At 43.7% G+C, this 52,676-nt stretch carries 49 protein-coding genes (1 of these 49 only partly in view); 16 read left to right on the forward strand and 33 right to left on the reverse strand.

The features are described 5' to 3' along the window. From ACKI39_RS00175 to ACKI39_RS00240, 14 genes are all read right to left on the reverse strand, one after another. A protein-coding gene (locus tag ACKI39_RS00175) for a beta-ketoacyl-ACP synthase (protein WP_407396455.1) crosses the window boundary here: on the reverse strand, window positions 1-933 show its 5' portion. 333 nt of this gene lie to the left of the window's left edge; 933 of the gene's 1,266 nt are visible here — the first part of the coding sequence; the start codon lies at window positions 931-933; its stop codon lies beyond the left edge, outside the window. A gap of 2 nt (window positions 934-935) precedes the next feature. Further along, a complete protein-coding gene (gene fabG, locus ACKI39_RS00180) occupies window positions 936-1,664 on the reverse strand; it encodes a 3-oxoacyl-ACP reductase FabG (RefSeq protein WP_407396457.1) in 729 nt (242 codons plus the stop codon). Window positions 1,665-1,679: 15 nt separating this feature from the next. Then, window positions 1,680-2,159 carry a hotdog family protein gene (locus ACKI39_RS00185; RefSeq protein WP_407396459.1) on the reverse strand — a complete coding sequence of 160 codons (480 nt, stop codon included), beginning with the start codon at window positions 2,157-2,159 and terminating at the stop codon, window positions 1,680-1,682. Further along, window positions 2,156-3,352, reverse strand: coding sequence for a beta-ketoacyl synthase N-terminal-like domain-containing protein (locus ACKI39_RS00190; RefSeq protein WP_407396461.1), 1,197 nt, complete (start codon window positions 3,350-3,352; stop codon window positions 2,156-2,158). The genes ACKI39_RS00185 and ACKI39_RS00190 overlap by 4 nt, the downstream gene beginning before the upstream one ends. Continuing rightward, on the reverse strand, window positions 3,345-3,944 hold the full coding sequence (locus ACKI39_RS00195; protein WP_407396463.1) for a DUF3261 domain-containing protein: 600 nt from the start codon (window positions 3,942-3,944) through the stop codon (window positions 3,345-3,347). The genes ACKI39_RS00190 and ACKI39_RS00195 overlap by 8 nt, the downstream gene beginning before the upstream one ends. A gap of 63 nt (window positions 3,945-4,007) precedes the next feature. Next, entirely contained in the window at window positions 4,008-6,359 is a 2,352-nt protein-coding gene (locus ACKI39_RS00200; protein ID WP_407396465.1) for an MMPL family transporter, read from the reverse strand. Next, complete coding sequence (locus tag ACKI39_RS00205) at window positions 6,331-6,957, reverse strand: LolA family protein (RefSeq protein WP_407396467.1); 627 nt, start codon at window positions 6,955-6,957, stop codon at window positions 6,331-6,333. The genes ACKI39_RS00200 and ACKI39_RS00205 overlap by 29 nt, the downstream gene beginning before the upstream one ends. Window positions 6,958-6,990: 33 nt before the next feature. Further along, on the reverse strand, window positions 6,991-7,416 hold the full coding sequence (locus ACKI39_RS00210; protein WP_407396469.1) for an acyl-CoA thioesterase: 426 nt from the start codon (window positions 7,414-7,416) through the stop codon (window positions 6,991-6,993). Further along, entirely contained in the window at window positions 7,413-8,372 is a 960-nt protein-coding gene (locus ACKI39_RS00215) for a lysophospholipid acyltransferase family protein (protein ID WP_407396471.1), read from the reverse strand. The genes ACKI39_RS00210 and ACKI39_RS00215 overlap by 4 nt, the downstream gene beginning before the upstream one ends. Then, entirely contained in the window at window positions 8,365-9,123 is a 759-nt protein-coding gene (locus ACKI39_RS00220; protein WP_407396473.1) for a glycosyltransferase family 2 protein, read from the reverse strand. The genes ACKI39_RS00215 and ACKI39_RS00220 overlap by 8 nt, the downstream gene beginning before the upstream one ends. Next, entirely contained in the window at window positions 9,123-9,485 is a 363-nt protein-coding gene (locus ACKI39_RS00225) for an ApeI family dehydratase (RefSeq protein WP_407396475.1), read from the reverse strand. Before ACKI39_RS00225 ends, ACKI39_RS00220 begins: the two co-directional genes overlap by 1 nt. 4 nt (window positions 9,486-9,489) lie before the next feature. Continuing rightward, on the reverse strand, window positions 9,490-11,532 hold the full coding sequence (locus tag ACKI39_RS00230) for an AMP-binding protein (RefSeq protein ID WP_407396476.1): 2,043 nt from the start codon (window positions 11,530-11,532) through the stop codon (window positions 9,490-9,492). Continuing rightward, window positions 11,507-11,758, reverse strand: coding sequence for an acyl carrier protein (locus ACKI39_RS00235; protein WP_407396478.1), 252 nt, complete (start codon window positions 11,756-11,758; stop codon window positions 11,507-11,509). Before ACKI39_RS00235 ends, ACKI39_RS00230 begins: the two co-directional genes overlap by 26 nt. A gap of 10 nt (window positions 11,759-11,768) precedes the next feature. After that, window positions 11,769-12,035: a phosphopantetheine-binding protein gene (locus tag ACKI39_RS00240; protein ID WP_407396480.1), complete on the reverse strand. Its 267-nt coding sequence runs from the start codon at window positions 12,033-12,035 to the stop codon at window positions 11,769-11,771. A 101-nt stretch (window positions 12,036-12,136) separates the two neighbouring features. Between ACKI39_RS00240 and ACKI39_RS00245 the strand changes: the two genes are divergently transcribed. Genes ACKI39_RS00245 through ACKI39_RS00255 form a run of 3 tightly spaced genes read left to right on the forward strand, consistent with a single transcriptional unit; the run spans window position 12,137 to window position 14,775 of the window. Further along, entirely contained in the window at window positions 12,137-13,252 is a 1,116-nt protein-coding gene (locus ACKI39_RS00245; RefSeq protein WP_407396482.1) for a methyltransferase, read from the forward strand. Next, entirely contained in the window at window positions 13,252-13,890 is a 639-nt protein-coding gene (locus ACKI39_RS00250) for a beta-ketoacyl synthase chain length factor (protein ID WP_407396484.1), read from the forward strand. Before ACKI39_RS00245 ends, ACKI39_RS00250 begins: the two co-directional genes overlap by 1 nt. Window positions 13,891-13,899: 9 nt before the next feature. Then, a complete protein-coding gene (locus ACKI39_RS00255; RefSeq protein WP_407396486.1) occupies window positions 13,900-14,775 on the forward strand; it encodes a lysophospholipid acyltransferase family protein in 876 nt (291 codons plus the stop codon). Here the strand turns inward: ACKI39_RS00255 and ACKI39_RS00260 are convergent. Continuing rightward, window positions 14,772-16,079 (reverse strand): amidohydrolase, encoded by a 1,308-nt coding sequence (locus ACKI39_RS00260; RefSeq protein WP_407396488.1) that lies wholly within the window; start codon window positions 16,077-16,079, stop codon window positions 14,772-14,774. The genes ACKI39_RS00255 and ACKI39_RS00260 overlap by 4 nt on opposite strands. 79 nt (window positions 16,080-16,158) lie before the next feature. Between ACKI39_RS00260 and ACKI39_RS00265 the strand changes: the two genes are divergently transcribed. After that, a complete protein-coding gene (locus tag ACKI39_RS00265; protein ID WP_318691140.1) occupies window positions 16,159-16,914 on the forward strand; it encodes a 5'-methylthioadenosine/S-adenosylhomocysteine nucleosidase in 756 nt (251 codons plus the stop codon). Here the strand turns inward: ACKI39_RS00265 and ACKI39_RS00270 are convergent. Further along, window positions 16,909-17,397 carry a hypothetical protein gene (locus ACKI39_RS00270; RefSeq protein ID WP_407396490.1) on the reverse strand — a complete coding sequence of 163 codons (489 nt, stop codon included), beginning with the start codon at window positions 17,395-17,397 and terminating at the stop codon, window positions 16,909-16,911. The two genes, ACKI39_RS00265 and ACKI39_RS00270, sit on opposite strands and share 6 nt — an antisense overlap. Before the next feature lie 82 nt (window positions 17,398-17,479). Between ACKI39_RS00270 and ACKI39_RS00275 the strand changes: the two genes are divergently transcribed. The 9 genes from ACKI39_RS00275 (at window position 17,480) to ACKI39_RS00315 (ending at window position 28,497) form a co-directional block, all read left to right on the forward strand. Beyond that, window positions 17,480-18,370, forward strand: a complete 891-nt coding sequence (locus ACKI39_RS00275) for an alpha/beta hydrolase (RefSeq protein WP_407396492.1) — start codon at window positions 17,480-17,482, stop codon at window positions 18,368-18,370. A 19-nt stretch (window positions 18,371-18,389) separates the two neighbouring features. Then, window positions 18,390-19,766, forward strand: a complete 1,377-nt coding sequence (locus ACKI39_RS00280; protein ID WP_407396546.1) for an aminopeptidase — start codon at window positions 18,390-18,392, stop codon at window positions 19,764-19,766. Continuing rightward, window positions 19,759-20,409 carry an HAD hydrolase-like protein gene (locus tag ACKI39_RS00285; protein WP_407396494.1) on the forward strand — a complete coding sequence of 217 codons (651 nt, stop codon included), beginning with the start codon at window positions 19,759-19,761 and terminating at the stop codon, window positions 20,407-20,409. Before ACKI39_RS00280 ends, ACKI39_RS00285 begins: the two co-directional genes overlap by 8 nt. 45 nt (window positions 20,410-20,454) lie before the next feature. Beyond that, window positions 20,455-21,534, forward strand: a complete 1,080-nt coding sequence (locus tag ACKI39_RS00290) for an HD domain-containing phosphohydrolase (RefSeq protein WP_407396496.1) — start codon at window positions 20,455-20,457, stop codon at window positions 21,532-21,534. Next, window positions 21,535-23,766: an ATP-binding protein gene (locus ACKI39_RS00295; protein ID WP_407396498.1), complete on the forward strand. Its 2,232-nt coding sequence runs from the start codon at window positions 21,535-21,537 to the stop codon at window positions 23,764-23,766. Window positions 23,767-23,832: 66 nt separating this feature from the next. Continuing rightward, window positions 23,833-25,338: a DUF1538 domain-containing protein gene (locus ACKI39_RS00300; RefSeq protein ID WP_407396500.1), complete on the forward strand. Its 1,506-nt coding sequence runs from the start codon at window positions 23,833-23,835 to the stop codon at window positions 25,336-25,338. After that, window positions 25,335-25,982 (forward strand): P-II family nitrogen regulator, encoded by a 648-nt coding sequence (locus tag ACKI39_RS00305; RefSeq protein ID WP_407396502.1) that lies wholly within the window; start codon window positions 25,335-25,337, stop codon window positions 25,980-25,982. The genes ACKI39_RS00300 and ACKI39_RS00305 overlap by 4 nt, the downstream gene beginning before the upstream one ends. Next, window positions 25,979-26,848, forward strand: coding sequence for a biotin--[acetyl-CoA-carboxylase] ligase (locus ACKI39_RS00310; RefSeq protein ID WP_407396504.1), 870 nt, complete (start codon window positions 25,979-25,981; stop codon window positions 26,846-26,848). Before ACKI39_RS00305 ends, ACKI39_RS00310 begins: the two co-directional genes overlap by 4 nt. Further along, window positions 26,845-28,497: a B12-binding domain-containing radical SAM protein gene (locus ACKI39_RS00315; RefSeq protein WP_407396506.1), complete on the forward strand. Its 1,653-nt coding sequence runs from the start codon at window positions 26,845-26,847 to the stop codon at window positions 28,495-28,497. Before ACKI39_RS00310 ends, ACKI39_RS00315 begins: the two co-directional genes overlap by 4 nt. Window positions 28,498-28,520: 23 nt before the next feature. Here the strand turns inward: ACKI39_RS00315 and ACKI39_RS00320 are convergent, their stop codons facing one another. From ACKI39_RS00320 to pflB, 8 genes are all read right to left on the reverse strand, one after another. After that, window positions 28,521-29,543, reverse strand: coding sequence for a PASTA domain-containing protein (locus ACKI39_RS00320; RefSeq protein WP_407396508.1), 1,023 nt, complete (start codon window positions 29,541-29,543; stop codon window positions 28,521-28,523). An 8-nt stretch (window positions 29,544-29,551) separates the two neighbouring features. Further along, window positions 29,552-30,565 carry a methionyl-tRNA formyltransferase gene (fmt, locus tag ACKI39_RS00325; RefSeq protein ID WP_407396510.1) on the reverse strand — a complete coding sequence of 338 codons (1,014 nt, stop codon included), beginning with the start codon at window positions 30,563-30,565 and terminating at the stop codon, window positions 29,552-29,554. Between the two features lie 12 nt (window positions 30,566-30,577). Beyond that, a complete protein-coding gene (gene def, locus ACKI39_RS00330) occupies window positions 30,578-31,156 on the reverse strand; it encodes a peptide deformylase (RefSeq protein ID WP_318691129.1) in 579 nt (192 codons plus the stop codon). 18 nt (window positions 31,157-31,174) lie between these two features. Continuing rightward, complete coding sequence (gene hisD / locus ACKI39_RS00335; protein WP_407396512.1) at window positions 31,175-32,485, reverse strand: histidinol dehydrogenase; 1,311 nt, start codon at window positions 32,483-32,485, stop codon at window positions 31,175-31,177. A 125-nt stretch (window positions 32,486-32,610) separates the two neighbouring features. Then, a complete protein-coding gene (gene pepT / locus ACKI39_RS00340) occupies window positions 32,611-33,762 on the reverse strand; it encodes a peptidase T (protein ID WP_407396514.1) in 1,152 nt (383 codons plus the stop codon). Between the two features lie 71 nt (window positions 33,763-33,833). Further along, complete coding sequence (locus ACKI39_RS00345; RefSeq protein WP_407396516.1) at window positions 33,834-34,637, reverse strand: HD-GYP domain-containing protein; 804 nt, start codon at window positions 34,635-34,637, stop codon at window positions 33,834-33,836. 18 nt (window positions 34,638-34,655) lie between these two features. Then, a complete protein-coding gene (gene pflA / locus ACKI39_RS00350; RefSeq protein ID WP_407396518.1) occupies window positions 34,656-35,399 on the reverse strand; it encodes a pyruvate formate-lyase-activating protein in 744 nt (247 codons plus the stop codon). A gap of 103 nt (window positions 35,400-35,502) precedes the next feature. Further along, complete coding sequence (gene pflB, locus ACKI39_RS00355) at window positions 35,503-37,815, reverse strand: formate C-acetyltransferase (RefSeq protein ID WP_407396520.1); 2,313 nt, start codon at window positions 37,813-37,815, stop codon at window positions 35,503-35,505. 230 nt (window positions 37,816-38,045) lie between these two features. Here pflB and rnhA point away from each other — a divergent pair, with 230 nt between their 5' ends. Further along, entirely contained in the window at window positions 38,046-38,495 is a 450-nt protein-coding gene (gene rnhA / locus ACKI39_RS00360; protein WP_407396522.1) for a ribonuclease HI, read from the forward strand. A gap of 94 nt (window positions 38,496-38,589) precedes the next feature. Beyond that, window positions 38,590-40,344 (forward strand): EAL domain-containing protein, encoded by a 1,755-nt coding sequence (locus ACKI39_RS00365; protein ID WP_407396524.1) that lies wholly within the window; start codon window positions 38,590-38,592, stop codon window positions 40,342-40,344. An 11-nt stretch (window positions 40,345-40,355) separates the two neighbouring features. Here the strand turns inward: ACKI39_RS00365 and ACKI39_RS00370 are convergent, their stop codons facing one another. From ACKI39_RS00370 to ACKI39_RS00410, 9 genes are all read right to left on the reverse strand, one after another. After that, the gene (locus ACKI39_RS00370; protein ID WP_407396526.1) at window positions 40,356-40,970 is read right to left on the reverse strand and encodes an energy transducer TonB; all 615 of its coding nucleotides are present in this window, start codon (window positions 40,968-40,970) and stop codon (window positions 40,356-40,358) included. After that, complete coding sequence (locus ACKI39_RS00375; protein WP_407396528.1) at window positions 40,967-41,371, reverse strand: ExbD/TolR family protein; 405 nt, start codon at window positions 41,369-41,371, stop codon at window positions 40,967-40,969. Before ACKI39_RS00375 ends, ACKI39_RS00370 begins: the two co-directional genes overlap by 4 nt. Continuing rightward, window positions 41,368-41,772, reverse strand: coding sequence for an ExbD/TolR family protein (locus tag ACKI39_RS00380; protein ID WP_407396530.1), 405 nt, complete (start codon window positions 41,770-41,772; stop codon window positions 41,368-41,370). Before ACKI39_RS00380 ends, ACKI39_RS00375 begins: the two co-directional genes overlap by 4 nt. Continuing rightward, window positions 41,765-42,391, reverse strand: a complete 627-nt coding sequence (locus tag ACKI39_RS00385; RefSeq protein ID WP_407396532.1) for a MotA/TolQ/ExbB proton channel family protein — start codon at window positions 42,389-42,391, stop codon at window positions 41,765-41,767. Before ACKI39_RS00385 ends, ACKI39_RS00380 begins: the two co-directional genes overlap by 8 nt. Window positions 42,392-42,401: 10 nt before the next feature. After that, window positions 42,402-44,942, reverse strand: a complete 2,541-nt coding sequence (locus ACKI39_RS00390) for a TonB-dependent receptor plug domain-containing protein (RefSeq protein ID WP_407396534.1) — start codon at window positions 44,940-44,942, stop codon at window positions 42,402-42,404. A 70-nt stretch (window positions 44,943-45,012) separates the two neighbouring features. Beyond that, window positions 45,013-45,297 (reverse strand): PG0541 family transporter-associated protein, encoded by a 285-nt coding sequence (locus ACKI39_RS00395; RefSeq protein WP_407396536.1) that lies wholly within the window; start codon window positions 45,295-45,297, stop codon window positions 45,013-45,015. Then, window positions 45,294-48,380: an efflux RND transporter permease subunit gene (locus ACKI39_RS00400; protein WP_407396538.1), complete on the reverse strand. Its 3,087-nt coding sequence runs from the start codon at window positions 48,378-48,380 to the stop codon at window positions 45,294-45,296. The genes ACKI39_RS00395 and ACKI39_RS00400 overlap by 4 nt, the downstream gene beginning before the upstream one ends. 3 nt (window positions 48,381-48,383) lie before the next feature. Continuing rightward, window positions 48,384-49,337, reverse strand: coding sequence for an efflux RND transporter periplasmic adaptor subunit (locus ACKI39_RS00405; protein WP_407396540.1), 954 nt, complete (start codon window positions 49,335-49,337; stop codon window positions 48,384-48,386). Then, on the reverse strand, window positions 49,334-50,614 hold the full coding sequence (locus tag ACKI39_RS00410; RefSeq protein WP_407396542.1) for a TolC family protein: 1,281 nt from the start codon (window positions 50,612-50,614) through the stop codon (window positions 49,334-49,336). Before ACKI39_RS00410 ends, ACKI39_RS00405 begins: the two co-directional genes overlap by 4 nt. A 109-nt stretch (window positions 50,615-50,723) precedes the next feature. Between ACKI39_RS00410 and ACKI39_RS00415 the strand changes: the two genes are divergently transcribed. Continuing rightward, window positions 50,724-52,028 (forward strand): hypothetical protein, encoded by a 1,305-nt coding sequence (locus tag ACKI39_RS00415; protein WP_407396544.1) that lies wholly within the window; start codon window positions 50,724-50,726, stop codon window positions 52,026-52,028. Window positions 52,029-52,676: the final 648 nt, after the last annotated feature.

Here is a 52,676-nt window from a genome sequence, read left to right on the forward strand (position 1 = left end):
AGCATTGACATAGGCAATGTCTTCTGGAGACACCTTTGCATCATCAAGGGCAAGCTTAAGGGCAACCGCCTGAGTCTCGCTGTTTGGACTTGTGATATGTGTACCGTCCATGTTCGTTCCAAAACCTGCGACCTCCGCATAGATTCTGGCACCACGCTTGACGGCATGCTCCATGTCCTCAAGGATCAACGTTCCTGCACCTTCTCCGATTACAAGACCGTCTCTTTTTGCATCCCATGCCGTAGGCGTTGTCTCTGGTGCGGAATTTCTTGCACTGGCGGCTCCCATGACATCAAAGATGGCACTGTCGGCAGCGGAAAGTTCATCCGCCCCACCTGCGATCATCATATCCTGCCTTCCGTCCGAGATTGCTTCGTAAGCATATCCTATTGCCTGACTTCCAGAAGTACACGCCGTATCCGTTACGATCACACGACCACGGATCTGATAATAGATGCTTAGATTGGCGGCACAGGTCTGAGGCATGCACTTGATGTAGGTCTGGGAATCGACCTTGCTGAAGTCTCCCCTTTCCACTATGCCGATCATGTCAGACAAAGCCTGCATGGAACCCATACAGCATCCATAGGCAATGCCAGTCCTTCCATTCTTAATTTCTTCTATGGAATTTCCTTCTTCATCAAGAAGACCTGCCATCCTGAGGGCATCGTCTGTTGCCACAAGAGACAAAAGTCCAACTCGGCCCATTCCGCGTATCTTCTTTCTTGGAAATTTTGGAAGCTCCTCTGTATAAGGGCAGGCAAGCTTTGTGTTCATCTTGTCCAGATGTTCCCATTCCTGCATGTACTTTATGAGGTTTTTCTTTTCCTTTAATCTTGAGTATGCTTCGTCCCAGCTGCGACCAAGTGCCGAAAGCATTCCAGCACCAGTAACAACAACACGTCGCTTTCCATTAGGCTTTGTGAATGTCATTGTCAGATCAATCCTCCGTTAACAGAGATAACCTGACGGGTGATATAACCAGCTTCCTCGGAAAGAAGAAAGACCGCAAGGGCACTTACTTCCGAAGGTTTTCCTGCACGTTTCATTGGAATCGTCTGCATTATCATTTCCTGAGGGGCATCCTTTATCATATCCGTTTCAATAAGACCAGGTGCAATGCAGTTCACAGTGATTGAGCGGCTGGCAAGTTCCGTGGCAAGGGACTTTGTCGCACCGATGATACCAGCCTTTGAGGCACTGTAATTTGTCTGACCTCTATTTCCCATGATGCCGCTGACGGAAGCAATGGTGATGATGCGTCCCTTTTTCTTTCTTGCCAATGGCATCACAAGAGGATTGAGCACATTGAAAAAACTGTCCAGATTTGTATGGACTACGCTGTCCCATTCTTCTCCGCTCAAGCCTGCAAAGGTATTGTCCTTTGTTATGCCCGCATTGCTTACGATTCCCCAGAGGGCACCATGAGTTTCTGTCATTGCATCAAGTTTTATCTTACAGTCATCGCGGTCGGTGATGTCAAACTGGATGAGTTCTCCATTGCCACCGAAAGACTTTATCTCTTCAAGCAGACTTTCTGCTTTTTCCTTTCCACGGTTGTAGTGGCAGATAACATAGTAGCCTGCCTTGGCGCAATCCAAGGCTATCGCTCTTCCTATTCCACCTGAGGCACCTGTAACCAAAACCTTCTTATCTTCATTCATTGCAATAATTCTCCACTATCGGTTGAGGATTGTTTCAATATCCTCTGTCTGCATCACCGTTATTGTCGCTTCAACTGCAGTTTCAGTCGCTTCTGGCGAAACATAGGCTGCACATTTATAGCGATAGATGTGGCTTTCGTCGTCCCTATATTCTTCTACGGCAGCCGCCTTTATGGTCGTTCCAGCCTTGAATACTTCAATATTCGACTCAAATCCAATGACGCTGAGGATGCATCCAGCCTTAGGTTCAATTCCGTAGAAGTTGTCATGAATTCCAGTGAGCGCCGATATGGCCTGAGCCATGATCTCAAAAGTACACCAGTTTGGGATTCCATCCAGTTCCTTTTCATAGAAGATAAAATCTTCCGATATATCGGTTTCCACCGTGATGGAAAGCTTTTCAACATCGTGCTGGGTAACCCTTGAAAGCAGGAACATCTTTCCCTTGTGAGGAAGATATTCCACTAGCCGATCTTTTTCTATCCTCTGGTTCATGATTCCCCCACGACAAGGCAGCAGTTGGATCCACCGAAAGCAAAGGAATTGCTCATGCATGTCCTGATCTTTCTGTTGGCTATGGAGTTTTCCTTATCCACAAAATTGAGTGTAGGCATTTCCTCGTCGCGAATTCCATCCCACATCTGCAGTGGAAGCACAGGAGTTTCGCTGCCCCTGTTGATCTTTATTGCTTCATAGCAGACTGCAAGCTCAACGGCACTTCCAGCGCCGAGGGTATGGCCTGTAAATGGTTTCGTGGTACTTGCAGCAACCTTGTATTCCCCAAAGACTGAATCTACAGCCTTGCTTTCCATCAAATCATTGAGCTTTGTTCCCGTACCATGGAGATTGATGTAGTCTATGTCAGTAGCCTTGAGACCTGAAGACCTGAGGGCACTTTCCATGGCACGCCTTGCACCGTCTCCACTAGGATCAGGAGATGTCATGTGATGTGCATCACAGCTTTCGCCGTAGCCAAGAAGCGCTATGTCAGTTCCAAACAGATTTTCCTTTGTCATTACAAAAAAGGCAGCTCCCTCTCCCAAGGTTATTCCATGCCTATTTGCACTGAAAGGATTTGTTATTTCTGAGGAAACAGCTTCCAGCGCACCAAAGCCAAGGAGAACCGTATCCGATGCAATGTCCACACCTCCAGCGACGACGGCATCTGCAACTCCAGAGGCAAGCAGCTGGGCCCCCTTGACCATAGCCTCCGCACTCGAAGAACAGGCAGTGCTGAAAGAAAGGCATGGTCCTGCAAGTCCAAATTTTTCCTTTACGAATGTAGAAGGATAGTCAGCCCCCTGCATCTCTATGGAATATGTATCATCGAATTTTCCCGTCTCAAAGAAAGCCTTGTGTCCCGCAACGGAAAATTCAGTTCCGTTGTCGCAGGAGCCTACACAGACGGCAATGCGGTCAGGTCCGAATTTTTCTTTTACGGAAGCAACGGCAGAGGATATCTGATCCAATGCCATTTCCTGGATTCGATGGATCCTCATGTCGAATCTTGCAGTAGTTTTCTTTAGTTTGTCTTCATCAATTCTTCCTGCATAGAATTCTTCACCTGAAACCGCAGCAACTTTCTTGATGCCGCTTTGATTCCCTTTTGTGACTGAATCCCAAAGTTCCCTGGCACTTAGCCCTGCACAGGTCACGACGCCAGGATCACTAAGATAAACTCTATTCATCGCCGACTCCAATGAGATGGTATTCATAGCCGCGAAGGATGTTCTTTATCTCCATGTAATTTTTTCTGAGAGTGATTTCTTCTATTATTTTGCTGCCGTCAAGAATTCTTCTGACTTCTGTTTCTCCGTCAGATTCAACGGTAAAAACAAGCTTCTGTCTTGCAAGTCTCTGAGACAGAGCCTCTGCCTTATATATCGCAAGCTGAATGTCCCAGACTATGTATTCAGCCTTAAGGTTTTCAGGGAACAAAGAAGATGAAAATTCCACAACATTGTCGCTGTAAGTAAGGTCACCAAGACTGGTTCCAAAATCATTGAGCATGGAAATGCTTATTCCTTTCTCGTCAGCCTGTATGTACAGAGGGAGAGAAAAGCTTCTGTCACCAAAGGATCCTTCAAAAAGCTGAACTTCATCCATTGGCTTAATGATGTTGTCCGCAGTGAGTATATTTACTTTCTTAAGGTTGGTAACAAAAACGGCAGGTGTCTTAACCTCCGCCTCAACGCCACCTGATGCGCAGGAAACAAAAAAAGCTGAAGTCAAAACAACCAGCGAGACAATTCCTGCACAGAATCTGGAAAATCTAATCATAGATAAAGTTTAAATATTATGGATATTTTTGTCAAATTGACGGCGTCCATTGCATCATGACAGCTATCTTTCATAGAAGAATGAGCTGTAATATGCAGTTATAAGTCCAACCAGAATTGCAAGTCCCATAAGATGCACAGGAGTAAAGGAACTCAAGGAAATCGCACCAAAGGAAATTGCCGTCGTAAAGAAGGAAAGCAGGATCGCATATGGTTCAAGCCTCTTGTTTTCCGTTGAATCATTTCGCTTCTGGGCTTCCACCATGTAGATGACATAATCAAGTCCAAGACCAAAGACAAGGATGATTCCAGTAATCGAGAAAAATTCCAGATGAATCTTTGCGATGGCAAAAACAGAGCTTACAAGGAGAATTATCAGCAGTGGAATCGAAATGATCTTAAGGGACTGCTTGAGCTTGTAGAACATCTTTAGGACAACAAAGATGAGCACATAGGCAACGGCAAAGAACTTAAGGATCATTACAGTAAGGATATCCATGTCGTGGCTGATGTCCGCCATCTTGTTTATATAGAAAACATCCTGACCGTATTTTGCGGCAAAGGTCTTTCCATCAAGCCCTTCTGGAATGAAGGAAGGCATAACGACGGAATACCAGGTTCCCTCGATTTCACCGAGCCATGAATTGGCACAGGCAGTCTGAATGAATTCAGGAAAATCTTCCATGGTCGTGTAGACATTCTTTTTGGATTCCCATTCAGCTCGAATTTCCTGAGCCATGGATTCATCTTCTCCGATATAGGAAAGCTGGGCTTCCATCACAGGAAGAAGGCTTTCATAGATTTTCTTGGACCTATCCTGCTGCTCCCTTGAAGGAAGGAAGTCAGAAGTACAGAAAAGTGATATGCCCTCTATATTATTTCTTAAATCCGATACGACTTTCTTTTCCAGGACAATGAGCTCGTCAGCGCTTGATCCACGGATGATGAACCAGCCTCGTGGCGCATAGTTGAGCACTCTGGCACTTTCAATCTGATCTTCAAGCACACGACCTTCCATCTTGTATAGGCGCGAAAGATCATTTTCAATCCTGCAGTGCTTGTATCCAACGCCAAGGCAAGTGAAAGCAAAAACAAACATTGCGGTGACTGCACAGCGGCCTGCAATTTTTCTGTTGTACCATTTTGGAATCCTTACGAACCTTGTTCCACGGACACGGCGTTTCTTGTTCTCTGGAACTGGAACCAGAGGATATATACAGACAACGGAAAGGAAGGAACTGAAAATTCCTGACAATGAGAAAACCGACATCTGCTTAAGAAGCTCAAAGGGTGCAAAGATAAGGATTGCAAAACAGATTTCCGTAGAGATGAGCGAAAGCAGAAGCCCCGAAAACAGATACTTCCTGATTTCAGCACCAGTTGTCAATGAAGTGTTTGCCTTCCAGTTGATGAAGTAATGAAGGCTGTAGTCAATGCAGGAACCTATGAGGGATGTACCGAAAATCAAGGTCAGGACATGAACCCTATGGAATACGGAGATTGTAAGAAGGAATGCCGTAAGGACAGACACTCCGATGGAGCCAAGGGAAAGAAGAATAGGAACAGGTGTCCTGAAAACAAGAAGCAGCATGGCAAGGACCGCAGTGAGGGACACCACGGAAATAATGGTAATTTCCTTTGAAGCTGCGTTTGAACTTTTATGGCTATGGAAAGTCGTACCTGAATAAACAAAGCGCTGGCCATCCTTTTCGTACTTTGAGCATACATCGTAGATTTCGGAAATTCCGTTCTTTCTGCTTGCCAGCGCAGAGCCTTCCTTGCTTAAAAGACCACGGACCATTACATACCAGCTGCCGTTGTATTCCTTTGCAAGGACATTATCCTTTAGTCCCAAAGCAGTGCCGTTTGATGCAAGGGAACCAAGATAATTTTCCATCTCCATTTCAGTCAAAAGGAAAGGATCCCTATCCAGATACCCAAGGCTTGAATAGGTGAAAGGGCTGTACAGCTTTTCCATTGCCTTTTCTGAAATTGCAGAAGCATCTCCTGCATCTTCATCTATGAAATTGAATCTGTTTTCCAGAAGAAAATTTTCAAACTGCCCCAAGGTCTCTGTATCCTGATACAAGGACAGGGACTTGAAATTTCGGCTGCCTTTAAGCTCCTCGTAGACTTTCTCCGCGGTATCCTTTGCCGCATCGAAATCTTTGTTGCAGGAAAGGATGAACACATTGCGGCTGGTCACTTCTGAAAGCTTTCTGTCAGCCTTCTCGACCGATTCACCAGAGAACTGCTTTGGAAGCATGTTGAACAGATCAGCATCAATCTTCAGGGACCCCTTTGAAAACAGAAGGGAAAGACCGAATATGGCGAGGACAATGAAATGGGTTACAAGCCAAAGAGCAAAAAAGTGCCTGTTGGAAAATCTATCTGTTATTGAAGCAAGCTTTTTCATCTGTAGTTAATTCCTTAGGATGAGACTGGTTCATGAATCTGTAGAGGACAGCACCTCCCTTTGCTTCATTGAGGATGATTTCGGAAATTTCCGAGCTGACGGAGCTGCTTTTTCCATTGAGGACTATGCTGCTCATTACGGAAGCAACAGTCTTATCCTTAGGTTCAAGCGAAACAGTCCATGTATTGTCTGCACCTGCCGAAAAAACAAGCTTGAAATTCTGCCCCAGCTTCGAAACATCGTTTGAGAATAGGGCAAGCAAGGTTGAAGAAACGCTCTTGAAGGCATCGTTACCTTTTGCATCAGTCACCTTTCTGCTTCCGTCCGCTCCAATCTGAACCATGTAGTCTTCACCAAGAACCAATGTCGAAGGAAAAGGCTTTTCTGTGCTCCAGACAATTCCCTCTGTACTGAAAATGAATTTTCCGTTTGACCTGAGTGTCTTTCCTGTCTTGCTGAGTGTCTTTTCCTGGACAAAATCCCCCTTTGTGATCCTGTTCCTTGAAAGGTCAGCGCAGACTGATTCTATTGAAAGGCTCTGCGCAAAAGTATATAAAGCGGCAAAAAGAACTGCCGTAAAAGCCATTATTTTTTTCATATCCAAACATCTCCTGTATCGGTCATCGGCAAATCATCCTGCAATGGCTGCCTTCATCCTGTTGATGAAAGTTTCTGGGCAGACGAACATGGTCTCACCTGTAGATTCCTTGACAACCATCTGTGTCGATTCAGCCTTTGTTGTAAGCTCTCCTTTTGAATTGAAAATCTCATACTTCACCTTGAGGCAGTTCTCGTATTCAATTACTGAAGAACGGATTTTTGCAACCTCATTGAAGTGGAGGGATTTCATATAGCGGACCTTTATGTCCACGACAGGAAAGGAATAGCCCTCATCCTTCATATCTATATAATTATAACCAATTTCATCAAGAAGAGCACAACGCCCGACTTCCATGAACCGCACATAGTTTCCGTGATAGCAGATGTCCATGGAATCCACGTCGTAGAATTCAACCTTGAATTCCTTTTCTACTGTGAAATATTCTTTACTCATCATTCAGCCTCACTCCAGAAATCAAAAAAGTTGTACCACTGGTTTGGAAACCACATGCAGTATTTTTCAAGCATCATCACATAGTTTTCACAAAGCCGCTTTATTCTTTCATCGCGCTCACTTCTTTTGCAGTCGGTAAAGTCGATGTCTGACCTGTGCATATACACGGCATTCACAGGACGGAGCATTACGGCTTCATCCCTAAGCCCAAAGCAGAAATAGGTCGGACATTCCAGAAGGGCTGCGATGAGGAATACGCCATATGGGAAATTTGCCTCTTTGCCAAGAAACCTTGTCTTTATGAACCTGTTGGTTGAATGTGCGGAAATCCTGTCTCCTGTGAGCACGACAATCTCTCCGTTCTTTATCTTTTCCTGCAATGAAATGATCGTCTCTGGTGTAATGTCGGTCGGATCAAGAGCGGTAAGTTCATAGTCAGGATTTATGGACTTAAGAACCTTGTTGAATTTTTCAGAAGACTTGATTTCCATGATGACAGTAACAGGCACGACCTTGTCCACACCTGCCCTGCTGAAGGTTGAAAGGCTTCTAAGAAGATCTACATTTCCAAGATGGGAAGCAAGCATAAGACAGCCCTGTCCATTCTCAAGATTTTCCCAGTAGTCATCTATGTCGTCATCGTTGTAGAAGATATCTTCCTCGTCGATCTTTCCAATCCAGCCAGCGATTCGTTCAACAAGACAAAGACTGAAGGAAAAAAGCGTCCTGTAGGTCGAAAGCTTCCGAGGAAGATGTCCACCAGTAAAAGTCCTCATCTGGTTCTGGAACCTGCGAATCTCCGTCCGTGCGCGTTTTGAAAAAAGATAGTAAAAGAAAGCGACAGGAAAAATAATGACACTGACCACTGGCAAAGGAAGAACCTTTACAAGTCCAAGCGTCAAAAGAAGAGGGAAACTTGTCTTTACCTGCTCTTTTTCGTCGAACCACTGTCTATCCATTTTTCCTTGAACCTCTTTTAAACATTCTCCAGACAAGGACGGGTGAACGGAACATCATGCCTATGCAAAGCCTTGTGTAGGTGAGTGATATATGAATGTTGTCCCTTACTACGCGGAAATTGGAAACACCATCCTTTGGATAGTTTACCTTTACAGCACTCTGAACGACAGGAATGCCCTTCCACATAAGGTGGACAAGTATGTCTGTGTCAAAACCCATATGGGTATCGATGATGGCATGGGATTTTAGCAGCTTATGGTAAGGAGCCACAGGATACACACGGAAGCCGATAAGACAGTCCTTGATTTCATTGGACAGGGTAACGATGTGCACCCAGGTGTTGGCAACCTTTCTTGCCTTAAGCCTTGCTGTAGGCGCGCTTTCATCATATTCAGGATATCCGCATATGATTGCTTCTGGATTCTTTTCCGAAAGCTCAAGAAAATGCTTTACACGCCCCACATCATGCTGACCGTCTGAATCAATCTGAAGGAAATGGGTGACTCCAAGCTCATGGGCCTTGCGTACACCATCATTCACAGCCCTTCCCTTTCCTCCGTTACTGCTGCGCCATACAGGAACGACACACGGATATTTTTCCACAACCTGACGGATGAATGCCTTGTCCTCTTCTCCGTTTCCATCATCGACAACGATTATTGGACAATTGAATTCAAGGAGAGAGGAAACGACATAGTCCAGGGTCGACCCATGTCTATAAACTGGAATGATAAAAGCAAATCTGTTCATCAACTTTTTACCGCCGCAAATACTCCAGAAGAATAGACCTTTGCTTCATCTGCAGAAGACCAGAGCTTAAAGGCTACTGAATTCTTCTCTGCATTGAAATCCAGCTTCATCCTGACCTTTGCATCAGGCAGAATAGGAGCCGAAAATTTCATCCTCTTGATGGACGAGATTCCACGGCTTACATGGAAGTATTTTTTTGAAAAACGTGAAATCAATTCAAACTGTCCTACGGCAGGCAAAAGCTTGAACTGAGGAAAATGTCCGTCAAAGAAATCACTTTCCTTTGGAACAACGAATTCCAACATAACGGAAGAGTCATCCTTGCTTATTACGGTTTCATTTTCTATTGAATGGCTGCTCATGGTTCTATGCATCCTGCTGGTTTTCAAACATGGCGGCTATCTCATTCCTGTGCTTCTTACCCTGAACATCTACAGGAAGCGCATCCACAAAACGCCATTTCTTTGGAAGTACAACATTCTCAAAGAACTTCATGAGCCAGTCATGGAAATATCTGTTGATGAGGTATTTTTCAGTTCCTTCGAATTTCTTTTTTCCTTCGGCATTGAGCACGACCGCCGCCGCAAGAAACTGACGGACATCATTTGAAAGGGCAATGACCTTTACATCTGCAACAAGACCGCTTTCAAGGATCCTGTTTTCGACTTCCGTCATGGATATGCGTTTTTCCTCGATCTTCACAATGGAATCGCTGCGACCTTTAAGGAGGAACTTCTGGCCTTCACCAGTGAATTCAACAAGATCTGCCGTGGCAAACCCATCTGGATTCTTGATGTACGGTGATATGATACGAAGACATCCGTCATCACCTTTCCAGACCTTTGCGTTGTCGAATGGAGTCCATACAGAACCATCCTTTGCCTGCTGGCGGTAGGCTATTCCACTTGTCTCCGTAGAGCCATAGACCTCAAGGGGACAGAATCCAAACACCTTTTCGGTAAGGACCGCAAGTTCTGGGCTTACGGCACCACCACTGGTAAAAATCCATGTGTCGTCAAGGGGAAGCTTTTCCTTTGATTCAACCGTGCGCTTAAGGAATGCTGGAGTCGCAATGATGATGTATTTGTCGTCCGTAAGCTTTTCAAAGTCCTCAGGAAATTCAATTCTTGTCCTGCGGAAAGGTACACCCAAAGTGAAAGGCAGACAGATCCCAAAAAGGAAGCCATAGATATGATGCTGGCTTACTGTCGTAACAAGACGGCGGCTAAGGAATTCCTGTCCCCATTTGGAGATGATGAACGCATTGTCTTCTTCAAATTCCTTCATGCGCTGGGGAACTGCCTTTGGAGTGCCAGTCGAACCTGAAGTATACATGAAGATGTTGGAATCCTCAGGATTGATGGCAGGAACGGTCCTGATTTCTTCTTCTGAAGGTTCCGCAGCATTTTCAATCAAGTCTGGGATGAAGGCAGATCCTTCGATCACCTCGTTGTTTTTCTTCTGGTCGGTAAGGAATTCCGTTCCCTCTTTTTTTATCTCTGCGATGAAAGATTCCGCGATGTTCTGCGTAAGGAAGACCTTTTTGCCGCATTGGAGAAGCGCAATAAAGACAACCAGAAAATACCAGTAGTCTTCACAGTGAAGTATCCATTCCTCCGCACTCTTGGCAGAAATGTATTTTCTTGCCTTTGCAGTGTCGCAGAGGAAATCCTTCCATGTCTTGTAGGATCCAGAAGAATACCTTTCGTCATAGCAAAGGATGTGGGAATCCTTTCTTGATTCCGCATTGAATCTAGAAACAGGATATGTCTTGATCATCTTTCCATCCACCTTCTTTCTAACAATAAATTCCACGGCAAAAAGAAGCCCCATGAGGACATAGGAAATCCCGCCGTTATATATGGACCACACCCTGTCACTGGCAAAGAATGCAGTCCAGATTGAAACGCATCCATTCAAAATGAAATAGCAGCACCATACGATGGTTACCTTGAAGCAATAGCGTTCAACCTGTTTTTCCCACGAGCTTCCCCTGATGGTTCGGTCCATGAGAGTTGCAAACCTGAAGATGATGCTTGGAGCTGAAAAAAGAGTGCTTCCGAAAGCAACAAGGAATATCAGGCTTATGGCCACAGAATAGAGCTTAAGAAAAATCGTCCTCTGTGTTATAAAACAAAAAAGACCGGCAGCAAGAAAAAGGGCCGATGACACCAAGGGGCGCCAGCTTAAGGCAGACTTTTTATCACTATTACCGGTTTTAGCGGTTGCACTAAGAAAAAATGCAGCCGCAAGAATCATTATGCAGAGGGAAAGAATCCTTACAGGCAGCTTGAACACCACCAGCATGGAGAAAACCAGCACTGGATACACAGCCGCCACTGCATAAAAAAGAATCCTAAGGAACCTGGACAAAACACTTTCCTTACGCCCAGACCTTTGCAATGGCATCGACAACATCCTGGACGGTCTTCACTTCCTTGAAGATGGAAGCATCGATAGTCGGCTTTCCTTCTGGAGTATATTCCTTCATTTTAACTACAAGATCGATGGCATCGATAGAATCCAGATCAAGGTCATCGCCAAGAAGGGCATCTGGGGTAATGTCAGCTTCATCAAGTTCAAAAACCGAGACTAGAATTTCCTTGAGCTTTACAAAAATTTCTTCCTTTGACATCCTGAACCTCTTAGTTTGCCTTTGCGCGTTCTGCCGTTATATATTCTGCAAGTGCATTTACAGAAGCAAAAACCTTTTTTGTATCTTCGCCTTCTGTTGCAAATTTAATTCCAAACTTCTTCTTGAGGGCAACACCAAGTTCAAGAGCGTCGATTGAGTCCAAACCAAGACCTTCGTTGAACAAAGGTGCGTCATCAACTATGTTTTCTGGCTTGATGTCTTCAAGCTGCAATGAAGAAATGATTACTTCCTTGATTTCCTGTTTCAATTCGTCCATGATAAATTCTCCTGAGAACAAAAACTACAAATAATGTTAACCTTTATTATATAGTAGAAATGAATGCTGATTCAATATAGAATGATTTCCACGAGGGAATTATGGACAGATCCAAATATTCATTTGACAAGTATAAAGATGACGACATACGCGCCATCGACGCACGCTTTGAAGCCCAGAAAATAGCCTTTGCCCCTATGACATTCCAGGCAATCAGGGCAATGATTGAACTTGGCATTCTTAACCTTATCGAGGATGCTGGTGACGACGGAATTTCCATTGCCGACCTTGCAAAAAAGACCAGCCTTACGGAATACGGTGTGGGTGTCCTTTGCGAAATGGCATTGGGAATGAATGTAATCAGGATAACAAAGGATTCCACCTGCCAGAAGGATGAAAAGTACACATTGGGTAAAACAGGCTGGTTCCTCCTGAACGATACCCTTACAAAGGTGAACTTCAATTTCACCAACGACATCTGCTACAAAGGCGCCTTCAAGCTCAAGGAATCTGTAGTAAACGGCAAGCCAGAAGGACTAAAGGAATTTTCCGACAAGTGGACCGTCATCTATGAAGGACTTTCTCAGCTTGATGAACGTTCAAAGAAATCCTGGTTTGAATTCGATCATTTTTATTCCGACATAGCTTTTCCTGTTGCCCTTCCTGTAGTTTTTGGAAGCAATGCACCAAAGACCCTTGTCGACATCGGCGGAAACACGGCAAAGTGGTCCATCGCCTGCTGCAAATACAACAAGGATGTAAAGGTGACCATAGTAGACCTGCCAGGACAGACTGCGGTCGCAGAAAAGAATGCGGCAGCAGCCGGTTTTGCAGACAGAATCAGCACCTGCAGCGGAAACGTTCTTGATGAAACTACAAAACTTCCAGCCGGTGCAGACGCCTACTGGATGAGCCAGTTCCTTGACTGCTTCAGCCTTAAGCAGGTTACTAAAATTGCAAAGAAAATCTATGAAGCTGCCGGAGACAATACAACCGTCTATGTTCTTGAACCATTGTGGGACAAGCAGCAGTTTGAAGGCAATGCATACTCCGTAATGGCAACTTCCCTTTACTTTACCTGCATGGCAAACGGCAACAGCAAGATGTACCGCTTTGAAGAATTAAGGGATGCCATAGAAGCAGCCGGATTCCGTCTTAAGGACGCCCACCACAATTTAGGCAGCAACGCATACTCTCTTCTGGAGTTCGGCAAGTAATGAAATTTTACATCAGCAGTACAAAGGCATGGGCCCCTGGAATTGAAAACGGGCTTGATGCCATTCAGAACGAAAAGCTTTCGCCAAAAATTGAATTCACAGATCCACTGTTCCGCAGAAGATTCAGCCAGATAACAAAGATGACGGTTCAGGTTGTTCATGATGTGGTTGAAGAAATTCCAGGCGCAAGAGATTTCAAGATTGTTTTTTCTTCTTTCCGCGGTGAAATAGAAAGGGAATTCGCCATCGATAAAATGCTCATAGAAGACAAAATGATTCTTCCTGCCGCATTCTCCCTTTCTGTGTTCAACACTCCCATTGCCGCCGCGACGATAGCACTGGGCATGAAGGGAGGCTATAGCGTAATCTATCCTTCAAAGGGATGCTTCAAGGATGCCCTTCTTTCTGCGGCAGCAAGCGTCCTTTGCGGAGATGAAAAGGAAATCCTCTTTGTCTATGCGGATGAAAAAATTCCTGACGAATATGCTGGAACCATGAAGAACTATGAATCCTCTTCTGAACCTGTACCTTTAGCCTTTGCCTGCATTCTTTCTGCAGACAAAAAAGAAGGTTCTGTAGAATTTGATTCAGAATCTCTTGCAAATACTCCGCTGGATTTTTTAAGACAGGCGCTTTAGGAAAATTCAATGGCAGCTGAAAAACTTTCAAAAGAAGAATTCGACGAAAAATACAACTGGCGTGATTTGCCTAAAGTCTCAAACTGGATTGCATACACTTACCGTGCCTTCATGAAGCTTTTCTGGATCTTCTTCATCGGTTTCGGGGCAGTGATCCTTGCCGCCATCGTCTTTCCTGCCTTCAAGATTTTCATACACTCCAAGGATAGGTTCCGCTGCACCGCACAAAGGTTTGTCTCCGCAACCTTCAGGTTCTTCATGTTCCTTCTGAAAATTTCGGGCATCGCAAAATTACTTACGGATTCCAGGGAAGAATTCCGCAACATGCATTCACGCATCGTTGTCGCAAACCATCCATCAATACTTGATACCGTAGTACTCATCGCCCTGATTCCAAACGCCACTGTCATAGCAGGCGAAAAATATGCTAAGGGTGTTCTTGGCGGAGTGATAAAGGCCTGCTACATAATCAACTCTTTGGATTTTGATGAACTCTGCAGGCGGTGCAAGGAAAGCCTTGATCTTGGAAGCAACGTAATCATTTTTCCAGAAGGAACCCGAACACCTCGCCATGGGCAGAACAACTTCAAGAAAGGTGCCGCAAGAATCGCAAGGGCAACGGGCGCAAACATAATTCCAGTCCTCATTGCAGGCAGCGATAAATTCGGACTTGGGAAAAGCAATCCTTTCTGGTCCTTCAATCCTGTCGAGCAGCTGATCTACCATTTGATCATGCTTCCTGAAATCGACATATCTGAATATGCGGAGCTGACAGATCCTATCGCCGCAAAGAGAATTACACAGAAATGCTCAGAATCCATCCACAACGCAGCGGACCAATACAAAAAAGACCATCCGCTTACACGGACGGTCAACAACGTTTAGTTTGCAAGTTCCTTTATGATGCGTCCAAGTCTTTCATTGACTTCTTTGTAGACTTCTTCCTTGTTGATGAAGGCAAAGTTTCCGTCGCGGTAAACTACTCGGCCGTCAATCATGTTCATCACAATGTTTGAACTCTGTGCACTGAAAACAACGTTGGCAAGAGTGTCAAAATCCGGCTGCATGTTTGGTGTCATAAGGTCAAAGACAATCATGTCCGCCTTGTTGCCAACTTTGATTGCACCGCAGTCTTTTCTTCCCTGGGCAAGGGCACCGTTTACAGTTGCCATCTTAACAATGTCTGCTGCAGAAACCGCATTGGCATCTTTTGTTGCACCGCGGCAAAGAAGGGCGGCAACATGGATTTCTTCCATCATATCCAGATTGTTGTTGCTTGAAGCACCATCAGTTCCTATGCAGACCTTGAGTCCCTTTTCCACCCAACGCTTTACAGGAGCAATGCCGCTGCCAAGCTTAAGGTTGCTTGAAGGATTGTGAACTAGGAAAGAACCAGCCTTCTTCAAAAGCTCCTCGTCTTCTTCGGTTACATAAACGCAGTGGGCAAACTGACACTGACTTTCAAGGACACCTGCATTTTCCATGAACTCGGCAGGGGTCTTTCCTTCATGTCGTTCCTTACATTCAGTCTGTTCCTTTTCCGTTTCTGAAAGATGGGCGTGAATGTTGAGACCTGCTTTCTTTGCTTCCTCAGCTATGATTTTTGCAACGCGGTCGTTGTTTGTGTATTCAGCATGAAGTCCCATATCCACCTTGATGCGGCTGCTGAACTTTCCGTTCTTAACAGAATCAAGAAGAGCCCATGTCTCATTCCAGCCACGGTTGTTTGCAAGGTCTTCGTTCGGATCAAAAGAAGTAACACCGTTACAGATGTTTGCCTTCATTCCACATTCATCAAGAGCCTTTGCTTCATCTTCAATACGGAAATACATGTCGCTGATGCTTGCACAGCCACTGGCAATAAGTTCCATGGCACCGAGCTTTGTTGTCCAGTAAATATCTTCAGCCGTAAGCTTTGCCTCAAATGGAAAGATCTTTGTAAAGAGCCAGTCCTGCAACGAAAGCCCTTCACCATAGCCGCGGAGAATTGTCATTGGAACATGGCAGTGGGTGTTGAAGAAACCGTTCATGAGGAACTTTCCTTTTCCGTCATAAATTTCTTCCTCTGCCGAAGTTTTTTCCGGCATGGTTGTACCGATATAGGAAATCTTTTCATCCTTTGTCTGGACAAACATATTTTCAAGAACCTTGAAATTCTCATCGAGCATCTTTATGTTTGAAAAAATCATGCTGCTTCTTCCTTACTGTAAAATTAAAACTTAGCTTTCAGGGGTGTCCATAAAAACTCATTTCATTATAATGGAAAACATGAGTAATTCAAACTTCCCTTCTTCAATTAAAAGCATTTTGATTTTTGGCGCAATGAATGTAGAAACTGAGTACATGGTTTCAAAGCTTTCAGATGTAAAGAAAACTGAAATCGGAGGCTATCCTTTTTTCGAAGGAAATTTCAGCGGAAAAAAAATCATAGTCTGCAGGACTTTCACCGGGATGGAAAATTCAGCGGCAGCAACAGCAATAGGAATACTCAACTTTTCTCCTGACTGCATCATAAGCCAGGGAACTGCTGGCGGTCATGATCCTCTTCTTCACAAAAAGGACATCGTGATCGGGGAACGGCTCGTGAACATTTCTTCGTTCAAAACCAACAGATATGGAAAAGGCGAAGGCATTCATCCGACCGAATGGGAAATAAAGGACTGGGACCTTTTTGAAGGCGATGAAAAAGAAAAGGATGTGCCATGCCTCTACAGCAACAGCAGCCTTGTTGATCTTGCCATGGCAACCGAATACAAAAACGGAAACCTTGTAAAGGGAACGATTTCTTCAAGCAACAACTGGAACATGGAAATGGACCGCATAAATCATCTTGTAGAAACTTACGGTTCAACCTGTGAAGAAATGGAAAGCTATGCCGCAACTCAGATAGCAAACAGATTCAACATTCCCTCATTGACCATAAGAATAATTTCAAATTCAGAGCAGCATCCCGGTGAAGAATACGAACGCACGACTGGGCAGCTGTGTCAGGAATTCGTTCTTGATGTAGTTAAAAAGCTATAGCCAGACCCTTATGCCTGCATTTATCGGGAAGCAGGCAGGAACAAAACGTATACTGATTTTTTCATCATCCCTGTCATAGTTCACTCCCACCGAAGGATTCCATGCCGCATGGGTGTAGAATTCAAGGCAACGGCTTTCAAAGCAGAAGGCATTGATTCCAATTCCAACGCGGGCACCTGTTTCTGCATAGGATTCATTTTCAATTCTTCCACCAAAGGACATTCCCCAAAGGGCAAACCAGTTTATATTGGAATTCATTTTTTTATAGACCCACCAGTTGTCAAGAACAAGATCTGCAGATTTTTCCTTGAAGTTATAGGAAGCGGAAATTCCCCACGGAGTATATTCAGAACGGATGGTGATTCCTGCACTGCCATCAGGTGACGGACTGAACTTTACGCCCCCTTGCACACCGCAACCGACCTTGGCAAATGCAACGGAACAAAAAAACATACACCCAATGAACAAAAGAATCTTTTTCATTCTTCCATTGTATTTTTTTTTGCCACATTATCAAAGGGGCAACCTTTGTTTATTGCCAGATTTTTCGTTACAATATAGATAGATGAAAAAATCTCTTCTAATATTATCAATTTTATTCTCATTTGCGGCTCTGGGATTCTGCGGAGAAAGATCAAAGTACAGCAAAATCTATCTTTGGCAGAATATAAAAGGCATGGAAGTGAATGTCCGCGACACAATTCTCTTTGCCCCGAAAAAAACAGGACAAGGCGAAACAAAAAAAGCGGCAGTAGTAATCTGTCCAGGCGGAAGCTACCATCATCTTGGAATGCCCCATGAAGGATTTGCAAGCGCAAAATGGTTTGACAGCATAGGAGTCGTTCCCTTTGTACTTCAGTATCGGGTTGCCTACAACTGCCACCATCATCCGGAAATGCTTGAAGATATTGAAATGGCAATCAAATACATCAGGGAAAATGCTGATGTTTACGGAATCGACATAGATAAAATCGGAGCCATCGGTTATTCTGCAGGCGGTCACCTTGTCACTATGGCAGGAGTCTATGGCGGATCAAGAAATGAACTTGAAAAGCTTGGCGTGCATACAGAAGTTTCACTCCGCCCCAATTTCGTAATGCCGATTTATCCTGTGGTTACAATGCAGGACGACATATGCCATAGATGGTCCAGAAGAAGTCTTCTTGGGCATCAGGAATACACACAGCAGCTTAAGGATGAATATTCAATGGAACTCAATATCCCGTCTGACATGGTTCCAACTTACATCCTTGCCTGCCGTGACGATCCCGTTGTCATCTTTGAAAATTCCGTTCGCCTTGAAAATGCTCTGGCAGAAAAAAACATTCCGCACCACTTTGCAGTCTATGAAAAAGGCGGACACGGTTTTGGAATGAAGAACGGCTGGTTCATGAAGGAAACTCACTGGAACGAAGACCTTAAAAACTGGCTGAAGGAAATAAAAATTATCGACTGAAAATAAGTCATTAAATCATCTGGAGGAAAATATGAGTGTTGTAGAAAACTACAAGAACTTCCTGAAAAACGGAAAGACAGAAAGAGAATGCACAAGCGAAATCATCCGCCTGGCAGAAGAAAAAGGATACAAGGACATAAATAAAGTTGAAAAGCTCAAGGCTGGAGACAAGGTTTACATTTCAAAATGGAACAAGTCTGTCGCCCTCTTCCACATCGGATCAGAGCCAATTGAAAAGGGAATGAACATCCTCGGTGCCCACATCGACTCCCCTCGCCTGGACATAAAGCAGAACCCACTCTACGAAAGCGACTTCATAGTTTACCTCAACACCCACTACTACGGAGGAATTAAAAAGTACCAGTGGGTTACGATTCCTCTCGCCCTCCACGGCGTTGTCTGCCTTAAGGACGGTACAACGGTAAACATCAATGTTGGTGAAAATGACGATGATCCTGTATTCTGCATCAGCGACATTCTTCCTCACCTTGCACAGAAACAGATGGAAGGAAACGCAAGGGAATTCATTCCTGGTGAAATCCTCGACATCATCTGCGGAAGTGGAATCGTTGACAGCGAAGATGAAAATGAAAAAAACGAAAACTCAGAGGACGACAAGAAAAAAGAAAAGGAATCAGCAAAGAAAAACATCCTAAAGATCCTCAAGGACAAATACGGTTTTGAAGAAAAAGACTTCAACTCAGCGGAACTTGAAGTTGTTCCTGCAGGTGCCCCACGCGATCTTGGCTTTGACAGGAGCCTTATCCTTGCCTACGGACAGGATGACCGTTCATGCGCATACACTTCGGTACAGGCAATCCTTGATACAGAAAAGACAGACAAGACACTCTGCTGCCTTTGCGTAGACAAAGAAGAAATCGGCAGCGTAGGTGCAACAGGCATGGCAAGCCACTTCATGGAAAATGCAGTGGCAGAAGTTGTTGCACGTCTCGGAGACTACAGTGACCTTACCTTAAGAAGATGCCTTAACAGCAGCTACATGCTTTCAAGCGATGTTAATTCAGCATACGACCCGATGAATGCAGGACTCTACGACAAGAAAAATTCTTCTTTTCTTGGTGGCGGAATCGTATTCAACAAGTACACGGGCAGCCGTGGAAAGTCAGGGGCAAGCGACGCGAATCCAGAATTCATCGCAATGCTGAGAAATGCTTTGGACAACGCCAAAATCAAATACCAGCTTGCAGAACTTGGAAAAGTTGACCAGGGTGGCGGCGGAACAATCGCATACCTTGCTGCAAAATACGGAATGTATGTCCTTGACGCTGGCGTTGCCGTCCTTTCAATGCACGCTCCTTGGGAAATCACATCAAGATTCGACATTGAGGAAGCCTACAAGGCATACAAGGAATTCCTGAGGCTCAGCAATGTTTAAGAATATTCTCTTTGATTTTGACGGCACAATCATGGACACTTCCCCTGGGATCTACGATTCCTTTGACAGGGTTGTGGAACACTATAAACTTGACTACCCTCGCTCTGAGTATCACCGCATGATAGGACCACCGATACGTGACAGCTTCAGGGACTTTCTGGGATTCCAGGAAGCGGAGGTTGAAAATGCCATCAAGGTCTACAGGGATTACTACGCAGTCGAAGGAATGTACAACGGTGACATATACACAGGTATAGTTCCTCTGATCACAAATCTGAGAAAATCGGGAAAAAAGATATTCACCGCAACAAGCAAGCCAGAATATTACACAAGAAAAATCATAGAAAGGAAGGGACTGCTTGAATTATTTGATTTCATCGGTGGAAGCGATATTTCCGAAAAGGGTCGCACCTCAAAGCAAGATGTGGTAGAATATGTACTGGAGACTCAAAACCTCTCTGAAAAAAAGGAAGATTGTATTTTGATCGGCGATAGAAAATTCGACGTTATCGGGGCCCATGCTGTCGGCATTAAATGTGCAGGCATACTTTGGGGATTCGGCAGCAGAGAAGAATTCGAAAAAGCAGAAGCGGACTGGATTTTTGAAACACCTGAGGATGTGGAAAAGTTCCTTCTTTCATGAGCAAGATATAATTTAAAAAAGGCATAGATGTATTTCAATTTAATCATGGTTTTATTTTTATGTAACATCCTCCTGATCATTTTTGGAATTGTTGCTATATGGAAAATTCGTGTTTCATATAACCAGAAAAGGGAGGAGATAAAAAAGAGCTTCCAGAGAAATGAACGTCTCATGGAACGCTCCGTAATGGCACTTAGCAATGCCATAGAAGCAAAGGACAGCTACACGAGCGGACACTCACGACGTGTCGCTGCCTACGCAAAGGAAATAGCAAGACGCATGGGAAAGTCCGAGGACTATCAGCGCGACATATACCATGCAGGACTTTTGCATGACATAGGAAAGATACGCATTCCAGACAAGATAATTTCCAAGAAAGGAAAACTTTCCGACATGGAATTTGAATGTCTTAGGCTTCATCCGATAATGTCATTCTCAATGCTTAGCGGAATATCTGACGATGGAAACATAGAATCCGCCGCCAAATATCACCACGAGCATTACGACGGTACTGGGTATCCAGAAGGACTTTCAGGAAAATCCATTCCTGAATTTGCGCGTATCCTTGCCGTTGCAGATACATACGATGCAATGACCTCGAGCAGAAGCTTCAGGAATCTTTTCCCACAGAAGTTCGTCAGGTCAGAGATCGAATACCAGATGGGAAAGCAGTTTGATCCAGATATTGCACAGGTCATGATAGACATGATCGATGAGGACAAGGACTTTACCCTCAAGCAGAAGGACGACGTAAACAAGAAAATACTTGTAGTCGATGACGATGTAATTGCGGTCAAGCTCGTCGAGTTCATGCTGGACGAAGACAGAACGCTGGAAATTACTTCCGTAAAGACAGGTGAGCACTGTATAAAAGCTCTTGAAGAATATAAATACGACTTGATCATCCTTGACATCTATCTGCCTGACAGCGACGGATTCAAGATCCTGGAATTGATCAAGGAAAAATACAAGACACCCGTGATCTTCATGTCGTCGGACAAAAACGAGGAGACCATCACCCGTGCCAGAGAAAATGGAATTAAATACTATCTGGTCAAGCCATTCCTCAAACAGGAACTGGCAGAAGCATTGAGAGATGTTTTCAGATATGATCTGGAGCCGTAAATGAGATTTACACTGGAAGACATAAAGAACAAGCTTATGTCGGATGACAATCCGACCCAGCTTACGCTTTTCAACATTATCATTCCTGCAGGAACAATCGGTGGAATTTTTTCCATCTTCATATCCCTTACTGATGCTGCACTCTTCATTCAATTCGGTGTCTGCATAACAGGCATGATTTTTCTGGGAATACTCTTTTACCTTGCCAACTGGAAAAAGAAGGTCCAGTTGGCTTCCATACTCAGCATCACCATCATGGGGGACATAATATTCCCTATAATGTTTTTCTTTGGCGGTGGAATCGACAGTGGAATGTCCTCGTGGTTCTTCCTTGCCATCATCTTTGCATTCCTCGTTCTTGAACGAGGTCCGTTCTTTGCGGTTTTCTCCATCCAGGTAATCGTTATTTTTCTATGCTATGGAATCGCCTACCGCTATCCTGAATTGGTAAGGCCATTCTCATCAGAGAAAATCAGGACAATCGATGTCGTCCAGAGTCTTTTGCTTTCATCCATCGTCATCGGTTGCATCATCAAATTCCAGAACAGAATCAACAAGCACGCCGTTGAAACCATAAAGAAGGCAAATGAAGACCTTAAGGACTCCGAGCTTAAAGCTGAAAACGCAAATCATGCAAAATCGGACTTCCTTTCAAACATGTCCCACGAAATCCGTACTCCTATCAATGCGATCCTCGGTATGAATGAAATGATTCTACGAGAATGCAAGGACAAGAACATCCTGGAATATGCTTCTGCGGTTCAGACTTCAAGCAATGCCCTTCTTTCCCTCGTAAACGACGTTCTCGATCTTTCAAAGATTGAATCTGGAAAACTTGAGATCAAGGAAGAAGAATACAAGCTTCAGGACCTTATCCTGGGCAGCTACGGCATGGTTGCAGAGCGCCTTGAAAAAAAAGGACTCCGCGGTTCTATCTTCTGCAACGAAAACCTTCCACAGGGACTTATCGGAGACTTCTCGCACCTGAGACAGATCCTCATCAACTTCCTTACAAACGCCTGCAAATATACTGAAAAAGGAAACGTCGATTTCTTCATCCTTGGATCAGTTTCTGGTGATGAAGCAAAATTGATTTTCTCCGTTAAAGATACTGGTATCGGCATCAAGGAAGAGAACCGCGCAAAGATGTTCAAGAAATTCGAACGCTTTGACCTCCAGAGAAACAGAAATATTGAAGGTACAGGTCTCGGCTTGAGCATTTCAAAACAGCTCTGTGACCTTATGGGCGGAAAGATTGAAGTAAAGAGTGAATACGGAAAGGGATCGGAATTCATAATAACCGTTCCACAAAAAGTATTCGATGCGACACCAGTCGGAGAAGTTTCACCAAAGGGCAAGCAGAAGGAAAAGGAAATCAAGGTTTATCACCAGAGTTTTGAAGCTCCCGATGTTGATGTTCTCGCAGTCGACGACGTTGAGCTCAACCTCATCGTTTTTGAAAATCTCCTGAAAGAAACAAAGATGAAGATCGATCTCGTGGAAAGCGGTGCTGCAGCCATTGAACGCGCATCGGAAAAGCACTACGACATCATCTTCATGGACTACATGATGCCAGAAATGGACGGTATCCAGACATTGGAAAAGCTTCGCAGCATGGATACCCCTAACAACAAGACGCCTATCATCGTCCTTACTGCAGATGCCCTTGCAGGTGTCCGCGAAAAATACATCCGCGCAGGTTTCAAGGATTACATTTCAAAGCCTATCGACGGCAACAACCTTGAAAAAATGCTCATCCGATATCTTCCACAGCAGAAGGTTTTCCTCAAGACAGGAAAAGAAGACATTCCTTGCGGTGAAAAGATTTCACGGCTTAAGAACATGCTTCCTGAGTTTGACTACGAGACCGCTCTAAGTTACTGCGATGAAAGCGAAGACTTCTGCATCGAAATCATAAGCGAATACTGCACAAACAACCATGCAGAAGAGATCAAGATGTTCTTTGATGAATGCGAATGGGAAAACTACAGACAACGTCTGCATTCCCTCAAGAGCACTTCACGCACAGTTGGTCTTTCAGGTCTTGCAGAGGAATTCAAGATCCAGGAAGCCGCAGTCAAGAAATGTGAGCTTGATTTTGCAAGAAAGAACCACAAGCATCTCATGGACCACTATGTCTTCTGCACATCAAAAATGCTTGAAGCAGGTTTCATCCTAGAAGCAGATGATGAGGTGATTGAGGATATCGATTCAGAATCAGACATGTTCTAGACATTTGCTGGACCTATGCCTGTATTTTATGGATTCATTATGTAAATTCTTTCCAGGTGCTTAAACATGAACATATTTGAGAAATTCAAGGAAACCTTGTACTCTGTCCTGCCCATAATGGCGATCGTCCTTATCCTTTCCATGACGGCTGTTCCTTTTTCCGCTGGACTTATCCTTAGATTCCTTTTGGGCGGACTCATGGTGATCATAGGACTGACCTTCTTTCTTATCGGTGTCGACATCGGTATTCTGCCCATCGGAGAACGCAGCGGTGCAGCCCTTACATCAAAGCGCAACCTTAAGCTTCTGCTTTCAGTTTCATTCATCATCGGTTTCATGATTACAATTGCAGAGCCTGATGTACAGGTTCTTGCCACACAGATAGGAAATCTTTCAACCAGCGTCAACAAATGGTCCCTTGTCATAATGATTGCCCTTGGTGTAGGATCCTTCGTTACCCTTGGACTTTGCCGAACAGTTCTTTCCTTAAGGCTTAGAGGAGTGCTAATAGTTTCTTACCTAGCTCTCTTTACCCTTGCTTTTTTTTGTCCAGAAAATCTTCAGGGAGCAGCCTTTGATGCAGGTGGGGCAACAACAGGACCTATGACTGTTCCATTCATCATGGCATTGGGAATGGGTGTTGCTTCCGTTCGTGCTGGAGGAGAAAAAAAAGGCTCAGAAGATGACAGCGCCTTTGGCTTGACTGGCATTGCAAGCATCGGTCCTATAGCTGCGGTCTGCTTCTATGGAATCATCCTAAACATGTACAGCAGCCAGAATGGAAATGATGCAGCCAACATGACAGAAGCAACTCATTCTCTTCCAGAAGGTATGGGTGTTTTCATGTCCATCCTTCCAACGATTCTTGGGGATGTCTTTAAATCCCTCTTACCTCTTCTTGTCATGTTCATTTTCTTTCAGATCTTTCTTCTCAAGATGCCACCTGTCCAGCTTAGAAAAATGTTCAACGGTGTAGTCTACTGTTTCGTAGGACTCGTTCTTTTCCTTTTGGGAGCAGAGGGAGGCTTCATGCCTGCAGGACAGAAGCTTGGAGAATCCCTTGGAATGCTCGCCTCCTGCAAGGGTGGCTTCTGGATTTTTCTTGTCGTTGCAGTTGCCTTTGTCTTCGGTGCCATTACCGTCTGCGCAGAGCCTGCCGTATGGGTACTTACCCAGCAGGTAGAAGAAGCAAGTGGCGGTGCGATAAAAAGAAAAATCATGCTCACTTCCCTTTCTCTTGGAGTCGCCCTTTCCATAGGACTCAGCATCCTTAAAATCATCCATGGATTCAGCCTTTGGTACATCCTTATTCCAGGATACGCTCTGGCACTCATACTGACTTTTTTCTGTCCGCCGCTATTTACTGGCATCGCCTTTGACTCTGGAGGAGTAGCATCAGGTCCAATGACAAGCACCTTCATACTTTCCTTCACTCTTGGATGTGCTTCAAGCTATTCATTTGCGGAAACCAATGCTTTTGGTGTAATTGCCCTTGTAGCAATGACACCGTTGATTGCAATACAGATTCTTGGAATCATCTTTAAGCTCAAGACAAAGGAGGCAGCAACATGAATACATTCAAACTGATAACAGCCATCGTTCCCCACAACAGATGCAACTCAGTTTCAGAAGCAGCTCAAAAAGCAGGCTCTTGGGGAGGAACTGTCCTTACAGGCCGTGGAATCAGCGCAAACAAATTCCTGGACTTTCTTGGACTTGGGGAAACAAGCCTTGATGTAATGATGATCCTTACTGAATCTGAAAAATGCAATGGAATCTTTTCTGCGATCGTAGATTCCGTTTCAGAAGAAAAAAAGAATTTTGGCATCGCCTATTCAACCAATGCTGGACAGCTGTTGAAGGCGGGAAACATCACAGGAGATAAACCAGTTATGAATGGAAACAAAAAACAGCAGTTAATCACAGTCATCCTGAACAGAGGATTTGCGGACGATGCCATGGCAGCAGCAAGAAATGCAGGAGCTGGAGGAGGAACTGTCCTAAACGCAAGAGGAACTGCAAAAGAAGATGATGAGAAATTCTTTGGAGTCAACATCGTTCCAGAAAAAGAAATGCTCCAGATTGTGGTTTCTGAAGAAAAAAAGGATGCCGTCCTTGATGCCATCAAGACCTTGCCTTGCCTTTCACAACCAGGCAGCGGTATCTGCTTCTGCAGCGAAATTGAAAACTTCAGCGTCCTTGGAAAAAATAATTGAACGACATTTTCTCAAGCAAGGAATTCCTAAGCAATTTTTCTCATGAACAGGTCCAAGAAATCGAAGGGAAAATTTCATTGGTCGAATCCATTGACAGCACAAACACTTTTCTTATGAATGAAGCAGACAGATTTTTGCCTTTGCTCGATGAACATGGCTGTCTTACTTCCAACGGAAGCAGATTCAATTTTTCACTCAAGGCTGCGGAAAGCCAGACAAAAGGTAGAGGAAGGATGGGTAGAACATTCATTTCTCCCATTTCAAGTGGAATATATTTCAGCATTTCCTACGTCAAGAAGGGAGGAATTACCGACCCTGCCCTTGCAACAGTCTCCGCATGTGTCGGTGTTTGCAGGGCCATTGAAAAAACCTTCAACGTGCCATGTCGGATAAAATGGGTAAATGACATTTACTGCAATCACAAGAAAGTCTGCGGAATCCTTACGGAAGGAATATTCAATCAAACTTCAGGCCGAATCGAAGGCTGCATAATTGGCATTGGAATCAACATCAGGACAGACAAAAGCTTTGACTGCGAGCTTAAGAACAAGGCAGGCGGAATTCTTGACGGAACGATCCCATCCATCGAAACTCCATCAAGGACATATTTTCTTGCCAACTGCTATAAGGAAATAAAGAAAATCCTTAGCTCTGATGAACGCATTATCGATGAATACAAGGAAAGATCCATACTCAACGGAAAAACTGTAACGGTGACACCTGTAATTGGCGATGACAGGAGTGCATATGAAGCTACAGTGAAAGGAATTTCCGACAGGGCAGAACTTGTCGTCACCCTTGCAGACGGAACAACAAGAAATCTAAGCAGCGGTGAAGTAAGCCTTCATGGAACAACACTCTCATGAAAATACTCCTTGCCGCAGTCAACGCTAAATTCAACCACACAAACATAGCAGTTCGTTCAATTTCAAAGTACATAGATTCTCCTGATGTTGAATTTGCAGAATGGACAATAAACATGCCGCTCACGGAAATTCTCCGCGGCATTTCTGCAAGAACTCCTGACATGGTTCTTTTTTCAACCTACATCTGGAATTCGGATATAATACAGAAAATCATTCCCGACCTAAAGAAAATTCTTCCAGGCATAGTAATCGGAGCAGGTGGACCAGAAGCAGGATTCAACGCGGAATTCTGGCTTTTAAAACATCCCCAGCTGGACTTTGTAATCTCTGGTGAAGGCGAAGAAACCGTAAAAGAGATTTCCGAAGGCAAGAATCTTTGTGACATTAGAGGACTTTGGATCAGGGATTCAAAAGGAAAAGCAGTCTGGACTTGCAACCGTGACCTAATCTGCAATCTTGATGACATTCCATTTCCATACGATGATTTTGATGATCCTGAACACAAAATCTATTACTACGAATCAAGCAGAGGATGTCCTTTCAGCTGCTCATACTGCATGAGCTCCATGGACAAGCGTGTAAGATTTCATTCCCTTGACAGGGTTTTTGCCGATCTAAAGAAGTTTCTTGATGCGGGTGTAAGCCTTGTAAAGTTTGTTGACCGAACCTATAACCTGAAGGAAGAAAGATACATCGCCATCTGGAATTTCATATTGAACAACCTCAATGGCAAGACCATGTTCCATTTTGAAATAGAAGCGGAATTCCTTAGCGACAAGGCACTATCCATTCTTCAGACAGTACCAGAAAACATCATGCAGTTTGAAATCGGAATCCAATCTTGCAACCAAAGGACACTTGAAGCCGTTGGACGCTCAAAGGAAACAGTCAAGCTTTTTGAAAACATCAGTAAGATTCCAGAAACCATCCACACACACCTTGACCTGATTGCTGGGCTTCCATATGAAAACCTTGAATCCTTTGGCAATTCTCTTGAAAAAGTAATGACACTAAAGCCTGACGCACTTCAACTTGGATTCCTCAAGGTTCTTCACGGTACCAGCATGGAAGGCTACGCAAAGAAGAACGGATGGCAGTGGACCGACAATGCCCCCTACGAAGTTCTTTCCACCCCCTATCTTTCATACAAAGAAATTCTTTTTCTTAAGGATGTGGAAGTCATTCTCGATGCATATTGGAACAGCGGAATTTTCTCAACCACAATGAACTACATCTTACGGAAACAAGGAAGCTGGAACTTTTTATGCAACGCAGCAGAAATTGCCCGTAATGACGGTTCCCTTGATTCAGCAAGGAAAACCATATGGTGGTTCAATTGGCTTGCCGAGCATTCAAAACAGGATCCTGTCATCATGGAACTGTTGAAATTTGATTTCCTTAAGATGGGAAAGACAAGCAGCTTTCCAAAATGGCTTGAACATAGATACAGCAAAAAAGAACACCTGGAAGCAATGGTCCAGCATGAAAACAGATTCGACAGCAGGATTGAATTTGCATTCTCAGAGTATGATGAATTCACCGTAAATCCTTTTGCCGAAGAACCTGAAAAAACAAAGGGCACATACAAAGTTCTTTTTGTATATGCCCGCCATAATTCTTCAATCAAAAACTGTCAGATACTTCTTTAGCATCTGGTTCTATAGTTCCACTTTTATTCGACAACAACCTTTGCTGTTTCAACACCCATGACAGACAGGATGAGGGTGGTGTTTTTCTTTACATTGTATGGTGCCGTGAATTTCTTTCCTAAATGGTTGGCAGAAAGAAGAACTGTTGTTTTTCCATCAGACCCCTTTGCCTCAAGGACATAAGGAACTGGGAATGGATAATCTGTAAGGTCGCAGGAGAACACGCCCTGAACCATCTCATCCTTTTCTCCACGAGGCTTGACTTCGAGAATTGCCTTGACCCTTGTATAAGCTTCAACTTCATCCTTGGTCTTTTCAACATCACCGACATTTCCCTTTGCAGGAGCTCCTTCATCTTCCTTTACATCAAGATCAACTATGATCTTATGTTCTCCCATGACAGAAAGAAGCTGCTCGATGTTAAGACCTTCCAGCTTAGGCATGTCGACTTTTTCTGTCTCCGTTCCGCAGCTTACGACAAACTGAAGCCTTATCTTTTCGGAAAGTGAAGTTCCTGCTTCTGGATACTGTGCAATGATTGTACCTGGCGTACTTTCATCCTTTACATATACGAATGGTGAAACTTCAACAAGAGAATCGGAACCGCTGAAAAGAAGATCCAGTGAATTACGTACCTCATCGGCATTTTTTCCTACATAGTCTTCAATGAAATCAATCGCAATTCCACGGCTTACTGTAAGAGTAACGCGGCGGTATGCCTTTACGATCGCACCAGCCTTTGGATTCTGCTCAAGGATTGTACCCTTGTCACCAGGAAAGTCGGAATACTTAAGCTGTATCTTCGGATAGAGTTCCTTAGCCTGCATCTTGAGAAGAGCATCGGTAAGGCTTTCTCCAACAACATCAGGAACAAGAACTTTTTCCGCTCCCTGGACAGATGCAAAGAAAACTGCAAGACAAGCAGCAAAAGTAATCACAAGGGAAACGATTGCCGTGACAACAGAAGTCTTTCCACCCTTGAGAAAGCTGTCAGTGAATTCCGAAAACTCAATTTTTACCTTTGAAAAAATATCCTTGATATTCATATTCATCCCTACTCAAGAACAGTGCCGATGAAATTTCTGGCTCCGTTCATAAATGATTTATAATCCATTGCTTTCTTAGACTGCCACTGAAGCTCCGTTGCAAGAAGAACTCCATCTCCAGTCTGAATCAAAATTCCACGCTGCTTGTTGTAATCAAGGACAGTACCTGGAACTGCAGATGTGTTTTTTGTAATCGCAGGATCCTGTGCTGCAACTTTTGATGCAGCCCTTCCCTTCAATATCCTAAGCTGAACACCGTTTGCAGTCGTAAAGCAACCTGGCCATGGAGTATAGGCCCTTATCATTGCATCTATCTTTTCCGCAGAAAGCTTCCAGTCAATCTTACCGTCTTCTTTCTTTATCTTTGTGCAATAAGAAGGCTCTCCTACCTGTGGCGTTGCAGGAGGAAGAACTCCTGTGCGTGAAATCTGCCTCAAATACTGAGTAAACATTGCAGTACCGTAAACGGAACACTGGCGCAAAAGGTATTCAGCATTTTCATTTCCCGTCAGTCGATACCTGTGGCAGGTTATGATGTCACCTTCGTCCATTCCCAAAGCCATTGTCTGAATTGAACAGCCTGTCTCTTCATCCATATTCAGAATACATTCGTTGATTGGAGTTGCACCCCTGTATTTTGGAAGTATGGAAGGATGGATGTTGATTCCACCGTATTTGAAAAGAGAGAAGAACTTTGGTCCAAGAATGTGTCCGTATGCAAAACAGATGAAAATATCAGGCTTAAGGGACGCAAGAATTTCACGCTCAGGTGCGCATACATGTTCAGGGCAAAGAATTTTTATGTCAGTTCCTCTTGCTTCATTCCAGGTGCGGGCATACTGTTCTACTTCAGTTGGAACCAGCTCAGAATGGCGACCTCTTGCTGTAGGAGGATTTGTGAGGACTCCGACAATTTCATACTGTTCATCAGGTGTTGCCTTTGACATTTCACTGTCACGCAAAAGAAGTTCAAGGATTGTCGCTGCAACCTGTGGACTTCCACCATAAACTACTCTAAGCATTTACTTTATTACCTACTTATTTTTTTTGGCTTCTCTTGCAGCCTTCTTTGCTTCAATGCTACGCTGCTTTGCTTCTTTTGCCGCTGCTTTTTTTGCGGCTCTTTCTGCACGGCGCTGCATTGTTTCAATTACTTCCTGCTTATATGCTTCATCACCGTGGTCGATATAAAGGATTCCGTCAAGGTGATCGTTTTCATGCTGAATGCATCTTGCAAGAAGTCCATCAGCATCATTGATTACAAAAGGCTTTCCGTTTTCATCAAGAGCACTTACAGAAACTTTTACAGGACGAACAATGTCTTCTGAAAATCCAGGAAGAGAAAGACAACCTTCCTCGTATGAAGAAGTTTCAGAAGAAGTCTTGATGATTTCAGGATTGATGAAAACACGCTTTACATCGTCACCAACATCGATGACAAAAAAGCGCTTTGCAATTCCAACCTGAGGAGCAGCAAGACCGACTCCGTTGGCACTTACCATTGTCTCAAACATCTCTTCAAAAAGAGCACGCATTTCATCGTTGATTTCTTCAGGCTTTACTGGTTCGCATTTCTGTCTGAGTATTTCTTCACCAAGCTTTGTAATTCTCATCTATCTAACTTCCTTAATTTACAATCTGAATCTTGCGGCTCTTGCATGTCCTGCAAGTCCTTCTGCATCACCAAGAATTCCTGCTGCCTTTGCAGAATTTGCAGGACCTTCCTTTGCAGCATCAGTACGCAAAGTTGTAACAGTCTTTAAGAATACACGAACGCTCAAACCACCAGTAAATCTTGCGCTGCCACTTGTAGGCAATGTGTGGTTCAATCCTGCTGCATAGTCACCGAATACTTCCGCTGCACCGTGGCCGATGAAAAGTGAACCGTAATTGTGAACAAGGCTTTCAATTTTGTCACGAACAGCACCTGCTTCCATTGCAAGCTCAAGATGTTCTGGAGCCTTTCTGTTTGCAAGCTCGGCTGCTTCTTCAAGGGAAGAACAAACTATGATTCTTCCGTAGCTGTCGATGCTCTGACGGGCAATCTTTGCAGTCTCAAGAGTTTCAAGCTGCTTTTCAATTTCTTCAGAAACACGCTTTGCAAGGTTTTCATCAGTAAGGGCAAGGACGGGCTGAGCTACAATGTCGTGTTCTGCCTGAGCAAGCAGATCTGCTGCAACCCATTCAGGATTTGCACTTTCATCTGCAATGATGAAAACTTCTGTAGGACCTGCAACCATATCGATGCCAACAGTTCCGTAAACAAGTTTCTTTGCTTCCGCAACGAATTTATTTCCAGGTCCAACGATTACATCTACTGCAGGAATTGATTCTGTTCCAAATGCCATTGCTCCGATAGCCTGAGAACCACCGCAGGCAAAAGCTTTTGTAACACCGCAGATGTAGGCAGCAGCCATGATGTTTTCATCGGCATAAGCCTTATCTTCTCCAGACGGATGTTTTCTTGGAGGAGTACAGAGAATGATTTCCTTTACGCCCGCAGCAACGGCAGGAGCAACCGTCATAACCATTGTAGAAACCAATGGGAATCTACCCGCAGGAACATAAACACCTGCACGGTCAACGGCAATATTTTTCTGTCCTGTAAAAAGTCCAGGTTCAAGTTCAACTTCAAAGTCATCAAAGGATTCACGCTGTTTTTTTGCAAAACGAACTGCAAGGTCACGGCTGTAGCAAAGAGCATGATAGAGATCAGGATTTTCTTTCTGCATTTTTTCCGCAGCAGCCTTAAGTTCTGCCTGAGGAATTTCCAATGCAGATGGTGAGGCAACATCAAACTGCTTTGAGTATTTTTGTACGGCTGCATCACCGTTTGCACGCACATCATTCAAAACATCGCGGACAACATCGATAGAAGAACCAAAGTCTCTGCCGCCAAAAAATGCGTTTTCAATTTCTGATGCTTTCTGAATTCTGATCATCTTGAAGACCCCATTTTAAAATAAAAAAAGAACACCCAGAAAAGCCTGGATATTCTTTTATTTTACCAAAAATAATGGATGTTTACAATTAAAGGACTTATATACAGTCCAGCATATTTCCCGGTCTACGCCTTTACAAGATTGATTAAAACTTCAGCCGCTTTTTCCATTTCATTCAGGCTAGCCCATTCGTCACGGCTGTGGAAATTGTGACCGCCCGTAAAGATGTTTGGAGTTGGAATTCCCATTTCTGTAAGGCGGCTTCCGTCAGTTCCACCGCGGATAGGAACAAATTTTGGTTCTATTCCTGCAGCCTTATATGCGGCGACAAGATTTGAGACAACCTCTGGGGCTTCATCCATCTTTTCCTTCATGTTGAGATACTGCTGGGTATGGGTAACCTTTACCATTCCCCCAAAAGATGCAGCCGTACTGCGGGCAAGCATTTCAACTATTTCACGGCGGTTTTCCATTTCCTTAAGATCAAAATCCCTTAGGAAAAGAACAACCTTTGCTTTTTCTATGGAACCTTCAATGCTCATGGGTGCATAGAATCCCTGATATCCGTCTGTAGTTTCAGGACGCTCGCCATGAGGAAGGCTGTTAAGGAAAGCGGCTGCCATACTTGCGGCATTCACCATCACACCGCGGGCAGTTCCCGTATGACAGGCAACACCTGTAAATTCAATTTCAGATTTCCAGGCATTAAAGCATTCAACCTCAAGCTCTCCAAGAGAGCCACCATCCACAGTATATGCACACTTTGATTTCAAAAGTTCAAGAGGAACCTTGTCCATGCCGTGACCAGTTTCTTCATCAGGACTGAAGATAACTTCAATGCCGCAATGCTTTGCTTCAGGATGATCTACATAGTATTCAATGGTTGTCATGATTTCAGCAACGCCAGCCTTGTCATCTGCACCAAGTAAAGTATTTCCGTCTGTGCGGATTATTACATCACCGTCTTCTTCTGAAATCTGTGGATTAACATTGAGGCCGCTGACCTCATCGACTGTATCAATGTGCGCAAGAAGACAGATGCTTTTTTCACTTCCGTTGTTTGCAGGAAGAAAACCATAGGTATAGCAATATTCAGTTGTCTGAACATTCTGCAAGCCAAGATTTTTAAGTTCTTCGCACAAAACCTTTGCCATTTCAAACTGCTGCGGTGTACTTGGCATCACGCCTTCGTCAGCCTTAACACTGTCACTCTGGCTATAGGTTCTGACATATTTGATAAAACGCTCAAGGAGCTTGTCTTTAATTTCTGAATTCATGGTTCAAATGATAAACCATTTTCGCGGATTACGGTAGTGCAATTGCATTCAATTCAGGCAGAGAAAATTCATCAGACGATTTTTTGAATTTCCTTCAGGTAGCTTTCTGCATACCAGTATGAACTTTCATTGAGTATCTTCAAGGCTTCATCCCTTTGGAAAACCTTTCTGTAGGATCTTTTGCTTGTAAGGGAGACAAAGGTTTCTGAAACACGGATCATCTGGGCTATCTTTGGAATTTCTTCATCATGAAGGCCTTCAGGATAACCACTGCCGTTGTAGTTTTCGTGATGGAACATGGCCGCATCAAAAAAGACAGAACGTATATCCTCTGGAACAAAAAGAAGATGCTCATAGCTATTCATGATGTGGGCGCGCAAAAGCTTTCTTTCCTTTGCAGAAAGAACCTCAGTATGAAAGTAAACTGCATTCACATCGAGAAAGCCTACGTCATAGACCATGGCGGCACAGGTATAGAGAATTGAAGTCTCCTTGTCCAATCCAAGGTCGCAGCACATTTTCCATATAATCTGACTTACGCTTTTTGAATTGTTTTTTCTGTTGGTGTGAAAATCAATTTTTGCGCCAAGTATAACACATTGGAGGATAAGGTCACGAAGCATCTTTTTTCTTGCATCATCCGCATCCAGTTTTTCAATGCTGTTGAGCGCATCAAGATTCTTGATGTAGCGTTCGGACTTATGCCTGATGTAGAACCTTACAACCACATAGGACAAAACAAAAATTCCCAGGAAGGAGAACACAGCAATGCTGAAATATTTGAAGATAGTGATGAATGTGGAAACAGGAACACCAGGAAAAAGATCCATCAAAAACGGAAGGACTTCCCTGGCTATCTCATCTTTCTCGCTCATTGGCAATTCCAGACTGCACTAGTTGCGCCAGGCGTCATATTTTTCGCACTCAAGGATTTCCTTCGCCTTCTTTACGCTTTCGGCACTAGGGCTTTCAAGATCCTTGAGCTCATATTCAATTCCAAGATCCTTATACTTTACTGCACCAAGACCATGATATGGAAGAACTTCAACACGCTGAACGTTTGAAAGGGTGCGGATGAAGTCGCGGGTCTTGATAAGGTATTCTTCCTTGTCTGTAATTCCAGGAACAAGAACGTGGCGGATCCAGATCGGCTTTTTGATTTCATCAAGGTAGGCAAACATCTCGCGGATGTTCTTTCCGCTCTGCCCCGTAAGCTTTACATGCTCGTCTTCATCTATGTGCTTGATGTCCATAAGAAGAATGTCAGTCACATCCATAAGCTTCTGGAATTTTTCAAACCACTCTCCTTCCTTTTTGAAAGGTGCACCGCTTGTATCGATGCAGGTGTTGATTCCACGCTGCTTTGCCTTTGTAAAAAGTTCAAGAAGAAAATCCAGCTGGAACAAGGGCTCGCCACCGCTTACGGTAATTCCGCCTTTGCTGCCCCAGTAGCTCTTGCAGCTTTCAGCCTCATCAAGAAGCTGGTCTGCAGTGTAATCCTTTCCGTCGGCAAGGTTCCATGAGTCAGGATTGTGGCAATACTTGCAGCGGAGCGGACAACCTGCAAAAAAGATGATGAAACGAACGCCTGGTCCGTCTACGCTGCCGAATGATTCAAGCTGAAATACTTTACCCATGGTAAGACCTCCGTTTTATAAGTATAAATAAAAAACAAAACCCTGGCAAATGAACAAGTCATAAGCCAGGGTTAATTATGCATTATGAATTATGCATTATGAATTACAAAGAAGCATGGCATGTACGAGCGATAACGTCGTCCTGCTGTTCCTTTGTAAGGTTGATGAAGCGTACTGCATAACCTGAAACGCGAACTGTGAAGTTTGCATATTCTGGCTTTTCAGGATGAGCCTGGCAGTCCTTGAGCTTTTCAACACCGAATACGTTAACGTTAAGGTGATGTGGTCCCTTAGAGAAGTAACCGTCAAGAACGTTAACAAGGTTTTCAACTCTTTCAGCTTCATCGTGTCCGAGAGCAGAAGGGTTGATTGTCTGTGTGTTAGAGATACCATCAAGAGCGTACTTGTATGGAACCTTAGCAACAGAGTTGAGGGACTTTACGAGACCCTTTGTTTCTGCACCGTAAGATGGGTTAGCACCTGGTGAGAATGGTTCTCCAGCCTTGCGTCCGTCTGGCAATGAACCTGTAGCCTTTCCGTATACAACGTTTGATGTGATTGTAAGGATAGATGTAGAAGGTTCTGCATTGCGGTATGTTGGGTGCTTTGCAATCTTTGCCATGAATGTCTTGAGGAGCCATACTGCAATTTCGTCAGCTCTGTCGTCATCCTGACCGTAGCGTGGGAAGTCGCCTTCGATAACGAAGTCCTTTGCCATATCCTTTGCTACACCGATAACTTCACCAGTCTTCTTATTCTTGATTTCAACATCTTCACGGATAACCTTAACCTTTGCGTATTTGATAGCACAAAGTGAGTCAACAACGTGAGAGAAACCTGCGATACCAGTTGCAAATGTTCTCTTAACGTTTGTGTCTTCGAGAGCAAGTTCAGCTGCTTCGTAGTAGTACTTATCGTGCATGTAGTGGATTGCGTTCAATGTGTTTACATAGAGGTCAGCAAGCCATTCAAGCATTGCGTCGTACTTGCGTACAACTTCATTGTAGTCAAGGTATTCAGATGTGATTGGTGCCATTTCTGGTCCAACCTGTGCACCTGGTGTAAGACCTGCTGCTTCGTCGCGTCCACCGTTGATGGCGTAAAGAAGAGCCTTAGCAAGGTTAGCGCGAGCACCGAAGAACTGCATTTCCTTACCTGTCTGTGTTGCAGAAACACAACAGCAGATTGAGTAGTCATCACCCCAGATTGGGCGCATGAGTTCGTCGTTTTCGTACTGGATAGAAGATGTATCGATAGAAATCTTTGCACAGTAGTCGCGGAAAATCTTTGGAAGTCTCTTTGAGTAGAGAACTGTCATGTTTGGCTCTGGAGAAGGAGACATGTTTTCGAGTGTGTGGAGGAAGCGGTAGTCGTTCTTTGTTACCATGTGGCGACCATCCTGTCCAAGTCCACCAACTTCGAGTGTTGCCCATACTGGGTCACCAGAGAAGAGCTGGTTGTAAGAAGCGATACGAGCAAAGCGTACCATGCGGAACTTCATTACCATGTGGTCAACAAGTTCCTGTGCCTTTGTTTCGTCGAGGATTCCCTTCTTGATATCGCGTTCGATGTAGATGTCGAGGAATGTAGAGATACGTCCTACAGACATTGCAGCACCGTTCTGTGTCTTGATTGCAGCAAGGTATCCGAAGTAGAGCCACTGGAATGCTTCCTTAGCTGTTGTAGCAGGCTTAGAAATATCGAATCCGTAAGCTGCTGCCATTTCCTTCATCTGCTTGAGGCACTTGATCTGTTCAGAAACTTCTTCGCGGAGGCGGATAACTTCTTCAGTCATTGTTCCGTTTCCAACGCTAGCCTTGTCAGCTTCCTTTGCCTTGATGAGGTAATCGATACCGTAAAGTGCTACACGGCGGTAGTCACCAACGATACGTCCGCGTCCGTATGTATCAGGCAAACCTGTCAAAAGGTGTGCTGAACGAGCCTTGCGGATCTCTGGAGTGTATACATCAAATACAGCGTCGTTGTGTGTCTTGTGGTACTTTGTGAAGATTTCCTTGAGCTTTGGAGAAACTTCATATCCGTACATTTCGCATGACTGAACAGCCATGTTGATTCCACCATAAGGCATGAAAGCGCGCTTGAGAGGCTTGTCTGTCTGGAGACCTACAACCTGTTCAAGATTCTTTCCTTCTGCGCAGATGTATCCTGGTTCATGTGCTGTGATACCTGTAACAACATCTGTGTCCATATCAAGAACACCGTTCTTGTCGTGTTCTGCCTTCTGGAGCTTCATAAGTTCATTGAAGAGCTTTGTTGTAGCTTCTGTTGGTCCTGCCAGGAACTTTGCATCACCATCATAAGGTGTGTAGTTAGCCTGGATAAAGTCGCGAACGTTAACTTCGCTTGTCCACAAACCGTCAGGATTAAATCCTTCCCATTCTGGTCTCATTTCCATAGTTAAAACCTCTTTGTATTTGTTGGCCGCAAAAATCTACGGCAAGAATCTCTGCGAAGATTATAATCTATAGAAAAGAACTTTTCAATAAATTATAGCCAGTCTTGTAATAATTATTTTTGTAATCATTACAATTATGAATATATTACAATAATTCTCATTTGTCAACGGCAATTCATAATTCATAATTATTAATTCCTAATTCTTAATTAATATACTATACTTTTTCTATGGAAAATTTAGTTATTTACACAGACGGTGGATGTTCGGGAAACCCAGGACCTGGTGGATGGGGAACAGTAATCATAGACGGAACAAAAATCACAAAGCTTTCAGGCGGAGAAAGGCAGACCACAAACAACCGCATGGAACTTAGCGCCGCAATAAACGCACTGGACGCAGTTGTTAAAAACACAGACTGGAGAAACCGACATGTGGAAGTATACAGCGACAGCCAGTATGTAAAGAACGGCATCACCTCATGGATAAAGAACTGGAAGAAAAACGGATGGAAGACAGCCGCAAAAAAACCTGTACTGAACCAGGACCTATGGATTGCACTGGACAACCTTTACAACCAGCTGGACATCGAATGGAAATGGGTAAAGGGACACGCAGGCGTTGAATACAATGAAATCTGCGACCAGCTTTGCCGTATGGAAATGGACAAATTCCAATAATTCAGCCTAAAACAAAAAAAATATAAAAACTCATAATTCAGTGTTTTTAATTCCATTGTTGTGTTATCCTTGATATTAGGAAGGATTGCAGGCAATGGAACAAACCTACAATAACGACAGCATAGAATCTCTCAAGAAGCAACTGTTTTATGAATCCCAGTACCGTAAGGCGATCATTTCCGATGCAATCTGCTATTATGATGCAAACCTTACTAAGGATCTCATAGAAAAAGAAGTTTTTTATATTGATGAAGAAGGAAAGCTTTACCCTTCCCTTAAACTGGTGGATCTTAAAGCTCCATGCAAATTTTCTGAATTCATCGATAGATGGGTAAAGAAATTCATAGATCCAGATTACGCAAGCAAGCACAAGGTGTTTTTCAACACAAAGGACTTCCTCATAGAATCCTTCAAAAATGGGAAAAAGGATTACATAATAGACTACTGGTACACCAATGACAAAGGAAAGGAGCTCTTCCTCAGCCAGAGATTTTTTCTTACCCAGAACGAAGACGGCGACATATGTACCCTGGCAGTCCTCAACAACACAACCCATGCAAAAAAGATCGAGGAGCAGCAGCACAAGGACGAACTTGAACATTATGCCTATTACGACCCGATCACGAACGGATACAATTACATCAAGTTCCAGAAAAAATTGACGGAACTGGGAACTCCAGGATCAATCATCTCCATTGACATCCACGCCTTTAAGATCATCAACACCATCTGTGGAATTGGAACAGGCGACAAAGTCATAAAGGCAATATGGAACAGAATCGAAGAAGTGTTCGACTATTCCCGCGGAGAACTTGCCGCCCACATCAATGCAGACCAGTTCATCATTTTCTGCCCTACCGTAGATCAGAAAGAAATCATACCGAAACTTAAGGCAATATCCTACGCTCTCAACCTCATATCTGCAGATCTTTCCGTACCTCAGATGAAGCCGTATTTCGGAATCTCGTCATGGAATCCCAACAAGAAAATCGAAATGGCATACAGCGAGGCAGTCACGGCAAAGAACAACGCAAAGAAACTTCAGAAGTCGGAATATGCTTTCTTTGAAGAAAAGGATATGGACAGCCTGGTGCACGACGAAAGCATCATAGACGGTTTTGAGGATGCCCTTGCGCAGAATGAATTCAACATCTGGTACCAGCCTAAATACAATCCTGAATCCCACACGATGATCGGAGCCGAGGCGCTGGTCAGATGGATAAGGAATGGAAAATCATTCACTTCTCCAAGCGAGTTCATTCCTATCTTTGAGAACAACGGTTTGATAAAAAACTTTGACCAATATATATTCAGGAAAGTGTGCGAACAGCAGAAGAAATGGCTAGACGAAGGAAAGAAGGTAGTTCCAGTTTCCATAAACCTGTCGCGCATCAGTCTGTATTACAAGGACATCGTCAGCATATATACCCACATCGTTGACACCATCGGCATCGACAAAAAATTGATTCCAATTGAAATAACTGAGACCGCGGCTGTCACCAACAGTTCGATCATGGACATTGCAGAATCCTTCATCAAGGCAGGATTTGTGCTTCATATGGATGACTTTGGTTCAGGCTATTCTTCCCTGTCGACATTGAACACCATGCAGTTTGAAACATGGAAGCTTGATAAAAGCCTGATTGATTTCATCGGAAACTATGGCGGTGAACGGCTCATCGTCCATATGGTCCAGCTGGCAAAAGAGCTTGGAATACATATAACTGCCGAAGGCGTTGAAACAAAAGAACAGACAGAATTCCTTTTAGGAATCGGATGCGACAGCATTCAAGGATATTTCTATTCAAAACCTCTGCCTCTCAAAGACTTCGAAGCATTCCTTGACTAGGCAAGCAGGCCTCATTTCTTTATCGCAAACCTGACAGGATATCTGAATCTTACCGCTACATTCTGTCCATTTGCCGTAGCTGGAATGCATCCTAAACCTTCGATGGCTTTTAGCGCGGCATCCGCAAAACCGTGTCCTGGATCTTTTAAGACAACAGTCTTTCTGATGGTTCCATTCTGATCGATGTACAGTTCAAGATATACCACACCTTCAATACCCTCCTGCAATGCCATCGAAGGATACACTATACGCGATAGGATTTTATCAGTCGGAATGACAGGAATGCTTGAAATCTTGTGCTGCGGTAAAAAATCCGCATCGTTCATCTCCGCCATGGTCGTATCAGGGATTTCCTGGATATTTTCTTCCGTCTCTACGATCTGTTCTGCAGATTTTGACTGCTGTGTCATAACAATGACTTTTTCCTGCACAGGTGGAGGTGGCGCATATTCCATTACATCAACGAGCTTGAACATGGTCGAATCAAAATCAGAAAGCTCATATTTTGTTTCTTCAGGGCCAGCCTTTACAAAATGAAACAAAATGACATAGACAGCACAGACAATGACAATGCTTGCAAGTCTAACATACGATGGAATTTTTTCTTTATTGATATGCAATGTCATCTGCTACTCTCCTGGACAACAAAACTAACGACACGATGCTGCAGTCTTTGCAGAATCTGAACTACACCATCAACATGCTCATAGGGAGTATTTTTATCTGCTATCAAATGGATTCTTACTCCAGGATTGGCAAGTACGGCTGATGCGATTTTCTGCTCAAGGCTTTGACATGACTGTCTTTCACCGTCCACAAAAATTTCGCCTTCGACAGTGATCCAGATCTCAAAGTTTTTTTCAGCCTGAGTCTTTTCTATTTTCAACGCTTCAGAATATTCAATATGCTGTTCATGCCGCTGATTCATCAAGGATATGAGCATGATAAAAATCAAAAGCAAAAACCCAATGTCCGACATTGATGATGTCGTGATGGAACAGCTTCTGCGCTTTCGGATTATATTCATTGCTGTGTCTCCATTCTGAATGAAAAATTCTCGACGCCACAAAGACGGACCGAATGGATCACATCGATGACACGCTGATAAGGACACTGTGGAGAAACAAGCAGCAGAAACGTCATATTAGGAAAGGACTGCTTCATTGCAAAAATCTTTTCTTCAAGGGCAGATGGATCCATAACCTCATTCTTTACGGATATACTTCCATCAGAAAGAAGAACGCAGGTCATAAGGTCCTGGCTGTTTACTACACGAGGCTTTTCCTTTTCTGGAAGATTAAGAAGAAATCCCTTGTTTACATTGAACCCTGCAATCACGATGAAGAACACAATAAGAAGAAATGAAAGATCGTTGAGAGAACCGCTGCTTCCTGCATCTTCAATTCCACGGCGACATCGTCTAATCATTTTCCCTTTCCTTGAGCAGAATTGGAACAAGATCATTTACTGCCTTTGAAATTTCTGCGGCGAAATTATCGACACGCTGTACCAAAAGGTTGTATCCAATGGAAGCAATGATGGCAATGATCAGACCAAAGACCGTTGTTATCAAGGCTTCGTAAATTCCACCTGCTACAAGCTGGGCATTTACATCGGTTGCACTGGCAATGCTTTTAAAGGCGCCGATCATTCCGCTGACCGTTCCGAGAAAACCTGTCAAAGGAGCAAGGGACGCAAGGGCTGTAAGATAGTTGAATCCACTTTCCATCCTGCGTATCCTTTCCTGCGCCTCGCCTTCCGCAGCGCGTTCCATTCTGTTTTCACCGAACGCAGAATTTTCAAGCAATGCAAGAAAAACAGTAGCCGCAGTTTTTTTTCTTGTGCACTGCTTGAGCATGTTCTCAGCATCCCTTTTTCTGTTGTCCTTGAGAAAATTCTTTATTTCCTTTGCGAGTCCATCAACCTTGCAGTCATGCCAGAACAGATAAACGCAGCGTTCGATTATAAGCGCAAAAGTCGCAATGCTGAACATAAGCAGGATCCACATGAATGGACCACCCAGATTAAACATTTCCAAAAGATTCATTTTATAACTCCTATATACTCAATCTGTAGCCAAGTGAAATCATCGGGATTCCAATGCTGAAATTGACATCACTGCTTTCAGGTTTTCCCGTTGTCTGATTGAATCTGTCCGATCCCTTTGGCGAATATAGATTCAGGAAGATATCCTCGGCTCCCAGATACCACTCCCACTTCCACTTAGGATGATTCTTGAATGTTCCCGTATGGGCAATCCTTATGTCCACAGGACAGCTGATATCCGTCCTCAAGGTATCGCTGTAGAAATGGCTTCTTGTATAGCGCTGCATCACGGTTCCATCAGGAGCAATCGCAGCATAGCAGTATTTGTCGCCATCTGTTCTTGGTGTTCCAGTCGCCAAAGTTCCTTTAAGTGTGAAAGTCCAACTTGGAACAGGCTTGTAGTTTACAATTAGATTCATCGTGTTGAACCTGTGGAACTGTGGATAATACCATTCATCCAGAGGATCACCCCGTGTAGTTTCCTGATACTTGTATTCAGCCTTAGTAGGATTCATATACCTTGCATAGATGTAAGAATATGTAAGATATCCATTCCATTTTTCTCCTACGCTTTTCTGTGCCATAAGATCAAATCCTGCAGTATACCCCTTTCCGTCAGTGTATGACCTTGTGATTACATCCACTGGATTTCTTTCGTCATTGACGACATACAGCCTATTCAGGTACTGCTTGTAATATCCTTCAAGCGAAAATTTCCATCCGTCTTCAAGATCAAGCTCTGCTCCAAGAACGGAAAACACAGCCCTATCCATCCTCGTCTTGTCTTCCACCAGAATTCTTTCCGAAACCATGGAAGCATCAAATGGAACTGCAGAAAACAAACCTGCCCCTGTCGTAAAAACAACTTTTTCTATTTTTCCACATACCCTTACTGGAACATAATGAACAGTCACCCTAGGATTGATATCTACAGGTGAATTAATATCAACTCCCTTGCCCGTAATCTTCATGTGGTCAAGTCTTACTCCTACCTCTCCTTTCAAAAGGCTATCGTCGTTTCCATATTTCCAGATTGCAAAAGAAGAGGTATTCCATGTCTTGTTGTTTTCTGACTTGGAAGAAAATTTAACAGGACGATACAAGGGACTTGGACCTCCAAAATCATGCTCAAGCCACATGTCTGCATCCATCTCAACTGAACCGAATGCAAGGACTTCTTCTGCTCCAAATTTGAATCTGTTGAATTCATCCATCCTTATTTCCGTGTCGAGCTTTCCCTGAAGCTGATGGTTGTTGACTTTCTCTGTGTAGCTGTTGCTTGTATTCAGATTGTATCCACCACCGCTTGCAACTTTCCCAGGATACACTGCGCTGTATTTCTCAACAAAATCCTGATTGTATTTTATGAAACCGCTTTCCTTTGTATTCATGGAAAGATCTTCCTTCATCATGCTCCAGGCAAAACGTCCATTGACCTGGACATCATCGTTCACCATCCATTTTGCATCAAAACCTGTAAAAGCCTGATAAAGATCATATTTCATCAATCCCGTCGAAATCACTTCATCTTTACTTTCAACATTGTCTTCATTCATATCAAGGCCTATTCCATCGCTGCCAAAGAAACCATTGAAAGTAAAAGTTATTTTATCCGTCGGTTCATAGAAAGCCTTGGTATAAAAATCCCTGATGTAAGGAGGTTTTTCAATCATGTCCGTCTGGCTTCCTTTGAAAACATGACGATAGGTTCCGATCAAAGTTTCAAGATAGGTTACCTTCGCACCAAAGACCACTCCAGCTTTTTTACTGATAGGAGCTGAAAGGAACAATGAAGATGAAATGTAATTCAAATCAAAGGTAAAATGCACCTGGTCATCAGGCATCACGCTGTTAACCTCTAGAAGACCAGAGACAGCACGACCATATTCTGCAGAAAAAACTCCATTGTTAAGCTTTGTGCTTTCTACGAAATTGGGATTGAAAATTGAATATGCACCGCCCCAGTGCCAAGGAAACATTATGTATACGCCATCAAAGGCATACGCCATCTCCCTTGGATAACCGCCGCGCACGCTTGGTTCGCTGTTCCATTGGCCGCCAAAAGTCATACCAGGCATCGTACCGACACTGGACATCACATCTTCCACGAGGCCGCTTCTCGCAGTTGTGTCCATCTGTTCCTTGGTCATTACGACTGAAACTCCTGACTGCTGGCTGCTTTTTTGCGCAGCACGGGCAACAATAAGCTCCTTGCCTTCAAGGAAATTGCTTATGGTCATCAGAATTTTGATTTCATTTTCACCAGATTCTATATGTTGGATTGACTGTGCATAGCCAGGAAACTGGCAGACGATGTTCCCCTGTTCAAAACCGTCATCAAGTTCAAGGACTGCAGTTCCCTCAAAATCCGTTTCAGCTGTAAGGGAACGGTTTTCATTAAGGAAAATTTTTGCACCTTCAAGTGGAAGGTCAAGTTCACCATCAAGAACCGTGATCCTGACCTGTTCTGCATGTGCCGCCACAATGATCACACAGCCTAAAAGATAGCAAAGAATTCTACATCTGATACTTTTTGCATAAAAACTACTCATGGGAAAACTATATCATCGAAAATACTCCAGTTTTTCCACATGGCAAAATTTGCGTTATTTATGGTAAATTTTACAGATCGGCTTTGACGGCAAACATCTTGATTCCTTCGCCCGAAAATTTTTCTTTTATCGCCGCAATGACCTTTTTTGCCGTTTCGAAATCTTCATCCTCGATATAGCTGATCATTGCAAAGTTGGTTTCAGGCCAGGTAGCGGTTCCGAGTTTTCTATTCTCGCCTCCTCTACCAAGTACCAATGGAATTATGGTGTAATAAAAATTCTTTATGTTCCTTTCCATTGCCTTTTCAATGTCTTCCTGAACTGACTTGTTTGAAATTATTTCTATCCTGATCATACGACGATTCCTTCTTCTTTCCTCTTACGGCTTTTCATCACATAACTGTAAAGAACTGGGATAAAAAACAAAGTGATGAAGGTTGAACTTACAAGACCACCGACAACGGCAATACCGATAGGCTGAACCATACCTGCGCTTCCACTTGAAGCAAAGCACATTGGAATCATTCCAAGGATTGTTGTAAGTGTGGTCATAAGAACTGGGCGCAGACGGCTTACACCTGCTTCATAACAGGCATCAAGCATCGGACGTCCACGCTCACGCAAAAGATTAGTGTAGTCAACAAGAATGATACCATTGTTAACGACGATACCGACAAGCATGATCAGACCAACAGCACTCATCAAGCTGAACGCCTGTCCTGTAATCTTATAGATCAGAATCACGCCGATGACCATGAACGGAATCGTAAATATGTTTATGATCGGAGCCTTAAAGCTTTCATAGGTTGCCGCCATGACACCGAAAACAAGGATGATGGCCATGAGGATGATTGTTCCGTAAACCTTTCCCTGCTTTGCCATTTCTGTCCAGCTGCCTTCATAGCTTACTGAAACTCCTTCAGGAACAATGAAAGTCTTTGCACATTCTTCCTTGATTCTTTTTTCCACGATGTTTGCATTTTCATCATTGAGGATATTTGCCGTAACATGCACAAGCCTGTTTCTGTTTTCATGCTTGATGGAAACAGGACCAAGACCTTTGTTTACACTTGCGATGTTCGAAAGTGCCACCAATCCTCTTGAACCGCTCACATAAATCTGTTCAAGGTCCATCACCTTCTGTCTGTCTTCAGGCCTCAACATTACAAGAACACTGTAATCTTCGCCGTTATCACGGAATGTTGTTGCCGTAACGCCTTCGATGGAAGCCTTGATTTCATTAGCAACCGTATTGATGTTCACTCCAAAGTTATAGGCACGCTGTCTGTCTACTTCAATCTGAACCTGCGGCAAACCTTCTTCAGTATCAACGCTTGGCTCACCGATCTCTCCCATGGTTGCCATTACATCTGAAATTTCCTTGGCAACATCCATTGCCTTTGTCAGGCTCTGACTTCTGACAACAATATCGATGTCGGCACCTGTCATCTGCTGGCGTCTACCCTGTCCAAAACTGAATTCAACATCAGTAAAATCTCCAAAGTGTGCCCTGAGTTTCTTCTGGATTGCAACATCATTGTCTATCTGTCTGTCACTTGGAGGCAACTGAATCTGAATCTGTCCGGTATATGAAGTTGCATTTCGTGACCCGGAACCGATGGAAGTAATGATGTTTTTATATCCTTTGATTTCGTTCATTACAATCTGCTCAAACTGAAGAACCATATCCGTAGTCTCTTCAAGGCTGGTACCAGTAGGAAGCACCATCTTTACCGTAACACTGTCATCATGTCCACCCGTCATCATCTGGATTTTCAAAGTAGGAACAAAGATGAGGGAAATTGCAAGAGCGCTCACACAGGCAACGACAGAAGTGATCCTATGCCTCAATGCCGCTTTCAAGGCTCTGCCGTAAAGTTTTTCAATAAAACCTTGTGCCGCTCCAAACATTCCATAAAGAAACTTGAACAATGGTGAAGTTACAGGTTTTTCCTTTCTGTTGGTAAGAGGCAGAAAATGGCCTGCAAGAACGGGAACAAGGAAAATGGCAACGAACAATGAAGAGACCAATGAAATAACGATCGTAAAGATAATGCCCTTGAACATCTGTCCCATGAAACCAAGATCCTTCATAAAGAAAAGGAAAGGAATGAATACGCATATTGTCGTAAGGTTTCCAGAGACAACGGAAACGATCATTTCCTGACTGCCAAGGACAGCCGCAACATGTGCCTTTGTTCCACGAATTCTGTAGGAATAGATATTGTCGATCATGACGACTGAAGCATCTACTATCATGCCGACACCAAGGATAAGACCAGTCATGGTCATCATGTTCAATGTGATTCCACACATGTTCATCGAAAGCAAAGTGATGATGATGCTGAGTGGAATCGAAACTGCAATTATGATCGTAGATTTTATCGAGCAGAGGAAAACAAAGAGAATTATGATTGCAAGAACAAGACCTTGCCAGGCACTGTCCAAAAGGGTTTTCAGCGTATCACGGATACTGTCAGTATCATCGCGAATGATTTCCATCGTAATGTCCGCAGGAAGAACATCCTTAAGGCTGTTCATCTTTTCATACACGGCATTGGCGACATTGACTGAATTTTCTCCAGACTGCTTTGTAACGGAAACATAGACACCAGGTTCTCCATTGATGTAGACTTCGCTGGAAGCATCCCTATAGCCCATGAAAACCCGTCCAAGATCGCAGAGCTTTACATCATATCCATTCTTTGTCGTAATCACGGTGTTGCTGATTTCATCGATGCTTTTATATTCACCTGTGGTACGTACTGAATAATCCTTTGAATCCTCCGTGATCTGTCCACCGCCAATTTCAATATTCTGCCTGCCAAGACTTGATGAAACCTGAGTCAAAGTAAGTCCGTATGCCTGAAGCCTATTCTGATCAATTTCAACCCTTACGATCTTAGCGCGTCCACCGCTGGAACTTGCTTCACCGACACCATCTGCCTGCTCAAGGACATCAACGATATAGTCATCGGCAATCTGCTTAAGATCGTCTGCGCTTCTGTTGCCGCGTACTGCAATGCGAAGTATAGGCCAGCTGTTTGCATCCATCTTGAAGACATTAGGCTGTACATCATCTGGAAGTCGGCTGGTTATTCGGCTCAATTTTGTGCGCACATCATTTGCCGCGATTTCCAGATCCGTACCGTAGTTGAATTCAAGACTTACCTGGCTTCTGCCTTCCATCGAAGTTGAATTGATTGACTTAAGTCCGCTGAGACTGACCAGGGCATCCTCCAGAACTTTAGTCACGCTTTTTTCAACCGACTCAGGCCCCGCGTTGGTATAGGTTGCAGACACGGTAAGATAAGGCATGTCGATATCTGGCATGAGGGAAAGAGCCGTTTTCTTCATTGTAAAAAGCCCCGTCAACCCAAGAAGAGTAAACACCATCAAGAGCAGAATCGGGTGCTGCATTGTCTTTTCGCTGATCATTTTCTATTTTCCGATAATTCTAACTTTTGCACCATCGGTCAGAATTCCCATACCTTGAATTACGACTTCCTGACCTTCTTCAATTCCATCTACCTGGACAAGATTATCGACAGCCTTTCCAAGCACAACTTCTTTTTTTACCGCCGTCTGTCCATCTTCAGAAATCACAAAGACATAGCTGTGCTTACCTTTCGTAACGATACAGCTCAAGGGCACAGCAATCTTTCCCTTGTAATCAACGGTGAACAAAATGACCTTGGCAAACATACCCGCATTGATTCTCTTATCCTTGCTGTCAAAATCAAGAACCACTTCCTTTGTGCGACTTGTCTGATCGACAACAGGAGAAACCCTTGAAACCGTTGCATTAAATATCTCATCGCCATAGGCTTCAAGATTTACCTTTGCCTTAAGCCCAGGCTTGATATCCGCGACATAACGTTCAACAACCTTCACTTTTAGCTGGAGGTTCGAGACATCACCGATTGTAGTTATCACACTTTGTGTCGTAACCTTTGTTCCAGGATCTACAACACTTGCAATGATCGTTCCGCTTACTGGTGCTAGAACCTTACTGTGGGTAAAGTAACTTCCAGGCTGGCTTGGATCTATTTCAGCAATCACATCTCCTTTCTTTACTATGCTGCCAAGACTCACATAGTTTCTGTAAAGGCTTCCACCGATATCTGGGAATACTGCAACACTGCTCTTGCTTTCTATTTCCCCATTGGTGTTTACATAGTCATGAAGAACTTCTTTTTTAGCATTCATTGTCTTTACCGTGACAACAGTTTCCGTCTTCATTCCCCCAGGCCCAAATCCTTTGCCACCTGCACCTGGACCACCTTTTGCAGGAGATTTCTTTACATACAGAAAAGCTGCTGCAACTGCCAGCAGACAGAACACGGTTACAACAATGCTCTTAACGCTTATCGTTTTTTTCTCATCTTCAATCATTTTATATCTCCAAGCAAAGAGCCGTATTCAAGCCCCCATTTATTTTCAAGTTCAAATACAGTCGCAATCAAGGTGTTTGCTTCAGAAACCAAGCTCACCCGGGAAGAAAGAAGATTGTCCTGAGCCGCCTGCAAAGTAAGCAGATCCCTTATACCATGATTGTATGCTTCATAAGTCATGTTATAATTTGTCTCCGCAAGGTCGATGCCGTTTTTCCTTACCTTGATGTTCTTTATGCACTGGTTGATTTTTTTTACAAGGATGTCACTTTCAATCTGAAAATTTACCCTTTCATTTACAAGCTTAAGCCCAAGGCTTTCTATGTTATCCTTCTGTGCCTCGATCTGAACTGAATTCCTTGACCATGGAAGCAGTCCATCCAAAGGTATGGTTGCACCGATCCTTAAAGATCCTCCATCACTGATCTTGTTGAATCCATTTGCGTCATAGGTATTTGTATAGCTGTAACCTGCACTTAGACTTGGTGAATAAGCGCCGAACCTCAACGCCAGAAGACTATTTTTTGCCGATTCCAACTGCTTCTCAAGGCTTGAAATGGAAGAAGATTTTGGGTCTATTCCATCAACATTGATTTTTTCAACATCATAAAGATTCCTGAAGTCACCTGTAAATTCCAATTCTGAACCCAAACCTATCCCTAGCACCAGCTTGAACTGCTCTATGGAATTATCGAGGGCCATTTTTTTCTGCTCAACATCCAGCTCTGTGTTCTGACAGTTTATCTGGGCACTAAGAACATCAACCTTGCTCAGCATTCCCCTGTTGAACTTTTCCTTGTTTGCCTCGTATTGCTTCCTTTTTGTATCAAGATTCTTCCTGCTTAAATTCAAGTTCTCCTGACCGTAAAGAATATTGTAGTATGACTTGTATACCGCAAGCTGGATGTCCTTTACAGCCTGCTCATAGGTGATCTTCTGCTGCTCAAGAGCTATTTCCGCACCCTTGATCTGGGTGTAAAGCGAAGTAGTTAAATTTGCAGAAACGCTTGCACCAAGGCTTACGGAATCCCTGCTGCCTTCTTTGGATGGAAGTGTTGAACTATAGTTTGCGCTCACGCTTGCACTGGGACCAATACCGTTCCAGGAATATTTTTTTTCCCTCTGCCTGGTCTTTAATCCTATTGAACTTTGCTTAAGTGAGCTGTTGTTTTCCATTGCGAGTTCAACTGATTTTTGTGGAGTAAGAACTATTTTTTCCGCAGATGCCACCCCAAACATCAAGAAAGACACCATGGCGGCAAGAAACTTTTTTCCCATAAACATACCAATCATATTATCGGAAACCTTAGGACAATACAAAATAAAATCCGTTATAAGTTGATTAGAGTTTTTTAAGAAATCGGTGTCTTTTTAAGGAGGCTAAGAGATGAAAAAGACTCTTATCGCAGTAGCTGCAGCAGCAGCATTGACAACATCTGCTTTCGCAGAATTATCTTTCGGAACATGGACAAATTCCATCTTTACACCAGTTGCTAACGATGGTCTCAACACAGTTTCAAACATGGGAATGTCTTGGGGCGGAACAGCACGTACTGGTGCTATCGACTTCCACTTCAAGTCAGAAGACGAGTTGGCAGGTATGGATTTCTCTTACCGTACACAGGCAAACAACACTCCAGCAGCTGGTGACTACTCACAGATCTGGGTAAAGCCAATCGACGTATTGACATTGTCTTACGGTAAGTACGACAACAACACACTCCGTGGAGACATCTGCTACGGTGCATGGAACTGGCTCCGCCCAACAAGTGCATGGATAGAAGGTGACGAAGGTCTCTTGATGTCTGGAAACGGAAAGACTGGTGTACAGGTTGAAGTAACTCCAGTTGATGGTCTTTACATCCAGGCAGTTCTTCCTGTAGATGATAAAACAACAGAAACAGCTGATGTATTCAAGAACATGCAGGCTGGTTTTGCTTACAACATCGAAGGTGTTGGTAAGATCAAGGCACAGTTGATTCTTAAGAACACAGCAAAGAAAGAAGCAGTTGCAGCAGCAGCAGCTAAGTGGGTTGACAAGGATGGCGAGACAGTTGCAGATCCAGCAGACTTTACTGCAGCAGAAGCTATCAAGGCAGCTGGTGGTAAGTATGTAGCAGCTGTAGCTGCAGCAGAAGCACAGGATGCTTACCTCGACAAGGCAATCGAAGCAGAATTCGACCTTACATCAGTAGAAAACCTCTGGGTAGGTGTTGGCTTCAAGATGACAATGATCGACAAGATGGAAGATCGTAAGCTCCAGAAATCTGACAAGATGAAGATCGCCCTCGGTGCAACATACCAGGTTAGCGACGAACTCAAGGTATCTGCTTCAGGTGCTTACTTCATGTACCAGAAGTCAGGAAAAGAAGGTGCAGATCCTCGCTTCCAGGCTGGTGCTGGTGTTGACTACAACCTCGGCGACGGCATGAACCTTTCAGCAGATGTTCGCTACCTCTCAAAGGCTAAGGTTGCTGACAAGGAAGTTGAAAAGTCTGACCACATTGCATTCTCTGTAGGCGTAACAAAGGGAATCGGTTCTAACGCAATGATCGGTGCAGCATTCCAGGGAACAACAAACAGCGGTAACCTTGGTGGAATCGAAGCAAACGGCTCAATTAAAGCCGATCAGACTAAAAAGAACGACAAGCTCGTATGGGCAGTACCTGTACGCGTTTCAATGTGGTTCTAATCCAACCCGAAAGATATGCTTAGACAGATCATGAAAATGGTCTAGCGAAGCAGGCCCCTGGCTCATCCCCAGGGGTTTTCTTATTTTAAACATCTCAATATTAAACCTGACAATTAATTACAGATTCAGGCATTCCAGCGTCAAGTGTAAAAAGCATGCTAAAAAGCATTCCCATTTCTTTTAAGGAATCTGACCTTTTTTGATACCAGAAAACAAGAATCATGAAAAACAATGAAAATAAATGACAGCATCAGGTAAATACGAAAGATAGAAAAGCGAGATACAAAAGGCTTGTTTATAAAAAAGGATTTTCCAGAAAATTCTAGGAATTCAGGACTGCAAGTCCGGAGTATGATGTCCAAATTCAGAACAAAAAGAACTAAAGATGAAGGGCTGTCCCAAAAGTAATTATGCCAGCGGTCATTGCATATGGCAATGGAACTTCCATAAAGTCTCCTGTCGAAATGACAAGACCATTAAATATGGTGGTTTCGACATAAGCCCTGACAGATGCGTGGGGCGCAGCGTAACGCTCAACCACCGAAAAATATACTTATTGGACAGTCATTTTTATTTGCTACCAACTGTCTACGGATTGGTCTTAGAAATCTCCTCGACTTCATCTAGGGGCAGTCCCGTGCACTTTGC

Origin of the sequence: Treponema sp. (assembly GCF_045641405.1) — a bacterium.
Classification (GTDB): Bacteria; Spirochaetota; Spirochaetia; order Treponematales; family Treponemataceae; genus Treponema_D.

Coding starts and splice junctions, on each gene's coding strand:
- ACKI39_RS00345 (WP_407396516.1), bottom strand. CDS start 34,637: ATGAGCGAGAAAGATGAGATAGCCAGGGAAGTCCTTCCGTTTTTGATG.
- ACKI39_RS00385 (WP_407396532.1), bottom strand. CDS start 42,391: ATGAATCTTTTGGAAATGTTTAATCTGGGTGGTCCATTCATGTGGATC.
- ACKI39_RS00250 (WP_407396484.1), top strand. CDS start 13,252: ATGAAATTTTACATCAGCAGTACAAAGGCATGGGCCCCTGGAATTGAA.
- ACKI39_RS00190 (WP_407396461.1), bottom strand. CDS start 3,352: ATGAATAGAGTTTATCTTAGTGATCCTGGCGTCGTGACCTGTGCAGGG.
- ACKI39_RS00255 (WP_407396486.1), top strand. CDS start 13,900: ATGGCAGCTGAAAAACTTTCAAAAGAAGAATTCGACGAAAAATACAAC.
- ACKI39_RS00320 (WP_407396508.1), bottom strand. CDS start 29,543: ATGAATATCAAGGATATTTTTTCAAAGGTAAAAATTGAGTTTTCGGAA.
- ACKI39_RS00365 (WP_407396524.1), top strand. CDS start 38,590: ATGGAACAAACCTACAATAACGACAGCATAGAATCTCTCAAGAAGCAA.
- ACKI39_RS00205 (WP_407396467.1), bottom strand. CDS start 6,957: ATGAAAAAAATAATGGCTTTTACGGCAGTTCTTTTTGCCGCTTTATAT.
- ACKI39_RS00305 (WP_407396502.1), top strand. CDS start 25,335: ATGAATACATTCAAACTGATAACAGCCATCGTTCCCCACAACAGATGC.
- ACKI39_RS00290 (WP_407396496.1), top strand. CDS start 20,455: ATGGTTTTATTTTTATGTAACATCCTCCTGATCATTTTTGGAATTGTT.
- ACKI39_RS00415 (WP_407396544.1), top strand. CDS start 50,724: ATGAAAAAGACTCTTATCGCAGTAGCTGCAGCAGCAGCATTGACAACA.
- ACKI39_RS00215 (WP_407396471.1), bottom strand. CDS start 8,372: ATGGATAGACAGTGGTTCGACGAAAAAGAGCAGGTAAAGACAAGTTTC.
- ACKI39_RS00245 (WP_407396482.1), top strand. CDS start 12,137: ATGGACAGATCCAAATATTCATTTGACAAGTATAAAGATGACGACATA.
- hisD (WP_407396512.1), bottom strand. CDS start 32,485: ATGATCAGAATTCAGAAAGCATCAGAAATTGAAAACGCATTTTTTGGC.
- ACKI39_RS00185 (WP_407396459.1), bottom strand. CDS start 2,159: ATGAACCAGAGGATAGAAAAAGATCGGCTAGTGGAATATCTTCCTCAC.
- pflB (WP_407396520.1), bottom strand. CDS start 37,815: ATGGAAATGAGACCAGAATGGGAAGGATTTAATCCTGACGGTTTGTGG.
- ACKI39_RS00295 (WP_407396498.1), top strand. CDS start 21,535: ATGAGATTTACACTGGAAGACATAAAGAACAAGCTTATGTCGGATGAC.
- ACKI39_RS00235 (WP_407396478.1), bottom strand. CDS start 11,758: ATGTCAAAGGAAGAAATTTTTGTAAAGCTCAAGGAAATTCTAGTCTCG.
- ACKI39_RS00260 (WP_407396488.1), bottom strand. CDS start 16,079: ATGATTTTTTCAAACATAAAGATGCTCGATGAGAATTTCAAGGTTCTT.
- ACKI39_RS00225 (WP_407396475.1), bottom strand. CDS start 9,485: ATGAGCAGCCATTCAATAGAAAATGAAACCGTAATAAGCAAGGATGAC.
- ACKI39_RS00400 (WP_407396538.1), bottom strand. CDS start 48,380: ATGATCAGCGAAAAGACAATGCAGCACCCGATTCTGCTCTTGATGGTG.
- ACKI39_RS00300 (WP_407396500.1), top strand. CDS start 23,833: ATGAACATATTTGAGAAATTCAAGGAAACCTTGTACTCTGTCCTGCCC.
- ACKI39_RS00370 (WP_407396526.1), bottom strand. CDS start 40,970: ATGACATTGCATATCAATAAAGAAAAAATTCCATCGTATGTTAGACTT.
- ACKI39_RS00375 (WP_407396528.1), bottom strand. CDS start 41,371: ATGAATATAATCCGAAAGCGCAGAAGCTGTTCCATCACGACATCATCA.
- ACKI39_RS00285 (WP_407396494.1), top strand. CDS start 19,759: ATGTTTAAGAATATTCTCTTTGATTTTGACGGCACAATCATGGACACT.
- pepT (WP_407396514.1), bottom strand. CDS start 33,762: ATGAATTCAGAAATTAAAGACAAGCTCCTTGAGCGTTTTATCAAATAT.
- ACKI39_RS00275 (WP_407396492.1), top strand. CDS start 17,480: ATGAAAAAATCTCTTCTAATATTATCAATTTTATTCTCATTTGCGGCT.
- rnhA (WP_407396522.1), top strand. CDS start 38,046: ATGGAAAATTTAGTTATTTACACAGACGGTGGATGTTCGGGAAACCCA.
- ACKI39_RS00315 (WP_407396506.1), top strand. CDS start 26,845: ATGAAAATACTCCTTGCCGCAGTCAACGCTAAATTCAACCACACAAAC.
- fmt (WP_407396510.1), bottom strand. CDS start 30,565: ATGCTTAGAGTAGTTTATGGTGGAAGTCCACAGGTTGCAGCGACAATC.
- ACKI39_RS00210 (WP_407396469.1), bottom strand. CDS start 7,416: ATGATGAGTAAAGAATATTTCACAGTAGAAAAGGAATTCAAGGTTGAA.
- ACKI39_RS00240 (WP_407396480.1), bottom strand. CDS start 12,035: ATGGACGAATTGAAACAGGAAATCAAGGAAGTAATCATTTCTTCATTG.
- ACKI39_RS00405 (WP_407396540.1), bottom strand. CDS start 49,337: ATGATTGAAGATGAGAAAAAAACGATAAGCGTTAAGAGCATTGTTGTA.
- ACKI39_RS00410 (WP_407396542.1), bottom strand. CDS start 50,614: ATGGGAAAAAAGTTTCTTGCCGCCATGGTGTCTTTCTTGATGTTTGGG.
- ACKI39_RS00395 (WP_407396536.1), bottom strand. CDS start 45,297: ATGATCAGGATAGAAATAATTTCAAACAAGTCAGTTCAGGAAGACATT.
- ACKI39_RS00380 (WP_407396530.1), bottom strand. CDS start 41,772: ATGATTAGACGATGTCGCCGTGGAATTGAAGATGCAGGAAGCAGCGGT.
- ACKI39_RS00390 (WP_407396534.1), bottom strand. CDS start 44,942: ATGAGTAGTTTTTATGCAAAAAGTATCAGATGTAGAATTCTTTGCTAT.
- fabG (WP_407396457.1), bottom strand. CDS start 1,664: ATGAATGAAGATAAGAAGGTTTTGGTTACAGGTGCCTCAGGTGGAATA.
- ACKI39_RS00195 (WP_407396463.1), bottom strand. CDS start 3,944: ATGATTAGATTTTCCAGATTCTGTGCAGGAATTGTCTCGCTGGTTGTT.
- def (WP_318691129.1), bottom strand. CDS start 31,156: ATGAGAATTACAAAGCTTGGTGAAGAAATACTCAGACAGAAATGCGAA.
- ACKI39_RS00220 (WP_407396473.1), bottom strand. CDS start 9,123: ATGAACAGATTTGCTTTTATCATTCCAGTTTATAGACATGGGTCGACC.
- ACKI39_RS00265 (WP_318691140.1), top strand. CDS start 16,159: ATGAGTAATTCAAACTTCCCTTCTTCAATTAAAAGCATTTTGATTTTT.
- ACKI39_RS00230 (WP_407396476.1), bottom strand. CDS start 11,532: ATGCCATTGCAAAGGTCTGGGCGTAAGGAAAGTGTTTTGTCCAGGTTC.
- ACKI39_RS00270 (WP_407396490.1), bottom strand. CDS start 17,397: ATGAAAAAGATTCTTTTGTTCATTGGGTGTATGTTTTTTTGTTCCGTT.
- ACKI39_RS00200 (WP_407396465.1), bottom strand. CDS start 6,359: ATGAAAAAGCTTGCTTCAATAACAGATAGATTTTCCAACAGGCACTTT.
- pflA (WP_407396518.1), bottom strand. CDS start 35,399: ATGGGTAAAGTATTTCAGCTTGAATCATTCGGCAGCGTAGACGGACCA.